Annotated in this window: 59 protein-coding genes (1 of these 59 only partly in view); 18 read left to right on the forward strand and 41 right to left on the reverse strand. The window is 60.0% G+C overall.

The window, feature by feature from the left end; all coding sequences use genetic code 11:
• On the reverse strand, positions 1-430 hold a 430-nt coding region (locus tag APH34_RS21355; protein WP_156358106.1), incomplete at its 3' end, for an AAA family ATPase.
• 430 nt (positions 431-860) lie between these two features.
• Here APH34_RS21355 and APH34_RS21360 point away from each other — a divergent pair.
• The 7 genes from APH34_RS21360 (at position 861) to APH34_RS21390 (ending at position 5394) form a co-directional block, all read left to right on the forward strand.
• Positions 861-1190, forward strand: a complete 330-nt coding sequence (locus APH34_RS21360) for a hypothetical protein (RefSeq protein WP_041505850.1) — start codon at positions 861-863, stop codon at positions 1188-1190.
• Positions 1191-1281: 91 nt separating this feature from the next.
• The gene (locus APH34_RS21365; protein WP_047604736.1) at positions 1282-2250 is read left to right on the forward strand and encodes a DUF932 domain-containing protein; all 969 of its coding nucleotides are present in this window, start codon (positions 1282-1284) and stop codon (positions 2248-2250) included.
• A gap of 73 nt (positions 2251-2323) precedes the next feature.
• Positions 2324-3328, forward strand: a complete 1005-nt coding sequence (locus APH34_RS21370) for a YqaJ viral recombinase family protein (protein WP_047604737.1) — start codon at positions 2324-2326, stop codon at positions 3326-3328.
• A 77-nt stretch (positions 3329-3405) separates the two neighbouring features.
• Positions 3406-4356, forward strand: coding sequence for a hypothetical protein (locus APH34_RS21375; protein ID WP_047604738.1), 951 nt, complete (start codon positions 3406-3408; stop codon positions 4354-4356).
• Entirely contained in the window at positions 4328-4825 is a 498-nt protein-coding gene (gene radC / locus APH34_RS21380) for a DNA repair protein RadC (RefSeq protein ID WP_054902877.1), read from the forward strand. The genes APH34_RS21375 and radC overlap by 29 nt, the downstream gene beginning before the upstream one ends.
• A 13-nt stretch (positions 4826-4838) precedes the next feature.
• Complete coding sequence (locus APH34_RS30065; protein WP_047604740.1) at positions 4839-5060, forward strand: hypothetical protein; 222 nt, start codon at positions 4839-4841, stop codon at positions 5058-5060.
• Positions 5061-5109: 49 nt separating this feature from the next.
• On the forward strand, positions 5110-5394 hold the full coding sequence (locus APH34_RS21390; RefSeq protein WP_047604741.1) for a hypothetical protein: 285 nt from the start codon (positions 5110-5112) through the stop codon (positions 5392-5394).
• 7 nt (positions 5395-5401) lie between these two features.
• Here the strand turns inward: APH34_RS21390 and APH34_RS21395 are convergent, their stop codons facing one another.
• A complete protein-coding gene (locus APH34_RS21395; protein WP_041505845.1) occupies positions 5402-5749 on the reverse strand; it encodes a helix-turn-helix domain-containing protein in 348 nt (115 codons plus the stop codon).
• Between the two features lie 137 nt (positions 5750-5886).
• Here APH34_RS21395 and APH34_RS21400 point away from each other — a divergent pair, with 137 nt between their 5' ends.
• Entirely contained in the window at positions 5887-6255 is a 369-nt protein-coding gene (locus tag APH34_RS21400; protein WP_047604742.1) for a hypothetical protein, read from the forward strand.
• A gap of 33 nt (positions 6256-6288) precedes the next feature.
• A complete protein-coding gene (locus tag APH34_RS28865; protein WP_230623081.1) occupies positions 6289-7107 on the forward strand; it encodes a hypothetical protein in 819 nt (272 codons plus the stop codon).
• 115 nt (positions 7108-7222) lie between these two features.
• Here the strand turns inward: APH34_RS28865 and APH34_RS21405 are convergent, their stop codons facing one another.
• From APH34_RS21405 to APH34_RS21485, 17 genes are all read right to left on the reverse strand, one after another.
• Complete coding sequence (locus APH34_RS21405) at positions 7223-7822, reverse strand: TetR/AcrR family transcriptional regulator (protein WP_054902878.1); 600 nt, start codon at positions 7820-7822, stop codon at positions 7223-7225.
• Positions 7823-7924: 102 nt separating this feature from the next.
• Positions 7925-8791, reverse strand: a complete 867-nt coding sequence (gene panC / locus APH34_RS21410; RefSeq protein WP_054902879.1) for a pantoate--beta-alanine ligase — start codon at positions 8789-8791, stop codon at positions 7925-7927.
• A gap of 4 nt (positions 8792-8795) precedes the next feature.
• The gene (locus APH34_RS21415; RefSeq protein WP_041505842.1) at positions 8796-9347 is read right to left on the reverse strand and encodes a glutathione peroxidase; all 552 of its coding nucleotides are present in this window, start codon (positions 9345-9347) and stop codon (positions 8796-8798) included.
• A gap of 25 nt (positions 9348-9372) precedes the next feature.
• Positions 9373-10575, reverse strand: coding sequence for an MFS transporter (locus APH34_RS21420; RefSeq protein WP_047604745.1), 1203 nt, complete (start codon positions 10573-10575; stop codon positions 9373-9375).
• Positions 10541-11398, reverse strand: coding sequence for a cache domain-containing protein (locus APH34_RS21425; protein ID WP_047604746.1), 858 nt, complete (start codon positions 11396-11398; stop codon positions 10541-10543). Before APH34_RS21425 ends, APH34_RS21420 begins: the two co-directional genes overlap by 35 nt.
• A gap of 58 nt (positions 11399-11456) precedes the next feature.
• A complete protein-coding gene (locus APH34_RS21430) occupies positions 11457-12581 on the reverse strand; it encodes an acyl-CoA dehydrogenase family protein (RefSeq protein WP_054902880.1) in 1125 nt (374 codons plus the stop codon).
• Positions 12582-12622: 41 nt separating this feature from the next.
• Entirely contained in the window at positions 12623-13423 is an 801-nt protein-coding gene (locus APH34_RS21435) for a crotonase/enoyl-CoA hydratase family protein (protein ID WP_047604747.1), read from the reverse strand.
• A complete protein-coding gene (locus APH34_RS21440; protein WP_054902881.1) occupies positions 13420-14493 on the reverse strand; it encodes an acyl-CoA dehydrogenase in 1074 nt (357 codons plus the stop codon). The genes APH34_RS21435 and APH34_RS21440 overlap by 4 nt, the downstream gene beginning before the upstream one ends.
• The gene (locus tag APH34_RS21445; protein ID WP_054902882.1) at positions 14493-15641 is read right to left on the reverse strand and encodes an acyl-CoA dehydrogenase family protein; all 1149 of its coding nucleotides are present in this window, start codon (positions 15639-15641) and stop codon (positions 14493-14495) included. Before APH34_RS21445 ends, APH34_RS21440 begins: the two co-directional genes overlap by 1 nt.
• Positions 15642-15752: 111 nt before the next feature.
• Positions 15753-17060, reverse strand: a complete 1308-nt coding sequence (locus tag APH34_RS21450) for an amidohydrolase family protein (protein WP_041505835.1) — start codon at positions 17058-17060, stop codon at positions 15753-15755.
• A gap of 134 nt (positions 17061-17194) precedes the next feature.
• The gene (locus tag APH34_RS21455) at positions 17195-18478 is read right to left on the reverse strand and encodes a cytochrome P450 (RefSeq protein ID WP_054902883.1); all 1284 of its coding nucleotides are present in this window, start codon (positions 18476-18478) and stop codon (positions 17195-17197) included.
• Positions 18479-18617: 139 nt separating this feature from the next.
• A complete protein-coding gene (locus tag APH34_RS21460; protein ID WP_177337043.1) occupies positions 18618-19121 on the reverse strand; it encodes a carboxymuconolactone decarboxylase family protein in 504 nt (167 codons plus the stop codon).
• Between the two features lies 1 nt (position 19122).
• On the reverse strand, positions 19123-20298 hold the full coding sequence (locus APH34_RS21465; RefSeq protein ID WP_054902884.1) for a thiolase family protein: 1176 nt from the start codon (positions 20296-20298) through the stop codon (positions 19123-19125).
• Positions 20295-21200: a 3-hydroxyacyl-CoA dehydrogenase gene (locus tag APH34_RS21470; RefSeq protein ID WP_047604752.1), complete on the reverse strand. Its 906-nt coding sequence runs from the start codon at positions 21198-21200 to the stop codon at positions 20295-20297. Before APH34_RS21470 ends, APH34_RS21465 begins: the two co-directional genes overlap by 4 nt.
• Positions 21201-21213: 13 nt before the next feature.
• Positions 21214-22062 (reverse strand): fumarylacetoacetate hydrolase family protein, encoded by an 849-nt coding sequence (locus APH34_RS21475; RefSeq protein ID WP_047604753.1) that lies wholly within the window; start codon positions 22060-22062, stop codon positions 21214-21216.
• The gene (locus APH34_RS21480; protein ID WP_041505830.1) at positions 22062-23126 is read right to left on the reverse strand and encodes an amidohydrolase family protein; all 1065 of its coding nucleotides are present in this window, start codon (positions 23124-23126) and stop codon (positions 22062-22064) included. The genes APH34_RS21475 and APH34_RS21480 overlap by 1 nt, the downstream gene beginning before the upstream one ends.
• 320 nt (positions 23127-23446) lie before the next feature.
• Positions 23447-24184 carry a TetR/AcrR family transcriptional regulator gene (locus APH34_RS21485; protein ID WP_047604754.1) on the reverse strand — a complete coding sequence of 246 codons (738 nt, stop codon included), beginning with the start codon at positions 24182-24184 and terminating at the stop codon, positions 23447-23449.
• A gap of 183 nt (positions 24185-24367) precedes the next feature.
• Between APH34_RS21485 and APH34_RS21490 the strand changes: the two genes are divergently transcribed.
• On the forward strand, positions 24368-25999 hold the full coding sequence (locus APH34_RS21490; protein ID WP_047604755.1) for an ATP-dependent acyl-CoA ligase: 1632 nt from the start codon (positions 24368-24370) through the stop codon (positions 25997-25999).
• Between the two features lie 59 nt (positions 26000-26058).
• On the opposite strand, the gene APH34_RS21495 is transcribed toward APH34_RS21490, so the two are convergent.
• Complete coding sequence (locus APH34_RS21495) at positions 26059-26859, reverse strand: SDR family NAD(P)-dependent oxidoreductase (RefSeq protein WP_054902885.1); 801 nt, start codon at positions 26857-26859, stop codon at positions 26059-26061.
• A 98-nt stretch (positions 26860-26957) separates the two neighbouring features.
• On the opposite strand from APH34_RS21495, the gene APH34_RS21500 reads away from it, so the two are divergent.
• A complete protein-coding gene (locus APH34_RS21500) occupies positions 26958-27701 on the forward strand; it encodes a DUF2889 domain-containing protein (protein ID WP_054902886.1) in 744 nt (247 codons plus the stop codon).
• Positions 27702-27728: 27 nt separating this feature from the next.
• On the opposite strand, the gene APH34_RS21505 is transcribed toward APH34_RS21500, so the two are convergent.
• The 4 genes from APH34_RS21505 to APH34_RS21520 all read right to left on the reverse strand — a co-directional run bounded on the left by APH34_RS21505 (position 27729) and on the right by APH34_RS21520 (position 31608).
• Positions 27729-28304 (reverse strand): aromatic-ring-hydroxylating dioxygenase subunit beta, encoded by a 576-nt coding sequence (locus APH34_RS21505; RefSeq protein WP_047604757.1) that lies wholly within the window; start codon positions 28302-28304, stop codon positions 27729-27731.
• A 95-nt stretch (positions 28305-28399) separates the two neighbouring features.
• Positions 28400-29800 (reverse strand): aromatic ring-hydroxylating dioxygenase subunit alpha, encoded by a 1401-nt coding sequence (locus APH34_RS21510; protein ID WP_054902887.1) that lies wholly within the window; start codon positions 29798-29800, stop codon positions 28400-28402.
• Between the two features lie 105 nt (positions 29801-29905).
• Entirely contained in the window at positions 29906-30910 is a 1005-nt protein-coding gene (locus APH34_RS21515) for a fumarylacetoacetate hydrolase family protein (RefSeq protein ID WP_047604759.1), read from the reverse strand.
• Entirely contained in the window at positions 30907-31608 is a 702-nt protein-coding gene (locus tag APH34_RS21520) for an SDR family NAD(P)-dependent oxidoreductase (RefSeq protein ID WP_047604760.1), read from the reverse strand. The genes APH34_RS21515 and APH34_RS21520 overlap by 4 nt, the downstream gene beginning before the upstream one ends.
• Before the next feature lie 135 nt (positions 31609-31743).
• Here APH34_RS21520 and APH34_RS21525 point away from each other — a divergent pair, with 135 nt between their 5' ends.
• Together APH34_RS21525 and APH34_RS21530 are read left to right on the forward strand one after the other, a co-directional pair.
• Entirely contained in the window at positions 31744-32142 is a 399-nt protein-coding gene (locus APH34_RS21525; protein ID WP_041505821.1) for a Zn-ribbon domain-containing OB-fold protein, read from the forward strand.
• Positions 32142-33332 (forward strand): thiolase family protein, encoded by a 1191-nt coding sequence (locus APH34_RS21530; protein WP_047604841.1) that lies wholly within the window; start codon positions 32142-32144, stop codon positions 33330-33332. Before APH34_RS21525 ends, APH34_RS21530 begins: the two co-directional genes overlap by 1 nt.
• A 9-nt stretch (positions 33333-33341) precedes the next feature.
• Here APH34_RS21530 and APH34_RS21535 read toward each other — a convergent pair whose 3' ends face one another.
• From APH34_RS21535 to APH34_RS21560, 6 genes are all read right to left on the reverse strand, one after another.
• Positions 33342-34127, reverse strand: coding sequence for an IclR family transcriptional regulator (locus tag APH34_RS21535; RefSeq protein ID WP_047604761.1), 786 nt, complete (start codon positions 34125-34127; stop codon positions 33342-33344).
• Positions 34128-34190: 63 nt separating this feature from the next.
• Positions 34191-35792 (reverse strand): MFS transporter, encoded by a 1602-nt coding sequence (locus APH34_RS21540; protein WP_054902888.1) that lies wholly within the window; start codon positions 35790-35792, stop codon positions 34191-34193.
• 34 nt (positions 35793-35826) lie between these two features.
• A complete protein-coding gene (locus tag APH34_RS21545) occupies positions 35827-36711 on the reverse strand; it encodes a fumarylacetoacetate hydrolase family protein (protein WP_041505818.1) in 885 nt (294 codons plus the stop codon).
• 1 nt (position 36712) lies between these two features.
• Entirely contained in the window at positions 36713-37663 is a 951-nt protein-coding gene (locus APH34_RS21550; RefSeq protein WP_047604763.1) for a VOC family protein, read from the reverse strand.
• Positions 37664-37729: 66 nt separating this feature from the next.
• The gene (locus APH34_RS21555) at positions 37730-38488 is read right to left on the reverse strand and encodes an SDR family NAD(P)-dependent oxidoreductase (RefSeq protein ID WP_047604764.1); all 759 of its coding nucleotides are present in this window, start codon (positions 38486-38488) and stop codon (positions 37730-37732) included.
• Positions 38489-38539: 51 nt separating this feature from the next.
• Positions 38540-38776, reverse strand: coding sequence for a ferredoxin (locus tag APH34_RS21560; protein WP_041505816.1), 237 nt, complete (start codon positions 38774-38776; stop codon positions 38540-38542).
• Positions 38777-39083: 307 nt separating this feature from the next.
• Between APH34_RS21560 and APH34_RS21565 the strand changes: the two genes are divergently transcribed.
• The 4 genes from APH34_RS21565 to APH34_RS21580 all read left to right on the forward strand — a co-directional run bounded on the left by APH34_RS21565 (position 39084) and on the right by APH34_RS21580 (position 42860).
• Positions 39084-40343 carry an MFS transporter gene (locus tag APH34_RS21565; protein WP_041505815.1) on the forward strand — a complete coding sequence of 420 codons (1260 nt, stop codon included), beginning with the start codon at positions 39084-39086 and terminating at the stop codon, positions 40341-40343.
• A 23-nt stretch (positions 40344-40366) separates the two neighbouring features.
• Positions 40367-40687 carry a 2Fe-2S iron-sulfur cluster-binding protein gene (locus tag APH34_RS21570; protein WP_041505814.1) on the forward strand — a complete coding sequence of 107 codons (321 nt, stop codon included), beginning with the start codon at positions 40367-40369 and terminating at the stop codon, positions 40685-40687.
• Positions 40688-40707: 20 nt separating this feature from the next.
• Entirely contained in the window at positions 40708-41943 is a 1236-nt protein-coding gene (locus tag APH34_RS21575) for an NAD(P)/FAD-dependent oxidoreductase (RefSeq protein ID WP_047604765.1), read from the forward strand.
• Positions 41944-42020: 77 nt separating this feature from the next.
• Entirely contained in the window at positions 42021-42860 is an 840-nt protein-coding gene (locus tag APH34_RS21580; RefSeq protein ID WP_047604766.1) for an oxidoreductase, read from the forward strand.
• On the opposite strand, the gene APH34_RS21585 is transcribed toward APH34_RS21580, so the two are convergent.
• The 5 genes from APH34_RS21585 to APH34_RS21605 form a co-directional block, all read right to left on the reverse strand.
• Positions 42850-43200 (reverse strand): nuclear transport factor 2 family protein, encoded by a 351-nt coding sequence (locus APH34_RS21585; protein WP_041505811.1) that lies wholly within the window; start codon positions 43198-43200, stop codon positions 42850-42852. The genes APH34_RS21580 and APH34_RS21585 overlap by 11 nt on opposite strands.
• Before the next feature lie 13 nt (positions 43201-43213).
• The gene (locus tag APH34_RS21590; protein WP_054902889.1) at positions 43214-44503 is read right to left on the reverse strand and encodes an MFS transporter; all 1290 of its coding nucleotides are present in this window, start codon (positions 44501-44503) and stop codon (positions 43214-43216) included.
• Between the two features lie 30 nt (positions 44504-44533).
• Entirely contained in the window at positions 44534-45322 is a 789-nt protein-coding gene (locus APH34_RS21595; RefSeq protein WP_047604767.1) for an SDR family NAD(P)-dependent oxidoreductase, read from the reverse strand.
• A gap of 82 nt (positions 45323-45404) precedes the next feature.
• Entirely contained in the window at positions 45405-46436 is a 1032-nt protein-coding gene (locus tag APH34_RS21600) for a hypothetical protein (RefSeq protein ID WP_047604768.1), read from the reverse strand.
• Between the two features lie 57 nt (positions 46437-46493).
• Positions 46494-47771, reverse strand: coding sequence for a cytochrome P450 (locus APH34_RS21605; protein WP_177337044.1), 1278 nt, complete (start codon positions 47769-47771; stop codon positions 46494-46496).
• Between the two features lie 204 nt (positions 47772-47975).
• On the opposite strand from APH34_RS21605, the gene APH34_RS21610 reads away from it, so the two are divergent.
• Positions 47976-48641 (forward strand): TetR/AcrR family transcriptional regulator, encoded by a 666-nt coding sequence (locus APH34_RS21610; protein WP_041505806.1) that lies wholly within the window; start codon positions 47976-47978, stop codon positions 48639-48641.
• Between the two features lie 47 nt (positions 48642-48688).
• Here the strand turns inward: APH34_RS21610 and APH34_RS21615 are convergent, their stop codons facing one another.
• The 6 genes in view from APH34_RS21615 to APH34_RS21640 are tightly spaced (at most 58 nt apart) and all read right to left on the reverse strand, a layout consistent with a single transcriptional unit that may run on beyond the window.
• The gene (locus APH34_RS21615) at positions 48689-50293 is read right to left on the reverse strand and encodes an NAD(P)/FAD-dependent oxidoreductase (protein WP_047604769.1); all 1605 of its coding nucleotides are present in this window, start codon (positions 50291-50293) and stop codon (positions 48689-48691) included.
• Between the two features lie 58 nt (positions 50294-50351).
• The gene (locus tag APH34_RS21620; protein ID WP_047604770.1) at positions 50352-51173 is read right to left on the reverse strand and encodes an SDR family NAD(P)-dependent oxidoreductase; all 822 of its coding nucleotides are present in this window, start codon (positions 51171-51173) and stop codon (positions 50352-50354) included.
• A 28-nt stretch (positions 51174-51201) separates the two neighbouring features.
• Positions 51202-52008, reverse strand: a complete 807-nt coding sequence (locus tag APH34_RS21625) for an enoyl-CoA hydratase/isomerase family protein (RefSeq protein WP_041505803.1) — start codon at positions 52006-52008, stop codon at positions 51202-51204.
• On the reverse strand, positions 52005-52976 hold the full coding sequence (locus tag APH34_RS21630) for a lactoylglutathione lyase (protein WP_047604771.1): 972 nt from the start codon (positions 52974-52976) through the stop codon (positions 52005-52007). Before APH34_RS21630 ends, APH34_RS21625 begins: the two co-directional genes overlap by 4 nt.
• A 44-nt stretch (positions 52977-53020) precedes the next feature.
• Positions 53021-55555: an RND family transporter gene (locus APH34_RS21635; RefSeq protein ID WP_047604772.1), complete on the reverse strand. Its 2535-nt coding sequence runs from the start codon at positions 55553-55555 to the stop codon at positions 53021-53023.
• 34 nt (positions 55556-55589) lie between these two features.
• Positions 55590-56121 carry the 3' portion of a YCF48-related protein gene (locus APH34_RS21640; protein ID WP_256215827.1) on the reverse strand. Its footprint extends 509 nt past the window's final position, so the window shows 532 of its 1041 coding nt (coding positions 510-1041); the start codon falls outside the window, past its right edge — the gene reads right to left on this strand; its stop codon occupies positions 55590-55592.

Here is a 56121-nt window from a genome sequence, read left to right on the forward strand (position 1 = left end):
CTTCGATCTCTCCATTCAGCTTGCGCTGAACCGAATCAGAACGTTTGATCCGCGCACCTAGATGGTCGATCTTTCGCTGTGCTTCCTCGGATTCTTTACCGAGCAGAAGGATGGGGTTGAAGTTTCCGCCATCGAAGTGCAGGTTAGCTTTTACAAAGTCGGAATTGAATACGCGAACTAATATATTGCTCCGAGTGAAGTTTTTTTCGGTGATCGCATCTTCGTCGCTACCAAAGGAGAACTCGCATCCCGACAAGTCGGGGTTGGCTATCTTCGCCTCAAGCTGGGCGAACAGGCGTGAGAGAGTGGTCTTTCCAGAATAGTTCCAGCCGTAAATGAGGTTCTTTATTCCGAACTCTTGAGTGCCCGCAGGCTTTGTGTAGTTTTGGTAAACGCCAAGACCCTTGATTTTCTCGATGCTTTTAAGCATGTGCCACCCTCCCTGAACTTGATGCAAAGCTGCCTGCAATCGGGTCAGCAAACCATAGCTCAGTCAGATGAATCGATCCACATGAGCCCCATGGATTTTGGCCAGTACCTTGGCTTTTGATCTTAAGCCCCAATGAGACGCCAGTCGCAAAAAGCAGCTAATTGAATCACCCGGTTTCTTAGGCAGATCAAACGGCTGTTTCTAGCCGAAAATGGCACGTAACCATAGTCCACTTCTGACCGATAGCTGTCCTAGCTGAGGGCCGCTATGGGTCGAAAGCTGCCGGTCGTAATATGCTGTCCACGAACCCTTGCAGCTTCGGAGATCGGCAGTCATCAACCATTTGCCAACGGCCAATAAGCCCATTTGATTCAAAAAAATCTCAGCCACACATTACTGCATTGACATTCCTAACAATGAGGTTCATCCCATGTCATTGCAGTGTCCCCGCTGTCACTCCCCCAAAATCGCGTCCTTCCATCACGCCATGAAAGTCAGCGCCGCCATCGGTACCGTGGGCGGTATAACACGTGGCGTCAGCGCTGCCCTGGCTGCCGGCCAGGCGGGTGCAGCTATCGGCGCGTTCGCCGGCCCTATCGGTCTCACTCTCGGCTCCGTGTCAGGCGCCATCCTCGGCGGATTGGCCGGCGGCGTAGGCGGCTGCGCGCTCGGTGCGCAGCTCGGCGAGTCGCTCGACCGCCACGTGCTAGCTCACAACCTCTGCCTACTCTGCGGTCATCGCTTCAACCTGCCGACCTGACCCGACTCCCCTCTCGTCATTTCATTCGACCGGACGGTGCTGCGCCTCGCGCAGCGCTTTATGCCGTCTTGCACCCAAAGGAATCATTCGCATGGCACATCTCGTCGAAACCATGGCCTATGCCGGCGCCACTCCATGGCATGGTCTGGGCAATCAACTCACTCAAAAACAAACCATCGAAGTCTGGCAACGCGAAGCGGGCATGGACTGGCAAATCCTGGAAAGCCCCGTGCACTTCAAGTCGGATGCCATCGGCCACCTTGGTACGATCCACTCTTTCCCGGAACATAAGGTGCTCTACCGCTCAGACACCAAGGCACCACTATCAGTGGTATCCCAGCGTTACCACACTGTGCAGCCTCGGGAGGTTTTGGAGTTCTACCGCGATCTCACCGAAGTTTCCGGATATGAGCTAGAAACTGCTGGCGTGCTCAAAGGAGGTCGCAAGTTCTGGGCACTGGCGCGTACCGGACAAGGCGCCGCTCTCAGGGGCAATGACCAGATCAATGGCTATCTGCTGCTGGCCACGTCGTGCGACGGCACCCTTGCCACCACAGCAACCCCGACCACCGTACGGGTGGTGTGCAACAACACCCTGACCATAGCCCTGGACGGCACCAGCCGGGCGATCAAGGTGCCGCACAACACCCGCTTCGACCCCAATGTGGTGAAGAGACAACTCGGCATTGCCGTCTCGCAATGGGACGACTTCATGTACCGCATGCGCGCGCTGGCCGAACGCAAAGTGCAGTGGCACGAGGCATTGGGATTCTTCATGACTGTGCTATGCGATACCAGCCCGACCGGCGTGTTGCCTGAGCAACTGCCCAACGAGCGCGCGCTGCGCAAAGTCCAGGGACTGTACGAGGGACGTGGCCGAGGCAGCCAGCTCGAATCGGCGCGCGGCACCGCTTGGGGTCTGCTCAATGCCGTGACCGAGTACGTCGACCACGAACGGCGCGCGCGCAACAACGAGTACCGCATGGACTCGGCCTGGTTCGGCCAGGGCGCTCAAATCAAGCAACGCGCCTTGGATGCCGCGCTGCGGCTCGCGGCTTAAACCTCCTTACCTCTCCTCACGCCCGGTCAGTGTTGTGCTGGTCGGGCGTTCTTCTGTCTTCAAGGTGAACCGCATGAAAGCAACGTCATTGAACGGCCGTACTCGCAAGAATCGTCCGGCCCTGCGCCTGGTCAGCACCAAGGAGTTGCCCCGTGAGGACTGGCTAAAGATTCGCAAACAGGGTATCGGCAGCTCGGATGCCGCCGCTGCCGTGGGTCTGAATCCCTACAAATCGCAGTTGGAGCTGTGGCTGGAAAAGACCGGCCGCGATACCTCGCTGCTGAAGGCTGATCCCCACGATGAGGAAAGCCCGATGTATTGGGGTAACGTCCTGGAACCCATCGTGGCCTGGCATTACAGCAAACGCACCAAGCACAAGGTGCGGCGTATCAACGCGGTGCTGCAGCATCCAAATCCCGAGTTGCCCTGGATGCTGGCCAATATCGACCGCGAGGTGATCGGTGCCGACGACGTACAGATCCTCGAATGCAAGACAGCCGGCATAAACGGGGCACGCCTCTGGAAAGAGGGCGTGCCAGAGTATGTACAGCTGCAGGTGATGCACCAGCTCGCCGTCACCGGCAAACAGGCGGCGGATGTGGCGGTGCTGCTTGGCGGCCAGACGCTGGAGATCCATCGGATCGAGCGGGACGAGCAGATGATCGCCCGCCTGATTGAGCTCGAACGGCGTTTCTGGCAGTACGTGGAAACGGATACACCGCCACCCGCCGACGGCAGTGCCTCGGCCGAGCTCGCCCTGCGCTGCCTCTATCCCCATGACAACGGCCAGACGCTAGACCTCAGCAGTAATGCTGGCCTGGTAGCAGTCTTCCTGGAGTTGAAGGCGGTACGCCAGTCGATTTCCGAGAAAGAGATTCGCGAAGCCGAACTCAAGCAGCGCCTGCAGCAGGCCATGGGCGATGCCACCCGTGCGGCGTTCTCCAGCGGCAGCATCACCTGGAAGAAAGCCAAGGACAGCGTAACCCTCGATGTGGTGCGCCTACTCAAAGACAAGCCCTATCTCCAGGCTAAATACCCGCTGCTGAAACCCGGCTCACGCCGCTTCCTGATCAACTGATTTCCAACTCCCTCCCCCTTGGCCAGCGCCCGCAGTTCGCACTGCTGGGCTGGCTTTTCGTTTCCAGGAGAACCACCATGCTGAAAGGCCTCGCAATCACCCCGCCCGTGCTGGGGCGCATCTCCATCGGCAGGGTCGTCGAGAAGAACGGCAAGCGGCTACCGGAGAAAGACGACCAGTTCACCATCACCTCCCAGGTACAGAACAAGGATGGCTGGCTGCTGCACCCGCTCAACGACGAGTTGCGCAAATCCCAGGAGGACAAGCTGCGCAGTATTCCTGTTCGTCTGCTGTTCAACGCGCCTGAGCTGAACTTTCGTGCCGACTACACGCTGTTTGATCGGCAGTCCGGACGACCGCTGTGCGTGGGCAACGGCGAGACCTGCAAGCGCGTCACCCAAGACGGTATGCAATCCCTACCCTGTCCCTCGCCGGATGCCTGCCCATTGGCGAAAGGTAATGCCTGCAGGCCCCACGGACGACTGAACGTGATCATTGGCGATGAGGATCCGCTAGGTAGCTTCATGTTTCGCACTACCGGCTTCAACAGCATCCGCACCCTCGCCGCCCGGCTGCATTACTTCCAGGCCATTTCCGGCAACCGCCTGGCGTGCCTGCCGCTGGAATTGCGCCTGCGTGGCAAGTCCACCCGCCAGAGCCATGGGACGCCAATCTTCTACGTCGACCTGACAGTACGCGGCGGCATGGACATGGCCAAGGCGCTGTTGGCCGCCAGTGAGCTCGATTCGCAGCGACAAGCGACAGGCTTCGATCAAGCCGCGCTGGATGAAGCAGCGCAGCGTGGCTTCGCCAATGGCGCGTTCGAGGACAGTGAGGAGGATGCCGGCACCATCGTCGAGGAATTCTACCCTGCAGAGGCAAACCAATCCCCAACCGCCAACCCTCCCCAGCGATCTGCGAAAAACAGCCTAGCCGTGAAGCTGGAGACGCAAGCCCAGCGCCACACCCCACCGACTGATCACCGCCAAGGAGCCGACCATGCGCCTGCACAAACTGAAAGCCAGTGACTCGAGCGGCACCTACTTGGTCGAGTCGCCAGTCACCGAAACCGACATCCTGCTGATGGCCCGACAGCTGGCGAATCTACGTCTGCGTCGGGGGCGAGCACTGACCTCACCAAAGGCGGTGTTCAGCCATCTGCAGGCCCTGTTGAGCGATTACGAGCATGAAGTTTTTGCCCTTCTCCACCTTGATAGCCGACATCGAGTTATAGACTTCCAGGAAATGTTCCGAGGCACGCTCGACGGTGCCAGCGTCTATCCACGCGAGGTCGTCAAGGCAGCCTTGGAGCACAATTCTGCCGCCATGGTACTGGTGCACAACCATCCTTCCGGGGACCCCGAACCCAGCCAGGCGGACCGGAACCTGACCCGCAAGCTGAAGGAGGCACTGAACCTAGTCGAGGTGCGGACGCTGTATCACATCATCGTCGGTCGTGAAGGCTGCCTATCGCTGGCAGAACAGGGCCATCTGTGAGGAGAAAACCAAGATGACGCTACTACGGATCTTCGCGTCCGTGTTTATGTTCGTTGGCATTCTCGCTGGCTGCGTGGCGCTCCTGATGTTGGTGATTCTGCTTATGCGCTTTCCGCCACTGCTGATCGCCGTGCTGCTGGCGTGCTGGATCCTCTGCCGACTGCTGAAAGTGTTCCAGAAGTCAGAGAAAGCACCGACAAAGCCCCCCACCTCCTTGCAGTGCCCCCCACCGTAAGCAGCCAGGCAAACCCTGGCTGCTCTATCCCTCCTTAGGATGTATAAAGATGAACAGACAATGTTTGATTTGCGACTCCAGGGCCGTCATGACCCGTGACGCCGCCAAGGGCCTTGCACTGTTGGTCGGGTTGACCGATGGTGCGGCTCAGGGCTCTCGAAGCGCACCCGGAGAATGCCATCGTGACATGCTCATGAACGGACTGGCAGCGATTACCCCGACATCCTCTGCCGCACTGGATGCGGCAGAGGATGTCGCCCACTTCCACTACGGGGGCTTCGATTGCCAGTGCCTGCGCTGTGGCGGGCTATTCGACGCTGCTGCCGCGGACTAAGAGAACTTCAGTTGCGGCTGAGACGTTCCACCAGACGCTCCACCATCTCCAGCACCAGCGTCCGATCATCCGCCGTCAGGATAGATAGTAAGTTCTGCAGGCGGCGCGCCTGATCCTCCGGGCGCGAGCTCCCTTCAGTCAACAGGTCGGCCGTCTCGCAGCCGAAAACCGAAGCGAGCTCCACCAGACGCTCCACGTTTGGCATAACGACCCCGCGCTCGATACGGGATACAGCCTCGCTACCAATCCCAAGCTTCTCCGCGACTTGCTCCTGGCTCAGCTCGCAACGCGCGCGCTGACGTGCAATCGCCTGCCCCACAACCTCAGCCAACTGCTTCGAATCGGTTTTTGACATGCCGTCCTCCAGATCAACCTGAATGGTTGGCCATCAACCTGTTGACATGAAGGACCCTACGAGACGAGACTCAACCTTAAAGGTTGATATGCGACCTTCTCGACAATTCAAATCCCAAGCAGGGAGCACAAAGCACCATGACCGTCGTAACTGGTCTGAATGAAGCGCAGATTGAAGGCCTTCTGAAAGGCAAATCGTCCTTCGAGGTAGTCGGCCTCAGGGGAAATTTCATGGAGGGGATCAAGCTGGTAGAAACCAAGATAGAGGCCCTCGGCATGAAGTGCCGAGTCAGGACAGATGTCAAAGGATCACTGATCCAAGGCGGAGCCCTGGGAGCAGTCTTCAGCGTGGTATCCACACCCGCCACATTGGCCCTGGCCACATTGACCGCAGCAGCGGGTGTTGGCCATACGCTCGCTACCTACGACCCGGACTATGAAATCGTAAAAGATTACGTTAATAAAAAACTCAAAGTAGCCTATAAAAAACGGGCAAACAAAAAATAAAAACTCTTCTAACGCCATCACAGACCAAACAACATGAAAGCCAAATTAGCCATATTAAAAGTAGCAGGCCTTTTAACGCTTGCACTCTCACTTAATGCTAAAGCAGACGTGGACTATGGGTATCTATATCCAAACACGCTACCCAACGAAAAATCAATGAACGATTTACCTTATGCAATCCCATGCGCAGAAGCCAAAAATCAGTATGGCGCCAAATTTTATCGCTGCACTTGGTACACCCTACCTAGAAATATTACCATGTGGAATGCTCAACAGCAGCGTAACATTAGCTTCAGCAATCAGATAAGCGGCGCATGCCAACGTGGTACCTGTCGTGCATCCAATGGCTCGGGCGTATATGGCATGTATGGACAAGACCTCAGCTTTACGCTATCCATCTACTATTACATATATGAAAGTAAGGATGGCTATCCGATTGCCTATCGCATGGATGGTGGCCCCCACAAAAAAGGAAAAGAAGTTACCTACGCGCAAGCCCGAACAACACTACAAGATTTTTTACTCGACCACAGCATCAGCTCCACGAGTGTAAAAGGCACTATCGGAACGTACAATCTTGACGTGAAAACTGAGCTTAGCTCTTCTAGTGACGCGCCCTCTCAGCCTCAAGAAAAGCCCATGACAAAGCCTACAAAAAATATCGAAGTAAAAGAAGCTTGGTGCAATCCACGCGCGGACGATGAGTGCACGATCAACGGAAATAAAGTAGCTAAGGCGGAGCTCAAGCAGTACCTTCCAGAAATTTACGAACTAGAAGTTCTAAACTCAGGCGGGTATTGTGAGCACCCGATCTGCTACGACAAAAATGATAAACCTGTTGGCATTCACTAATGCATAAAGGCGCGGAAAAACTCCGCGCCTTTATTTTTTCTTAACCCCCCTAGAAATGAGGACCCCATCTCAACAAATACTTTTGTTGAATGCTTTCCCTTCTACACTGGAGACCTTAGGTAATGACAGATCTTATCACTTCACTGATAATATTGGTCAACTGATCAATTTCATCCTTCGGTGAAGGGCCCTCGTCGTGCTTCCGAAATTGCAAGCCTTGCAGCAAGCCGATAACTACCACAGTTAAAAGATCGAGGCGGTTATGCGCATCATGTTCCTTTGCAGGGTGACCAGCGATCTCCAATCTCAAGCAGTGTGCATAATCTTCGATTAGAGATTTTATATGTTCTCGTTGCTCGCTTGAGAGATTAATCATCTCACGATTAATCAGGACAATACGTTTACCTTCGTATTTCTGGAAATTAAGCGACGCTTGGACGAATAGTCGTATACGTTCATGACGAGTCTTGCCCTGCTTGATGCTGGTGCGTGTAATGGCCAACAAGTCCTCCAACGCCTCCTCCATCAACTCGTAGAGCAGCGCCTGTTTGTTTTCGATATGATTATACAATGACCCGGCTTGTATGCCCAAGCGGGATGCCAGATCGCGCAGGCTGGTTGATTGATATCCCTTTTGGAAGAATAGTTCAAGGGCGGTTTGGCGGACGCGTTCATGGGTTTCGGTACTGACATGCGATGAAGAAATTCTAGACATTTCTCTCCGCCCGCAACTGGCTGTTGAAATTTATTCGTAAATATCACTATGAGCGACACTAACACGCAGTAGAAACCCTACATTAGAGCACCTTAATCGCCCTCAAAGAACGACGGTAGCCTCGGAAACTTTGATAACCAAGTTATCAATAAGTCTCGTCTGACCTAGACGAGCAGCGACCATAATCACCCATTGGTCATCATCGCGCGTTGCCGGTTCCAAGCTCTGCGCATTTCTGACCTCCAGATACTCAGGTTCGAACCCGGCTGATTCTAGCCGCTGTCTGCAGCCAGTCAATGAGGGTCCAATGTCTTGCCCTAGCTTTAACAGTGAGGCCAGATTCACCAGGCACTTGTGCAGCAAAGGCGCCGTCGAACGTTGCGCCTCACTCAGATAACCATTTCGCGAAGAGAGTGCCAAGCCGTCCTGGGCACGAACTGTCGGCGCCCCGACAATCTGTGTGCTTATATTCAGGTCTCGCACCATTGCGCGAATGACCGCCAACTGTTGGTAGTCCTTTTCGCCAAAGATTGCCACGTCCGGTTGAATAATATTCAGTAGCTTCATTACCACTGTCGCCATTCCATCAAAATGTCCGGGACGCGATCCGCCGCATAGCCCTTGAGCAACACGCGGTACCCTGACAAGGGTAAGGTCATGCATACCATCCGGGTACATCTGTTCAACGGTAGGCGCAAAAAACACATCGCATCCCACAGCCGCCAAGCATTCCTTATCGGCTTGCAGCGTTCTGGGGTAACTGGCCAGATCTTCGCCAAGCCCGAACTGAAGGGGGTTGACGAAGATACTGACCACCACAACGTCGGCCTTCTGCTTGGCCAGCTCAATTAACGCGATATGACCATCGTGCAAATTGCCCATGGTAGCCACTAGCGCTATTGTGCTGCGCTCCGCACGCAGACGCCCAAGGCGTGCTTGAAGCGCCTTAATCGTATCTACTGTAAGCATAGATTTATGCCTCGCTAGCCAGCTGAACGTCGATAGCTTCGAGCAAACGTGGATCGTCAGCCGCCACATCAGGAGCGAAACGGGCGACAACCGTTCCCCTTCGGTCGACTAAAAATTTCTCGAAATTCCACAGAACGTCCGTGCGGCTATCAGCCACGATGCCATATCCCTTAAGGCGTTCCCTGAAGGGGCCTTCACCAATCGTCTCGGGTTGCGCGGCCGTGAGCTCGGCATAGAGTGGGTGCCGATCTTCGCCATTGACCGACAGCTTAGAGAACAGCGGGAACTGTATGCCAAAGTTCAACGAGCAGAACTCGGCGATTTCGGCATTACTGCCTGGTTCCTGTTCCTTGAAATTGTTAGCTGGGAAACCCAATATCTCCAGTCCTTGGTTTTTCTTTCGCTGGTAGAGTCTTTCCAGCCCTTCATACTGGGGAGTGAGCCCGCACTTCGAAGCCACATTGACCAACAAAAGAACTTTGCCGCGATAGCGGCCAAGGGTGCTTGCAGTGCCATCGATCTGCTGCAATGGAATATCGTAAATGGACTGACTCATGACTACCGCCTCTAATGATTGAGTTTCAACGGTGGGAAGATTTGGATCTCCAACGCAGGTAAAGAACTAGGCCGGCAGCGCTCACTGACATCAGTGCAGACCAAAGAAAAACCCAGGCGTAGCTGTAGGCGGTGGCTACTAAGCCCAGCGCCGGTCCAGCCACCCCGACCGCGATGTCGAAAAACAATGAAAGTGCGCTCAGCGCTGAGGTTCGGTTAGCAGCTGGGATGAGCGCCAGAGTTTCCATGCCCAGCCCTGGATAGACCCACGACACGCCAATGCCCGTAAGGGTGCCACCTGCAATTACCAGTGCCGGCGACGGAGCGAGCCCAACCAGCAGTAGACCGACGGTCTGTAACACCAGGCACCAGGCAACAACCGTATAACCGCGTAACCGGTGCAAAATGCCCGGCGATGCCAGTCGCGCCGCGATGAAACCCGCACCAAACCCGCTCAGACAAAACGCTGCACCCTGCCAACCCAGGCTGTCAAAATACAGTGCTACAAATGCCATGAGCCCTCCGTATCCGACCGAGCTGCACACGAGCACAACCCCATTGGGCATCACCGCCAACAGTACCCGATGAAAGGCCAGCCGCGCCCCAGCGACTACCGGCGCCGGGCGCTTGCAAAAGGCCATGAGCACAAATACCAGGCCCAGCAGAGCACTGCACAGCCCGACACTGGCAATGCCAAACGTATTGCCCAGCAATCTTCCCAATGGCGCACCGACCGCCACACCGCCATAGGCCGCGATGCCGTTCCAAGACATCACCTTGGCGGTGCTGGGCACACCTTTCAGGCCAATCGCCCAGGTACAGCAGGGCGTGGATATCATGGCGGTACAGAGACCCAAGACAATCCTGCCCAGCAACAGAAGCGCCAGGCACAGCGACAATTGAGCCTGCAGCTTGAGCGCAAACCAAGTCAACAGGCCGCTAGCGATCAAGCCGCCAAGCCCGCAGAGTACCGAGCACCTGGCCCCAAAGCGGTCCGCCACGCTGCCAGCCAACGGCCGTGCGACCAATGTCGCTACGTACTGCACACCGATCACCGCGCCGGCCAGCACCGCGCCCAAGCCAAGTTCATGCAACACGAAGCCCGGCAGCACTGCCAGCGGCAAGCCGCTGCATATGTACCCGATGAAGTTGAAGCAGATGATCGAAAGGATCTGCGCATTGGGATGCGCCGGCCTACTGGCCGCTGTAGTATCCCAACGCAACCACATACCCGTTTACCCGCTGCAATAAGGTTCTCTTGAATTCGTTCTGCCCAGTGATGGGGTTGCGCCACAGATAGTCGAGCTCGCCGCTTTCATGCTGTTGCATTTGCCGCAACATGGCCTCGCCAATCGGCTGCCCATCGGTGGAACGCAACGACTTGAAATCCGTACCGATCAGGCGCGGCAGGAAGCCGTGCGCAACGAAGCGCTGGCTTTTGATGTCCACTACAAAGGCATACAGGTCATCCTGGGTGAACTGTTTGTCGTGCTGGTTGATAAGGGAAAAGGCCGCATTCGGGTCCTTGCGCACCTGGTCCGCGACCCGCTGCAGCAGTGCACGGGCCTGTTCAGGGCTGGAGCGCGGCATGTAATAACCCACGGAGATCACCCGCTCGCCCACCCGTTGATAGAACACGCGTTTGCGCTCTACCTTGGCATGTTGCCAGTTCCACCAGCGATACTCGGCACTGCGCACGGTGCTGTCGGCGGGCTGCTCGATAGCTTGGCGGAACGTGGCCTTGAGGTCGTCGTCCAGCACGCTCACTACCGGTTTGCCGACAAGCGACACCGATGGTCCGCCGCTGGCCAACATCACCCCAGTGGTATCGACCACGTAGATGTACAACTCGCCATCGACGAACTCACCCTGGCGGCTGAATGCGGCCAGGGCGTTATCGCCACTGGCCTGGTAAAGGGCTACTGCCTTAGCCAGTAGTGCTCGGGCACGCTGATTTTCTGCGTCGTAGACATCACTCGACGGTGACTGCGCCATGGCTAACACGCAGGCAAGACACAAGCAGATACCCGTGAACGCTCGATAAAGGCTCATTGTTTTCATTTCTCCTGTGTCCTTACGGGTAGCGCTGCCACGCCCTGCCCATCGTCGCCTAGAGCGTGCGACCGATAATCTCTTTCATGATTTCCGAGGTACCGCCGTAGATCCTCGCAACACGCGCATCGACCCAGGCCCGGCTAATTTTGTACTCGCTCATGAACCCGTAGCCGCCGTGCAGTTGCAGGAACTCGTCAAGTAACTTGCCCTGCATCTCCGAGCCCAGCAGTTTGGCCATGGCCGCCACATCCGCGGGCAACTCTCCGCGCATGACCTTGGCCAGGCAATCATCGACAAATACTCTCAGCATGGTGAACTGCGCCTTTGCTTCGGCGAGCTTGAACCGGGTGTTCTGGAAATCCAGCACCGGCTTGCCGAACACCTTTCGCTCGCGGGTGTATTCGATGGTTTCTTCCAATAGCGTCTGGATCGACTGTGCGGCGCGAATCGCGATGATCAGACGCTCCCATGCCAATTGGTGAGTTAGGTACTTGAAGCCCTGCCCTTCCTCTCCGAGCCGATTGCTAGTAGGCACGCGCACATCGTCGAAGAACAATTCGGCGGTGTCTTGCCCCTTCAAGCCGATCTTTTCTAGCAACCGTCCCTTGGAAAACCCTTGGCGCTCCTCTTCAACGCAAATCAGCGTGAGTTCCTTGGCGCTGAGGTCGAGCTTGGTCGCGGTCACCATCAGGCCAGCATTACCCCCATTGGTGATGAAGGTCTTCTGGCCAGAAACGATATAATCATCACCCTCCCGGCGCGCCAAGGTCCGCATCGAGCGCAGGTCGCTGCCGATACCAGGCTCACTCATGGCGATCACGCCAACCAGCTCGCCGCTGACCATCCGGGGCAGCCAGCGCTGTTTCTGCTCTTCGCTGCCGTAAGCGACAATGTAAGGGGCAACGATCTCGGAGTGGGTGGTAAACCCCACCGCGGTGGCATTGGCCCGCGCCAATTCTTCTATCATCACCGCCGAGTGGCCGAAGTCCCCGCCAGGCCCGCCATACTCCTCGGGCACGGTGGAACACAAAAGCCCGGTCTCTCCAGCCTTAAGCCACACCTCCTTGGGCACGATGCCGTTCTTTTCCCACTCATGCAGGTAGGGCACGATCTCGCGATCGACGAACCGGCGCGCTTGTTCGCGGAACATATTGTGGTCTTCACGGAAAACGCCACGCATTTTCAATACTCCATATTTCCGTCGGTTGTGCCTTTATGCGGTCACCGGTCGAGGTAGTCGGGATTTCGCTTTTCGACAAACGCCGAAACGGCCTCTTGATGGTCTTCAGTATGGTGGGCCAGCGATTGGTAAGCCGCCGATAGCTCTAGCAGTGAGTCCAGGCGCATGTGCTGCCCTTCGCGCAGCAAGCGCTTGCACAGGCGCAGCGAGTGCCCCGGGTTGCTGGCGATGCGCTCTGCCAACGAACGCGCTTCGGCCATCAACGTCTCGTCCGCGCACACCTGCTCCACCAATCCCCATTCCAAGGCCTTGTTCGCATCGATGGTGTCGCCGGTAAAGGACATCAGGCTCGCCTTGGGAACGCCGATGATCCGCGGCAGCAACCAGGCACCGCCATCGCCGGGTACGATACCCAAGCGTACGAAGCTCTCGGCGAATACCGCCGAGGTGGATGCCAGACGGATATCGCACATGCAGGCAAGGTCCAGGCCCGCGCCAATCGCGGGCCCGTTGACAGCGGCGACAACCGGTATGTCCAGGTCGTAAAGCGCCAGCGGAATGCGCTGGATACCGTCACGGTAGGTGTTGCGCAGCTCATAGGGCGAACCTGCGAAGATACCGGCACGCTCGTGCATATCCTTGACATTGCCGCCGGCGCAAAAGGCCCTGCCATTACCAGTCAGCACCATAACCCTGACAGACTTGTCGCGACGCACCGCGGCGCACAGATCGACAAACTCTTGGATCTGCTCGGTTGTGGTCAGGGCATTGCGGGTGTCCGGGTGATTCATGCGCACAGTGACGATACCGCCCTCGCGCTCGATCTGAAGAAAAGCGTTCATAGTCGATTGCTCACAAGCCTGGTCAAGGGTTGTTTGCCATGGCGGGTCAACAACGGCCAATACCCTTCGCTGCCACCCTGGCAAATTTGTGCGCCCAGGCGCTGGCTCCAAAGGCTCGCTGAGCCAAACTCACTTCGCCATGCCCACAGCCTTCGGCTCAGCAGGTGAAGTGGGTATTCCTCGGTGAAGCCAATGGCGCCGTGTACCGAATGAGCGATACTGGCACCAAAACTCGCGGCCTCAGCGGTAGTGATTTTCGCTACGGCGATGGTCAACGCCGCAAGCCCGTCGTCGGACTCGCAAAATGCTGCTTCAGCGGCAATGCTGGCAGCGGCCGTCTGTTCGGCCAGTACCGCCAGCTGTTGCTGGACCGCCTGGAACGACCCGATGGCCTTGCCAAATTGCTTGCGCTCACGCGCGTAGTTGGCGGTCATGTCCAGCAGCGCATGCAGCGCACCAACGGTCTGCGCCGAGCGCAGCATCGCACCGCCAAGCTCCAGAACATCGACACCGAGGCCGTCTGGCAGTCGTGCGTAGGCAACTACCTGCGCTCCATGGAAGACCAAGTCATCACGCGGCTCTCCCGCAACGTTGAGGCTGCTCGTGAGTTCGCAGGCCATGTTGCGTTGCAACATCACCACGTGGGGAATACCTTCATCGGTCGTGGCCACGGCCACCACAGCATTTACATTGCGGCCCCAAGGCACAGCGCGGACGGTGCCGTTGACGCGCCCATCGCTCAGGGCCAAATCGGAATGGGCCGCGATGCTCAACGCACCTACACGCGCTTCAAGGCCGGCCTTACTCAAAAGCCAGTTGGCCAGCAAGGCCTCGCCCAGCGGAGCCGGTACCGAATAGCGCCCGGCGGCGCGGACCATCACATAGATATCTGCCCAGCTGGCGCCAGCGCCGCCCAGCGCTTCGGCGGCGCCTGCGAGGGTAAAGCCTGACTCATCGAGTGCGGACCATAGCGCTGCTGGCCACTCGCCGCCTTCGCAACCAAGCACATAGGCCGGGGTGGACAGATCGGCAAACAGACGTTCGATCATCGTCTCAAATAGTTCGCGCATTATCGCAACTCCAGGCCACGGGCAATGATGCCTCGTAGAATCTCGCGCGTACCGCCACGCAGTGAAAAGGACGGCGCCATCTGCATCAGGTAGGCCAGCACCCGTGCGTATTCGCTACCGCCGAGTTGGCGCGGCTCGGTGTCCAGCAACAACTGGGCGACTTCCGGCAGTTCCTGTTCAAACACGTTGCCCAGGTCTTTCACGCATGAGGCAGCCCAGGCTGGATGCTCGCCCGCAGCCAGTTGCGCGGTGACCGACAACGACATGTTGCGCAGCGTCACTAGCCTGGCAGATAGGCGCCCGATCTCTCTTGCCTGCAGGGTATCGGGCGCCTTGCCCAACGCGTCGATCAGGCTGGTAAGCAGCGCCATGCAACCGAGAAAGCGCTCTGGGCCGCTGCGCTCGAACGCCAGTTCCGCAGTCACCTGCTCCCACCCTTTGCCTTCGCTGCCGATCAGCGCGTCAGCGGATAGGCGAACGTTGTCGAAGAATACTTCATTGAAATGCTCCCCCCCGGCCAGGTCGCGGATCGGCCGGATGGTAATACCCGGCAGGCTCAGGTCGACGATGAACTGCGACATACCCTCGTGACGCGCGCCCTGTTTTTCGCCGGTGCGCACGAGTGCAATCATGTACTGTGAATGGTGCGCATTAGTGGTCCAGACCTTCTGTCCGTTGAGCAGCCAACTGTCGCCCTCACGTAGCGCATTACTCTTGATCGACGCGAGGTCCGAGCCGGAGTTGGGTTCGCTCATGCCGATGCAAAAGTAACTCTCACCCTGGCATATGCCAGGCAGATAGCGCCGCTTCTGCTGCTCGGTCCCAAAGCGGTTGATCAGGGGCCCGCTCTGGCGGTCGGCAATCCAATGAGCCGAGACTGGCGCGCCGGCAGCCAGCAGCTCCTCGATCACCACATAACGCGCAAATGGGCCTGCCGCCGCGCCACCGTAGGCTTTAGGCAATGCCATGCCGACCCAGCCACGGGCGCCCAGCTTCCTGCTGAACTCGGCATCGAACCCCATCCAGGAATGGGCTCGCAAGGTAGGTGGATAATCAGCCAGGTGGGCATGAATGAACGCCCGGACGTCGGCGCGAAGCGCCTCGGCCTCGGGAGGAATTGAGCTGTATCTGAATTGACTGATGGCCATAGGCGCTCTCTAACGCTGAACACAGGCGCAATCACCCCGCCCGGGGTGATCACAGAACCGCCTCCCTTGCCCCAGGCGTCGATGCGCAACGCCCGAAGCAAAGGCGACGACTTACAACGCGGTTTGCGCGTCGGCCTTAGCGAACATCGCGTTGATGTCGCCGGAGGTCACAGGCTTGTTGTCATGCCGGCCATGATCAGCGCCACCCAAGCCCAGGGCTGGCTCAGTGCTGACGTGCGTAGCCTGGGCTCGCAGTGCGCCCACTGTGCAATTCTCGCGGCCGTGGATTGAGAACGGGTCGAAGGAGAATTCGCGCATCGCATTAAGGTGAGTAACTTTGTCGATGACTTCCTTGGAAAGGTGCTTTAGCCCTTCCCACGCAGTTTCCGGCGAATTAGGCCAAGTGCAGTCGGAATGGGGATAGTCGCTCTCCCAGGTGACCATGTCTGCATTGAGGAAATCCAGATTCTTCAGGCCGAAGTTATCTTCGATGAAGCAGGTGATGAAGTGCTTGTTGAAGATGTCGCTGGGCATCTTCCCGCCAAAGTTGGAGTTGGTCCACGCATTGTGATGGCGGTGGGTGAAATCGGCACGCTCCAGCAGATAGGGCACCCAGCCGATACCACCTTCGGACAGGGCCATGCGCAGGTCTGGGAACTTCTTCCACATCGGCGCCCAAATCCAGTCGGCCGCCGAGTTGGCGATGGAGATCGGCATGGAGGTGATCCACGCATCGATCGGTGACATGTCGGACGCATGGTCCGCTTTCACGCCGGTGCCAATATGGCAGCAGATGACTACCTTATTGTCGCTGCAGGCTTTCCACAGCGGGTCCCAGTAATCGCTGTGAATCGATGGATAGCCATGGATGGCTGGGTTGTCCGACAGCGAGATGGCATGTACACCCTGACGAGCCAGACGCACGACCTCAGCGGCGGCCGCCTGCATGTCCCACCACGGCACGATCATCAGCGGGATAAAACGGCCAGGTGCAGCGTTGCACCAGTCGTGCAGGTGCCAATCGTTATAGGCCTGAATCGCTGCCAGTGACACAGCGCGGTCGCCGTGCATTTGAAAGCGCTGCCCGGCAAAGCCCGGGAAGGTGGGGAAGCACAAGGAGCCCAGTACACCGTTGGCGTTCATGTCGTCGACACGGTCCTTGATGTTCCAGGTGCCACGACGCATCTGGTCGTAACCAAGCGGCTCCATGCCGTATTCCTCTTTAGGCCGGCCGACTACCGAGTTCAAGCCCATGTACCCGGTGGCTTGCTCCTCGAACACCCAGACATCGCGCTCGCCCTTCTTGACCACATGAGGCTCGCGCCCCTTGAAGCGGGCCGGCATGTGACGGGCAAACGCATTGGGAGGCTCGATCGCGTGGTCATCGACGCTGACGAGAATCAGATCTTCAACTTTCATGGCTATCCCCTTTGCATTCGGGCTTGTTGTTGTGAATGAAGCATAGAGCAGATCTGCCAATAATTAAACACTTTTTTTATTTGTGTTCACATCCTTCTGACTCGCAGGACCAGTGGCAATGCTCGAGCCCTGCTTCAATCCCACAGCACATGCAGGTAATGCGGCCCACGCAGCTGCGCCCCGACTATCTGCGGCGCGGGTTTGTTGGGGTCAAGGCGGATGTTGGGCATCAAGTCTAGAATGGCATTGAGAGCGCAATTGATCTCTGTCTTGGCCACGAACTGACCGATGCACATATGTGGGCCGAAGCCGAAGCCGAAGCCGAATGAGGGCTTTGGCTTGCGGTCGATGTCGAACTCATCAGGGTTTTCGAAGGCATCTTCGTCACGGTTGGCAGAGGTAACAATGCACTGCACCATTGCTCCTTGCGGAATAGGCACATCGCGGATCTGCAGGTCCTTGGCGGCCTGACGTACCTTGAAGGTGGCCACCGGCTCAAAGCGAACAGCTTCATCGATGGCCTTGTTCACCAGGCTGCGATCATTGCGTACCCGCTCCAGCACGCCGGGGTGCTGCAGCAAAAGCGACATCAAGGTACCGAAGGTGCGGGTCGTGGTTTCACTGGCCGCAGGCAACAGCGACCGAACGAAGGTCGCGATCTCATGATCATCCAGTGATCGGCCCTGATATTCAGCCTGGATCAAGCGGCTGATCAGATCATCGCCGGTGCCACCCTGAGCGCGACGCTCTGCCACAACCTCCTTGACCACGTCATATAGCGCCTGGGCAGCCTCCATTGCCGCGCCACGTGCCGCAGCAGCCTTTTCTGGATCCACCTGGGGCCCCGCGAGGATCGCCAGCGCCCAGGCTGCATATTGCTCGATTTGCTCTGGCCGGTCTTCGGGGAAGCCGATGAGCGAGTAGATCACCCGGATGGGGAAGTACAGTGCAAAGTCCATCAGGTCGGCCGACCTGGCCGGCACCATGGGCTTGAGGTATTCATCGCGGATCACCCGGTCGATCCGGGTTTCTTTCCACCGGTTAACGGTATCGGGCATGAACACCGGTTGCAGCAGACTACGGATGCTCTTGTGCGCCTCGCCATCCATCGCAGTCAGGATCAAACCATCGAAAAAAGCGCCCAGTCCCTCGGCGATGAAGCCGCTTGTGAAGTTGCCAGCATCACGCATCACGGCCATCACGTCGTCATACTTGAACAAGGTGAAGGTAGGCCGTGTAGCGTCCAAACCAGCGATTGAGGGAACCCCGAGACGTGCCATGAAGTTGTCTCGTAGGACGGGGGAATTTGCGCGCATCTCCCGGTAGGTCGCGTGCAGGTCGATGTCACTGTTGCCCCGGTAATTGCTGGCTACATCGTTGAATGCCTTAGTCAGCTCGTTGTGTTCCGATGTGGACATGATCTTCTCCGGCTTTATTGTCATTATTTTTGATTTGGGTAGGTAAAAAGCGCTCTACCGTCGGCAGTGGCAAGCCAAATTCGAATTAGACTGAACAATTATATGATTTATGCCCACTTTATTTGATGCCCAGCAGCTTCTAATACGCCTGCTGCACCAACGTCATTCGTCCGCCTGCCAGCATCAGCGCGCAATACATGCCCAGTTCAGCTATCTGGGCAGCAGAGAAAAAACGTTTGAGATGACTGAAAAGCTGGTCATCAATGATTAGATAATCGCTGGCGAACAACTCGGCATAGCGCAGCACCGCTCTTTCCGGCGGACTGAACCACGCACTGTCGCTGGTCATGCAAGCGATATCCTGCTCGGTAACGGTATCGGACTTGCGCGCCAGCTGGCAGGCCTGGCAAGTGGTAATGCTGGCGATCTTCAGGCGCACTAATTCGCGCAGGCGCTCAGGCAAAAGGCTATCGTTGTGTAAGTTTTCCATTAGCCCCAGCCAGGCCAAAGCGGCTTTGGGCCGATGCGCCCAGACCTGAACCGGGGTGACGGAACTGAGCATACGGCTGCGTTGCCCTCGATCGACCGCGTCCTGCAACGCGACCGGCATGTCACTGAGGGCAACCAGAGGCAGGCGGGCCACCTCAATCGATCCGTTCGATTAGGGTGGCGGTGCCCATGCCACCGGCACAGCAGATGGCCTGGAGGCCGAAGCGGCCGCCTCGGCGCTCAAGTTCGTTGAGCAATGTGGTCATCAGCCGCGCACCGCTGGCCCCCAGTGGGTGCCCCAGGGCAATGGCTCCCCCGTTGACGTTCAACTTCTCGTGGGGTACGCCAGTTTCCAGCATCCACGCCAGCGGTACTGAGGCAAATGCTTCATTGACCTCGAACAGATCGATGTCATTGATGCTCAACCCGGCCTTGGCCAGCACCTTGCGGGTGGCGGCAATCGGCCCGGTCAGCATCAATGTCGGGTCAGAACCGACTGTGGTGAAAGCGCGAATGCGCGCGCGCGCCTTGAGCCCCAGTTTTGCCGCCGTATCGGCATTCATAAGCAGAAGCGCGGCAGCACCATCGGAGATTTGCGACGAGTTGCCTGCAGTAATGCGCCCGGTCTCTGGGCGGAAGCTAGTCTTGAGCGTCGCCAGCTTTTCCAGCGAAGTATCTCGGCGAATGGTTTCATCGCGACGCAGCACTCCGGCAGGCTCGGTCAATGACCGCTCCTTCAGGTCATCGACCCCGACCTCCACGATTTCGTTGTCGAAATACCCCGCATCGCAAGCAGCCGCAGCGCGCTGATGGCTAGCAAAGGCGAATTCATCCATAGCCTCGCGGCTGAGCGACCATTTGTCGACGATACGTTCGGCCGCCTCACCCTGGCTGGTCAGTTCATAGCGCTGCGTTGCCATCCAGCCGAAGGCCTCACCGTGCAGATCGCGATTGCTGCCCATGGGCACGCGGCTCATGTTTTCCGCCCCGCCCGCGACGATCACCTGCGCTGCACCGCTGGCAATCGCGCCAGCGGCCAAGTGCACCGCCACCTCACCTGAGCCACACTTGCGGTCGATAGTGAGCCCGGGAATGTCGACCGGCCAGCCGGCACCCAGCAGCGCGGTGCGGGCGATATTGGCCGACTGCTCGCCGATCTGGGTCACGCACCCGAAGATCACGTCCTCCACCTTGTCGGGGGCAACATTCACGCGCTCGAGCAGGCGGCTGATCACTAGCGCCCCCAAGTGGTCGGCGCGCACACCAGCCAAGCTGGCGCGAAACCTACCGATGGGGGTTCGCACCGCCTCTACGATCACCACGTCGTTCATAGTGCACTCGCCTTAAGCCCCGAACCCGGCACTTGCTTACCGTCGCTATAGCGGTACACGCCCTGCCCAGTCTTGCGCCCCAGGCGGCCAGCCGCGACCATCTTGATGATCAGCGGGCAGGGGCGGAACTTCTCGCCTAGCGTCTGGTGCAAGTAGCGCAGTACCGAAAGCCGTGTATCCCAACCGGTCAGGTCGCCCAGCTCCAGCGGCCCCATCGGGTGGTTGAAGCCCAGGCGCAGTGCGGTATCGATGTCCTCGGCGGTAGCGGTACCCTCCTGCAACATCCACATCGCCTCGTTACCCAGTAGCGCCGACATACGGCTGGTGGTAAGCCCCGGCGATTCATTGACGACGATAGAGGTCTTGCCGATCTGCTCGCACAGCGCACGCGTGCGCACCACAACCTCGTCGCTGGTGGCCAGGCCACGCACCAGTTCCACCAGTTTCATTTTGTGCACGGGGTTGAAGAAGTGCATGCCGATGACCTGCTCGGCGTTGTCTACCGAGGTGGCTATCTCCGTCACACTCAGGGCCGAGGTGTTGGTGGCGATGATGGCACCGGCGGCCAGCAATGGTGCTGCCTGGCTAATGACCGCCTGCTTGACTGCCAGTTGCTCGGAGACGGTTTCCACCAGCCAGTTTGCACCGCTGGCAGCTTCGCTCAGATCACTGGTAGTCAGCAGATTGGCCAGCGAATGCTGCGCCTGTTCATCGCTGACCTTGCCCAGACGCACGCCATCGCCAAGGATCTTTTCAATGCTGGCCCGCGCCTGGGTCAACGAGGCCGCGCTGGTATCGACCAGCACGGTAACGAAACCGCAACTGGCGAACGCATGTGCAATGCCGGTGCCCATTAACCCAGCACCCACCACCACTACTTTTTCTTTATTATTGGCGTTCATGTCTGGCTCTCGATTAGCTGCGTTTTTTACCGACTACATTTCGCAATGTGCCTATGCCTTCGACGCTGGCTTCAACCACGTCGCCCTCCTTGAGATACAGCCCAGTACCCATGCCCACGCCCGCCGGCGACCCAGTGAACAATACGTCGCCCGTGGCAAAGCTGGAGCGTTGCTGCACAAAGCTGATCAGCTGCCCCACGTCCCAGGTCATCTCCGCGGTGCATCCATCCTGGCGAACCTCGCCATTGACCTTCAGGGTCAAGCGCAACCGCGGGGAACCCTCGGCAAACTCGTCCTTGGTGACGATCCACGGGCCCAGGCCCGTGGTCTGGTCCTGGCTTTTGGCGGCGAACAGGTCCATGCCGATGCCCGGTGGGCCGCTGCGCTGCAGGTCGCGGGCACTGACGTCGTTGCCGACGGTGTAGCCCAGCACGCAGGCCAGCGGGTTCTCCACGTCAATCTCGCCCGTGCCGATCACCGCCACCAGTTCGACTTCGTGGTCCAGCTCTTCGGTAAGGGGCGGGAAGCGTATCGGGTCGTTAGCACCGATCAGCGCGCCGTAGGCCTTGAGGAACGCCACCGGCTGGGCCGGCGCATTCAAGCCGAATTCCACGAGATGCTTGGCGTAGTTGGCGCCCGCCACTACCACCCGATTGATCGGTTCGATCGGTGGCAACAGACGCACGTTAGACAGCGCCAGCGCCGGGCCGGCAAGCCGCACCGAGCTAATGCCGCGGCCCGCCGCCACCGCCGGCGCCCAGTCCTTGAAGTCGCCGGAGATCGGGGTTACCTGGTCCTGGGCGACATCCACCACGGCCCAGAAGGTGCCAACCGAGGGATGCTCACAGCGTGCAAGCTTCATCAGGCACCTACCTTGCCTATCTTGGACGGATCCAGATGCAGCAACCGGCAGGCATTTTCATAGCGGATCTTGCGCAGATCGGCATCCGACAGTTTAAGCCCGTGGGTCAGATCATGGCGCACCGCATCGCTGCCGCCGAAATTGCTGCCGTACAGCACATGGTCGGCGCCAATGATATCGACCAAAGCTTGACGCATCGGTACTTCATGCAACTCGACGTCGAAGTAGAAATTCTTCATGTAATCGAGCAGCGGTTTTTTGTTGTATTTGACGTCGAGGTTCTCGTTCGTCTTGGCCAGACGCCCGAGTTGATACGGCACGTAGCCCCCACCGTGGGTGATATACACCTTGAGGTCTGGGAAGCGGTCCAATACGCCACCGCAGATCAGGTTCCAGAAACAGCGGCTCTCGTCATATTGCATGCCGACGATCGCAGTGGTTTCGTAACGGTCGTCGTTGGCGTTCTTGCCCCAGGTGACCGACTGGTTGTAGCCGTGGATGAACATCGGCAGGTCCAGGTCGCATAACGTACGCCACACCACGTCAAGCTCCGGCGAATCGAACTCCAACCCGCCGAAGTTGGCGCCGCCGGCCACCATGCCCTTGGCCCCCAGCTCGGTGCAGGCATATCGAAGTTCGGCGGCCGCCGCCTCCGGTGCGTTCAACGGCACATGGGCCCAGAACATCAGGCGGTCGGGCGCCGCCGAGCAGTACTCAGCCAGTGTGGTGTTGACGGTACGCGCAAATGGTACGGCGAATTCGGCCTCGGTCCAGTACATGTAGCAGTGCGACGGCACCGAGATCACCTGCAGGTTCTGCCCTGCCGCATCCATGCCGGCCAGGCGTACTTTCGGGTCGGCCCAACGCGCGAAATATTCCTCCAGTTTGGGACCGTTGCCCGAGCGCACAGCAGCCTTACGCTCAGGCGAACCGAGCCCGAGAATCCATTCCCCCACTCTCAGCTTGATATCGCCATCGGCGTGCTGCTCGAAGAACGGTCCCCAATGGGGATGCTGGTTGTAGTAGCCCGGATGGGGTGCGTGGGCGTGCAAATCAATAAGCATGTGCAGGTACCTCGAAGTTGGCACTTTATTGTTGGTGTGCAGTGCGGTGCCTTTGCGCGGTCACGGTCAACCGACGCGGGAAGGGGAACAGCCAAGGCTCGCTACTAGGCTAGAGCTTAAAATTAATTTGAGCAGAAATCAAAATTCTGTTCATATTATTTTTTAGCGTCCCTGAAACCCTTGAAGTAGAGGCTGCCCAAAGCGCCGGCAAGCGCGCTAACGCTGAACAATAAACGCGAAAACGAATGAAAAAATTTCGACAGGCCAAAAAAAGCCCCCGGCTGGCGGGGGCTTTTGATGTACGGGTGCGGGGATGGGTATCAGCGGCGCGTGCGCGAGGTGGACCCCATGATCAATGCGCCAAGCAGCTTTTTCACGCGCACGGGAAATAGTCGGCGCCCCGCAGCTTCCGGCACCAGGATTTCGCTCAATACGTAGCGAATGATCATTTCGCAGATGAGTTCCCGATCCAGGCGTACACCAAGACGGTCGTCCCAGTCGTCGAAGACGATGCCCAGACCATCCTGAAAACGAACTATCGAGTCATGGAAAATCCGCCGAAAAAAACCCAGCGCGTAGTCTGGTGCCACCACCAGTAGGCGCCGTGCGCGGCTTTGTTCGAGGTAGTTGTCGAGGTAGGCGAACAAGGCGTTCAGGCGCGCTTCTGGATCATTGACGTGGCCCAGTTCCTGCGACAGCGAGGTATGGAAGCTTTCCCGCTTGTGCCGCGAGAAAGTGTCCAGCAGGTCTTCCTGAGAAGAGAAGTAGCGGTAAAAGGTACCGCGCGAGACACCCGCGACTTGGCAAACATCAAGGATGGAAATGCGATCGGCGCCCGACATCAGCACCACTTCTTCAGTCGCCTTGAGGATGTTGGCGATGGTTTCTTCCGAACGGCGATTAGGCTTGACCTTATTGCCTGCCACCGCCGGATCATTGCGCCGCTGGACAGTTTTGACAGCCTTCGCGCCGCCCGCTGGCACATCAGCCACGGCTTTTTTCTTGGTTTTGGCAGCGGCCTTAGGCGCTTCTGCCAGCTGAGTAGCTTTTTTTGGCATGGACTTGCAGGCTCGTAGAGAGTAAGGATGGGGCAACGTTAGCACAGAATCTGCGCACAAATAATGGTATATGTTCAACTTTATGCTAAAGACAATTCATGATTTTGCATTTAGAATTCAATTCTCTACTTAAAACAAAAACCAGGCAGACCAGCGTTCGCTTGGCCTAAACGGAGAAAATTCATGGGTAGCAGTGGGAATCCAGACACCTGGGCGGTAGGAGAACGAGACACGGTCATTGATGCGCTAGATCGTGCGGTAGCGAGGCATCCAGAGCGAATCCTGCTGGATTTCAGCGGAGAGTTGTACACATATGGCCAGGTTGATTCACTTTCAACAAAAATGGCCAACGCGCTAGCATCACTCGGCATCAAGCCCGGCGAAACCGTACTGACCATGCTCGACAACAACATCGATGCGGTCATCACCTGGTTGGCCATCAACAAGCTGCGCGCAGTCAGCGTGCCGATAAATACAGCACTCAAGGGCGAGTTTCTGCGACACCAGATCAGCGACACCGGCACCTCACTGGTGATCTGCGAAGCGGCCTACCTGCAGCGCATCACACCGCTGGCAGAACAGCTGCATCACGTGCACCACATCTTGCACCGCGGTCCACTCGACAGCGTGCCCGAGTGCCCGATCCGCATTAGCGCACTGGACAACTATCGCGGCCAGGACGCCACTCCGCTGGCTGCTAAGCCGCAACCTTCCGAGCTCGCCTGCCTGATCTACACCTCGGGCACCACCGGCCCATCCAAAGGGTGCATGATCAGCTACAACTTCATGTGCAACCTGGCCCGCCTGCAACTGCGCGCCGGCCCTGCCAGTGCCGACGACGTCACCATCACACCGCTGCCTCTGTTTCACATGAATGCCCTGTGCGTATCGATCATCGCCAGCATTTTGGTGGGTGCCCGTGCCGCCATTCTGCCGCGTTTTTCGGTGTCCGGCTTTTGGCCAGAAGTGGAGCGCTCGGGCGCCACCATCGCATCGATTCTCGGCGGCATGGGCGGGCTGCTCGCCCAGGCGCCGGACAACGAGGCCATGTTGCGCTGCGTGGGACAGATCCACACCGCTCGCGGCAACCCCTACACCGAAGAAACCAAGAAGATCTGGCGCGAGCGCTTCGGTACACCGCTGGTAGGCGGCAACGGCTATGGCTTGACCGAAGCCTGCGTGATTACCTCGCTGGCAGCCGGCGAATATGCAGCACCCGGCTCCTCGGGAAAGCGCATTGCCGACTTCGACGTACGCATCGTCGACGACCTCGATCAGGAAGTCCCCCCCAACACCGCCGGTGAAATCGTGGTCCGCCCACTGCGCCCGGATATCATGTTCCAGGGCTACTGGCGCCGGCCGGAAGAGACCCTGAAGTTAATGCGCAACATGTGGTTTCATACCGGCGACATCGGTAAGTTTGATCATGACGGCTTCTTCTACTTTGTCGACCGCAAAAAAGACTACCTGCGCCGCCGGGGAGAAAACATCTCCAGCTTCGAGATGGAGGCGGCCTTCGGCATTCACCCTGCCCTGGCTGAGGTCGCGGTGCATGCGGTGCCATCCGACAAAGGCGAGGACGACGTGAAGGTCACTGCGGTGCTGCATGAAGGCGTCACACTGCATCCTGAAGACCTGTTCCATTGGGCGGTGGAGACTGTTCCCTACTATGCGCTGCCACGCTACATCGAGTTTCGCCCCAGCTTGCCGAAAAACCCACAGGGCCGCGTTCTGAAATACCTACTACGCGACGAAGGCAAGACTCCCAACACCTGGGATTTGGAAACCACCTCGATCACCGTTGCCAAGAAGTAGCTCCATCATCCCGCGAGTAAAAAAGCGCGGCACTGGCCGCGCTTTTCTATTGGGCGGCTTCAGTATTCGCGCACGGGAATGCCTTTGGGCCGTGAGTTGTAACCAGGCAGGTGGAGGCCGCCGTCGACGTGAATGGTTTCGCCAGTAATGAAGCGCGACATCTCGCTGGCCAGAAACACCACGACCGGAGCAATGTCCGCCTCGGGCTCACCACAACGTCCCAACGGGCGCATAGACGCCGACATCTCGGCAAACCCTGGGTTTTCTGCCGCCAGCTTGTGGAAGGTGGCGCCCATAGCAGTGGGGGCGATGGCGTTGGTGCGAATGTTGAAGCGCCCCCATTCAGAGGCTGCGCTGCGGGTCAGCCCGACAATGGCCGACTTTGCAGTGTTGTAGTCACCATGCAGCCAAGCGCCAATTTCGACATCAATCGAGTAGAAGTTGATGATCTTGCCGCCCCCGCGGGCCTTCATGTGCGGTAGCGCCGCCTTCATCGCCCACCAAGCTGCCCACACGGTCGAATCCAGTGTCTGTTTGAGCATCGCATCGGTTTTGTCTTCCAGCACCACATTAGGCGTGGGCGCAAACGCGTTATTGACCAGTATGTCTAGGCCACCGAATTCCTTTACAGCTAGTTGCACAGCGGCTTCGATATCGGTCTTGCTGCAGACATCCGTGCGGATAAACACCGCCCTTGCGCCAAGCGCCTTGAGATCCGCTACCACTGCCTCCCCGCTGGCTTCATCCAGTTCGGCGACCACTACCGCAGCCCCCTCTCTGGCGAAGTTCAGCGCGATACCTCGGCCGATTCCGCCCCCTGCGCCGGTAATCAGCGCAACCTGTTCGTTCAGCAGGGCCATAACCGCTCCTTTTCTTGTTTTAGTGAACATTATAGTGTTTATTGTTCAAATATAGCCGATTTCGGTGCCTCACACACCCCTTGCACAAGGACGACAGGATGACTGTATTTCGACGCCGGGTAGACATCATTGCCCATGCAGACCACGTTCGTGCAGCCCTGGAAGATGACTTTCACCACTTCCGCGTATGGCTCAACCACACAGCAGGCCATGTAACAGCCATCGGTGGAGAAGCGCTGCGCTACCCCTATTCGCTTTGCCAGCAAGCAGGCGACCAACTACAGGCACTGGTAGGCATGTCACTGGCGCGCATTGCACATTCGGTCACCAGGCATACTGATGCCAGCCATCAATGCACACACCTGCTCGACTTGGCCGGCCTGGCAATTGCGGGAGCCGCCCGCGGTGCCAGCGAGCGGCGCTACGAAATTCAGGTCGGCGCTCGCATCGACGGACGTACATGCGCCAATCTGAGCCGTGACGGCGAGCAATTGCTGAGCTGGGAAGTGAACGGCGCGATGATCGAAGGTCCGCCTCCCTTTTCCGGGCTCAACCTTCGCGAAGGAATGGCGCGCTGGGCGCTGGGCACCCTCAGTGAAGACACCGCTGAAGCGTCGCTACTTCTGCGCCGCTGCACGCTCATCTCGATGGGGCGTGCCTACAACCTCGACGCGCAGGCCCACGCCGTCATTAGCGGTCGTTGCTACAGCCAGCAACCGGTCCGCGCCAAACAAGCACTGCGTATGCAGGGTTCGACCCTGGATTTCAGCAACGACCCACAGGCACTGTGCGCCCAGGACCAGGCATGGCTACGTGCCATACCCGGCGGCCACGCGGCGTGACATCACGCGTGGCCGCTACACAACGCTTTAGAGGAAGATAGCCAGGTTGGGGGTACCCAGCACCGCTTGGTCCAGGATCACCTCGCGCCGCGCCAGCTTGAATCCGTTAGCCCCAAGGCGGAGCACATCACGCCGCTCACCGCTGATGATGTCGACATGATGATCTTTGAAACGACTGCGCGTGAGCAACAGGTAACTGGTGACCACGAACTCGTCGGGTTTCTGCGTTTCCTCCACGAAAACGTTGGTCACCAACCTGCGAGTACGTGAAGGCGGGTCCTCTGCCCAAGCGCTCTTGCCGGACAGGCGGAGGATGCGCCCCATCATCGAGCGGTAGTCGTCGTGGTAGTGCTGCACACTACGAACGATGGTGGTCTTCAGTTCCGAGGCCAGCCGCGTTTGGCGCAGGGGCACGGTATACACCAAGTCGGTATCCAGGCGCTCAGCCCATTCCTGAAGACGAATCTGGTCGAGCAAGGTGGCTTCTTCGTATAGGAAGGTCACCACTTCATTGTAGATCGGCGCCCCCACCGGTACTCGACGTGTACCGACCGGGGAACCAGGCTGGATATCCTCCACGCCGCGTTGCTGAACCTGCGTCATGAGCAATTTCTCATTGTTGTTCTTCTACTTGAAGGGGCTAGTTGAGTCGACAGTACAGAAAGGGTCGCCGCGAAAAGCCCTCCTGCGCCCCATTCTCATGCCTCATCCGTGGCAGTCATCAGTTCGTGCCAGTACAGCCACCAGTGCCACTGTGTGTCGTCCTTGGTAAAGCCTTCGTTGACAATGCCTGGGCCGGGCCAGCCTTCAGGCGCACCCGTCTCGTAGCAGGCCTGATACTTGAGGGTGCTCTTGCGTCCCATCGCGCCCTTGGCGGCCAATGTCATGTGCGGCCAGGTATCGGAGTCGTCCTGCTCGACCATGCCGGAGGTGCCGAACAGTTGAATGGTCTGTTTGAGCATCTTGTCGCGCAGCTCTGGTGGCGCGTCTTTCTCGGCGAACACCCAGTTGACGAACTCCAACTTGTCGGGGCCTTGCGGCACATAAGCGTGCAGAGTCATGGAGCCGACGACGCTGCCGTCGGGCTGAGGAATGTAGACAAACCCGAATAGAATATTCGGGAACATGCCACCCACTTGCGGAGGCATGCTGGTGAGCACCTGCAACTGATCGTCACTCAGATTACGTGCCAGTTGCTCGACCATCCCGGCGGTCATCCCGGCAGGTGGCAGTGCTCCAAGCTTCTGTTGCACGCTCAGCTCGGACGGGTCCAGTCCGGTAAGGCGCTTGATCTTGCGGGCCAGGTCGATGCAGCGCAGGGCATGGCCGTGCGGCGAGCTGATCTCGACACCGATCATCTCCGGGCTCAGATCGGCGGTCTCTCCCTCGCCCTTCTTCGCATAGTTACCCACTTCACCTAACCACCGATGCAGAGTCAGGGTATGGAAGCCATCTGCTGCGGACTGCTCGCCAGCGGTTTTCCAGTTGGCGTTGACGATGAAGCGCTGAGGCGGCCCCAGCACTTCCATGCCCTTGTCAGACCGACAGAACAGCATGTCGTAGTACCACTTCGCATCGCCCAAGAACTCCTCGAAGGATGGCCCCTCGGTGTTCCAGGTGGCAAAAACCAGGCCGCCATACAGCGTTACCCGGGCCTTCTTCAGCCCCAGCTCCTCTTTAGGCATCATCTTGCCGTGCATGCACTCGCGCTCCACCGGCGAACCGATGAAGTCCCCGTTCGGGCGGAATGCCCAACCGTGGTAGATGCATTTATGAATTTGGGTGTTGCCGCAGTCGGCAGTAGTGATGCGCATGCCGCGATGCGGGCACACGTTCAAAGTGACAAAAACCTCGCCTTGTTTGCCACGGGCGACAATCACCGAATCAGAACCCAGGTCGCGGACCATGAAGTCCCCAGCATTAGGGATCTCCGTTTCATGGCCCAGCAACACCCAAATCTTGCCGAAGATCTTTTCCATCTCCAGCTCGTAGATTTCACGGTCGGACAGCACGCGCATCTGCACTTCGCGCGTATTGGGGTAAATGAGGTCCGAGACCTTGGTTCCATCAGACAATACGGGGCTTGTTCTTGTTAGCATGAATGCCTCCTGTTCAGGGTGTCACGGCGAGTCCGCAACCAAATATAAGACACTTTATTGATTTTTGTATACTTAATTCAAACTCAAAAAGTGGCGCTTGGCAGCCTAGCTTTGGGTCTGAGTAGCCGCCTTGCCGACCTGGGTGCGCAGCATCCCGATACCGTCGATTTCCAGCTCAACCACATCACCCGGTTTGAGATAGCGGAGCTGCTCCAGGCCACAGCCGTTGCCCACCGTGCCCGACCCTAGAAACTCGCCGGGGTACAGGGTCTCGGAGCGCGAAACATGGGCGATCACATCTTCGAAGCGCCAGCGCATGTCGCGGGTATTGCCACGCCCCCACTCTTCGCCGTTAACCCGCGCCACCATGTTCAGGTCATAGGGGTCGCCTAGTTCATCCACGGTCACCAGACACGGGCCCATGATGTTGGCGGTGTCGAAGTCCTTGCTCTTGGCTGGGCCAAGCATGCCGGGCATTTCCAAAGCCTGCGCATCGCGAGCGCTCATGTCGTTGAAAATGGTGTATCCAACGATATGCGCGCCAGCGGCCTCACGATTAATGTCCTTGCCCCGCTTGCCGATGTAACAGCCAAACTCCAGCTCAAAGTCCATCGCGCGGCTGAAGCTGGGCCACTGGAATTCGTCATCGATACCCACCACCGCAAAGCGGTTGCCCTTGTAGTAAATGGGCTGCTTGTGGAACGTCTCGATCACCCGGTCGTCGGCACGGGTATTCATCGCCTTGAGCGTCGCCTCGGGGTCGTCGGTGCGCAGTGCCCGGGCACGCCGGGCGGCGGCGAAACTCTGGCGCAGGTGCAGTTCGAAACAGGAGCAGTCGCGCATCTGCGGTGGTGGCTGGATCGGCGCGCGTAGCTTGACCCCGGTGCGTTCCAGCACGGCTGCCGCTGGGGCCTTAGCCACCAGGGAACGGGCCAGATCGAGTGCCGCCTCGCCCGCTTCGACCAAAGCGAGGATACTCCCCAGAGCGGGGCTTTCACGCCCTTGCTGCACGCGGTAGGCGGTATGCAGGTCGAGCACATGGCGGTCCTGGTCGAGCAGTGCGCCGGCACGGTCCACGCCCTGCGCATCGGTATAGGTAACCAGCCTCATACCCGACCGCCCACGGGCAACAGCGCGCCGGTCACGGCGGCGGCTTCATCGGATAACAGGAACGCGACCACGCCCGACAATGCCTTCGGGGTTACCCAGCGGCTACTGTCGGCATCGGGCATGTCGGCGCGATTGGCCGGGGTGTCTATGATGCTAGGCAGTACCGCGTTCACCGTCACGCCACGGTCTTTGAGCTCTTCAGCCAGGGCTTCGGTCAGGCGCGCCACCCCCGCCTTGGAGGCGGCATAAGCGCCCATGCCAGCCGCTGCCTTGACCGATGCCAGCGCGCCGATATTGACGATTCGTCCGGCGCTGGCGCGCAGCAGGTAGGCCAGGGCCACCTGGGCACTGACCACGGCGGTGCGCACGTTCATCTGGTAAAGGCGGTCCCAGGTCGCCAGGCTGCCGCCCTCGAGGGTTTCCCACGCAAACCCGCCGGCCACGTTGACCAGCCCGTCAATGCCGCCCCACTGCACCGCCACCTGCTCGAAGGCGGCAACGGCCGAGTCGCTCGAGGTCAAGTCCACATTACCCAGGCATATCAGGTTGTGGGTATCGAGCAAATGGGCGGGCGCCTCGCTGCGGTCCAGCAGGGCCACCCGCGCCCCCTGCGCCAGCAGGTACTTGCTCAGCGCGCTGCCCAAGGCACCGAAGCCACCCGTGACGACTACCCTTTTGTCCAGTAATGACTGAGACATAGCCAAATCCTCTTGTTGTTTTACCGCGCGAACGGTCGATTCGTGCTTTCGCTGGCCACAATGTATGACACTTTTACAAAATATGTGCAAATGATACTGTGTGACTCCATGTTAAACACTCTCCACGGACTGCTGATGCCTAGAAAACTTCCTGCACTGAACGCCGACAACCGCGCCTTCTGGCAAGGCGGTGAAACGGGCCGGCTGCTGATGCACCGCTGCACCGCCTGCAGCCGCTACTTTCACCCACCTGCCCCGCTCTGCCCGCATTGCGCCAGCTTCGAGGTGGGACCCGAGGCGGTGTCCGGGCGGGGCAAGGTGCTCAGCTTCACCATCAACTATCAGGGCTGGGCCCCCGACCTAGAGGTGCCCTATGTGGTGGCGATCATCGAACTGGCCGAACAGGCCGGCTTGCAGTTCGTCAGCAACGTGGTGGGCATGCCGGTCACGGATGTGCATATCGACATGCCGGTACGGGTCCGCTTCCTCAATGTCGAGGACGTATGGCTGCCCCTGTTCGAGAGGGCTCAATGATGTTCGATCAGCGTTATGAAAAGGATGTGGCCATTACCGGCATCGGCCAGTCGGAAGTCGGCCGGCCCTCGGACAAGTCGGCCATGCGCCTGACCCTCGATGCTTGCCTGCAAGCGATTGCCGACGCCGGGCTGCAACGCGGCGACATCGACGGCGTAGCGTGCTGGCCGGGCGACAACAACAATGGGGACCCGTTTTCACCGGTGGGGCCCAGCGCGCTGAAAAGTGCGCTGGGGCTCAACGTCAACTGGTTTGGCGCGGGCTACGAAGGGCCGGGGCCCTTGGCCGGGGTGATCAACGGCGCTATGGCGATCGCTGCCGGGTTGTGCAAGCACGTGCTGGTGTTTCGCACCATCACCGAAGCCTCGGCACGCGCGGTGAATCGCCAGGCCGGCGCCCTGACCGCCAAAACCCAGGGGCGCGACAGCAGCTATGCCTGGCAATGGTTCACCCCCTTCAACGTCCATTCGGGCATCAACCTGATGGCGCTGTACGCCCAGCGCCATTTTCACGAGTACGGCACCCGCCCCGAGCAACTGGCGCAGATCGCTCTCACTTGCAGGAACAATGCCACGCGTAACCCCAAGGCGGTGTACCGCACGCCAATGACGATGGACGACTACATGAACGCGCGGGTGATCTCCTCGCCTCTGCGCCTGTTCGACTGTGATGTGCACTGCGATGCCTCCACCGCGATCGTGCTGTCGCGTCGCGATGTGGCCCGGGACCTGCCGAATCGGCCGATCCGCATCGAGGCCATGGGCGCCGCGCTGAACCAGCCCTGGTCGTGGGACCAGATTTCACTGACCCGGATGGCCGCCTTCGATGTCGGCCAGATGATGTGGGCGCGCACCGACTACACCCCGCAGGACATCGGCTCGGCGCAGCTGTACGACGGCTTCTCGATCCTTACCCTGATCTGGCTGGAGGCCCTGGGCCTATGCCCGGTGGGTGAAAGCGGGTCCTTTGTCGAAGGTGGAGGGCGTATCGCGCTGCAAGGCATCTTGCCCATCAACACCAATGGTGGGCAGCTGTCTGGCGGGCGCACCCACGGGCTGGGCTACGTGCATGAGGCGTGCCTGCAACTGTGGGGCCGCGCAGAAGGCCGGCAAACCCGCGACCATAGCGTCAGTACGGTGGCCGCAGGCGGCGGCCCACTGGGGGGCAGCCTACTGCTGGTACGCGAATAGCGGCGGGGTTCAGTAGAGTACGCAGCCCACTTCGTTGCAAAACTCGATCAGCGCCTTGCCCATCTCGGCAAGGCCCTCTTCGTCGCGCTGGCCACGGAACATCACCGCCGAAACAGTGAACTCGATGCTGTTGGACGGTGAATAGATCGGCGCTGCGACGGCCAGGATACCGCCGGAAAAGTGCCCATCGTCCATCGCCCAGCCGCGCTCGGCAGCCAGTTTGACGTCCTCGCGGTAATCCTCCAGAGACAACGGCCGGGCCCAGCGGATCTTCTCGAAATTACTTTCCACCAGCGGGTCATGCATGTCGATCTGAGTGGCGAACAGTCGCCCGCTTGCGCCCATCAGGATCGGCAGACGTTGGCCTTCGGCCATGTCGATGCGCACATCGGTGGGGCTGGCCGCGGAGCTGACGATCACGATCCGGTCCGGACTCATCTTGCGCCACAGCGTGATCGTTACCCGCAGCCTCGACGCGAGGTTCTGTAACAACGGTTTGGCCATCTGCACGCGATGGCCCTGGGTCACCAGTTGCTCCACCAGCCGCGCCAGGCCGGCCCCCACTGAATAGCGTTTGGACAGCGGGCTGAAATCGACCACATCCTCCTGCACCAAAGTTCGCAGGATGTTGAAGCAGGTACTGGGATTGATGGAAAGCTGCCGGGCGATGTCCAGGGAGCGTTCAGGTTTGCCGACCTGACTTAGATGACGCAGGATGCGTATGGCGTTGGATACAGGCTTGACGAGGGTTGCACTGGCCGATCTGGCGTTGTCGCTGACGTCTGAAATGTCCATACTGCGTCCGGTAGCTAGTTATTAGCGATATTCTAGCTTGAGAATTACGTACCCCGTAAAGTTTTACATGAGAATTTTCCGTGTTCCTCTATTCAGCGGCGGCTGGTAGATCAGCCGGCGGGTTTGCAGGTCTTCGCGGCGAAACTGCTGCAAATGCCCCTCCTGAGCCAAGTCGGCCTGGGTCATTCGCACCTGCTGGCGCAAGTAGTCGAGCCAGGACTCGACGATGAACCGCTCGCTGTAGCGTTGCGGCTCGGCCATGTCGCGGTAGAGCCGCCAGTTCTGCGCGCCATTGCGCCGCCGCGCCTTGCCGACCGCGTACACGGCCAGCAGAAAATCTTCTCGCTGCGGCGCAGGCACCTCGTATATCACCTCAACCGAAACCGGCCCGTCGGCGTGCGCCACTGAGGCCTGCAACTGAAGGTTGTCGGTCAGCGGCGCCTGTGCAAAGTCCGCTTCATGGCCCAGCTCCACATGGCTGTTGCGCGTCAGTAGCATCCCGGCAAACAGGCATAGCGTCGACACCAGCAGGCTAGCCTGCAGCCCTGCATACTCGGCCAGCGCACCCCAGGTGGCGCCACCGAAAGCCATCGCGCCCATCAAGGTCAATACGTACATTGATGCTACGCGGGCGCGCACCCAGTTGGCAGCATAAGTCTGCACCACCGAAGAGAGGGTGGCATTGACCGCCATCCAGCCGAACCCCGCACACAGCATCATTACGCATACCACGTAGAGGTTGTTCGACAAGGCAGCGGTCAGCGCGGCGGCGGCAAAGGCGACGGTGCCGCAGGCAATCATGCGACGCAGGCCGAGCCTGCGATGTAGGCGAGGTGAATTCAGTGCAGCCAGTACCGCCCCCGCTCCAAGGAACGCCATCAGCAGGCCGTAGCCACCGGCGCCCATGCCCAGTTGCTGGCGTGCAACCAGTGGCATCAACGCCCACAAGGCACTCGCGCTGGCGGTGAACACCAGCACCTGCTGCATTGCGCTGGACAGTACCGCCGAATGGCGCATGTAGCGCAGCCCGCTGCGCATGCCGCCCATCAGGGTTTCCGGTGGCAGCCCGTGGACAGGTGGTGCCGGCGCCAGGCGCAACAAAAAGAACATCACGGCAACCATGCATAGCGCGATCAGCACGAACAACGACGTGTTGTTCCAGTAGGCAATCAACGTCCCGGCCAAGGCTGGGCCCAGGGCACGGGTGGCGTTGACCGCAATGCCATTCAGGGCAATCGCTGCGGGTATCTGATCACGCGACAGCACGCTGATCATGGTTACCATCCACGCCGCCATACCCAACGCGCTGCCGGCGCCTAGCACAAAGGTGAAAGCCAGCAGCCCCCAGGCTTCGAGGCGCTCGAAACCGGCCAACAGGCTGAGCATGATGGCCGCGAACACCATCAGGCACTGGGTGACGATCAGCCAGCGGCGTCGGTCGACCAGATCGGCGATTACACCGCCCGGCAGTGCGAAGAGAAATACTGGTAGTGTCACTGCGCTTTGCACCAGCGACACCATGATCGGTGAAGCGGTGATCGTGGTCATGATCCACGCTGCGCCGACCGTCTGCATCCAGATCGCCAGATTCACCATCGCGCCGGCCAGCCACAGGCCACGAAAGGCCCGGTTGCGAAATGGCGTCCACGCTGAGCCCTCGCTCATCATTTGCTCCTTGGAACGTCTTGCCCATCAGCGTTTAGTGATCCGGCGGCAGCCCCAGGCGCCCTACTGCGCGGGCTGGGCCAAGCGGGCTCGGCGCAGCAACGGTATTGCTCAGCTGGCCGATGCCGCTGATTTGCGCCACCACCAGGTCACCCGGTTGCAAGAAGCGCCCGGTTTCCAAGCCCACCCCGTGCGTGGAACCGGTGAACACCAGATCGCCGGGGCGCAGTTTGATCCGTGCATCCAAGTAATTAAGCAGCTCGTCCAGGGGGAAGATCATGTGCTGGGTATTGTCGTGCTGGCGTACTTCGTCATTGACGCTCAGGCGCATCTCCAGCGCAGGCTGCTGCTCGCCGCCCAACTCGTCGGCCGTCACGATCCAGGGCCCTACAGGCGTGGTGCGGTCCATGGCCTTCTGTGTCAGCAAGTCGAGCCGCCCAATCTGCTGGCCCGCATCGCGTGCACTGATGTCGTTACCCACAGTAAAACCCAGAAGGCAGGCGCTGGCGCGGCGTTCATCCTGCAGCGTTCGTCCCACCACCGCCACCAGTTCCACCTCGTAATCCAGCTGCCTGGTCACTGGCGAATAACTGATCGGGTCATTGGCGCCAACCAGAGCCGACTCGAGCTTGAGGTAGGCCAGCGGGTGCGCCGGGGCCTGACTGCCCAAGCGTTGGAGGTGGCTCAGGTAGTTCAGGCCCACGCCGAACACACGGCTTCCCGGTTCCAATGGGGGCAGCAAACGCGCCCCGGCCAGCGACAGGCGTTCGTCCGACAAGTCCAGGTCGTCCAGACACAGCCCCCCGCTCTGCCCCATCCAGCACGCGAAAGGCGCTCGAACCCGCCGGCAGTGCTCACTGTCGGCATCTACCAGCGCCCAGAACGCCTGCCCGCCCAGCTCGACCCGCGCCAGGCGCATGTCACTGCCGGGCCAGGTAGGTAGGCAGATACTCGGCGTCATGGACCTCTTCGGGAGTCTTGACACTCGGCCCCAGGATGGGCCCAACCATCTCGTGGCCCCACAGGCTGAGCTTTTCAGGGTTCAGCTCGTAGGGATCGCCTTGCCAAGGCTCTATTTCAGCAATGGTTTCGAAGGCAAAACCCGAGGGGGTGTAATGATAGAAGGACAGGTGCGGATCTTGCGCATGCTGGCCGAGCGTCATCATCATCGGCAGTTCGCGCTGGCGCACAATATCGTAGGTCTCGCCCACATCACGCACGTTGCGAACGAACAGCCCAACGTGCTGGACGCCCATTCGCCCGGCCCCATGGCCATAGGCGATGTCGTGACTGGTGTGATGGTTGAGCCGGGAGCGGAAGAAGCCAGTACGGCCCTTGCCCGCCCCCGCGCCATACCAGCTGAAGCCCATGACATTGAGCAGGAAGTCTTCAAGTTCCGGAGTGTACTCCGGAGTGATCAGCACCACGTGCCCTGCACCCCGCTCGTCGGCCAGAAAGCCGCCGTGGGGGCGTCCCGGCTGAAATGAACGCGGCAGCCATTTCTGTCCATAAAATAACTCATGCTGGTAGCCGACCGGATCACGGAAGCGCACCACCTCGCGCACGCCCCGGGTCTCGCACAGCTGCGCGTCACCGCGAGTGTAGGTCACGTTGGCGGCTTCTAGCCTCTTGATACCCTCCTCGAACGCCATTCGCCCGATTGCTTCCCAGCCGATGTAGGCAATGCGGTCCACCTTACCCGGATGGAATGCGAACCGGTGACGGCGATCATCGATTCTGAAATAAAGCGACTCCGGGTCGCCCGGCGGATTTTTGCCGATACCAAAGCCCATCACCTGCGGGCCATACTCGCGCCAGGCGTCAAGATCAGGGGTTTCGAAGCCCATGTAACCAATACCAATGATGTCCAATTTGTTCACCTTGTTCTTGTTCGAGATGAAACGATGCCAACGATCGCTGGCGCTGTCGCAGCAGGGCTAGACCGCCAACAGCCCGCCGTCTATGACAAAGTCCGAACCGGTAATGAAGGAGGCCTCTTCGGAAGCCACGAACACCGCCAGCGCCACCACCTCTTCAGGTTCCCCGGGGCGGTCCATCAGCACACCGTCGAGCAGCATGGCGCGGGCCTTGGGGTTTTCCAGAAACGCCCGGGTGCCAGGCGTGGCGACGAAGCCGGGACTTAGGCTGACGGCACGAATACCAACGGCTGCTCCCTCCACAGCTAATTGCCGGGTAAACGAAACTACCGCGCCTTTGGCTGCCGCGTGGGCACTGATACCGGCCACCTTCGAACCGCCCCAGGCCGCAGTGGACGACACGTTGATAATCACCCCGCGCTGCTCGGCCAGGTATGCCCACGCGTACTTGGTGGTATAGAACAGCAGGTCGATTTCATTACGCAGGGTGTACTGCCAGTCTTCGATCGACAGCTCACTCACCAGGCCGAAGCGCGCTGCTGAGGCGTTGTTGTAGAGAACATCAATGCGCCCGTGCTCGGCGACGGCCGCCTCGATCCACGCCCTGGCCTGCTCGTGATCGCCCAGGTCCACGGGGGCAGCGCCATACAAGGTAAACCCCTCGTCGCTCATCAGGGCACGGGTCTGCTCGTGGCCCTCGGCATTGAAGTCGCAGCCGACCACGATCGCCCCTTCACGGGCAAAGCGCAGCGCTGCCGCACGGCCCTGGCCGCCTCCGGTGCCGGTAATCAGGGCCACCTTGTTGTGTAAACGTCCCATCAGCACATCCTCACCTCATTGGTTGTCACGCCCTCGCAAGTGAGTGCGCCCTTAAGCGGGGTAGTCTTGCGCGTCGATGGGCTCCAGCCATACCGCTTCAGCCGGGCAAGCAGCAGCGCCCTCGCGTGCATCTTCTTCAAGTTCAGGGGGCACCCGAGCGTCATCGAAGTACACCAAGCCGTCGGCATCGAGCTTGTACACACTGGGGCAGATGGTTGCGCACAGGCCGTAACCACAGCAGCGGCTACGGTCGGCAACAGCTTTGAACTGCGCTTTTTCTGAACTCATTTTTTTCTCCTTATCAGGTTCAGCCTCAGCAAATTATGAACACTTATTTATTTTATGTGCAATTTATTTTTAGCAAGGATATGCTCAGCCTCAGTTGCAGCAGTGGACCACGATTGCGCCCTGACAAACGCTCTGCGGCGAGCGCGATGTTGAACAGGGCGTGACCGAGGGTGATTCAACCAGGTTCGCGGCGCAGCACATTCGTTTGTCTGTGAGTCATACGGCTGTGCTGGACAAACCGGAAATCACGGTTTCATACAAAAAAATGCAGTGTTTGGCTCAACAAAACCTATAAGGAAGCCAATTCATGAACCCTTCGAAAAACCAGGCGGCGATCGACCTGCACGAGTTCCGGCAAAGCTGGAGAATCCTGCTTCTGTCAGTTGCCGGCGTGGCCATCAGCATCAATGCCGCGCTTCTTTACGGCTTCGGCACGCTAGTCGTACCACTGGCCGATGCCTTTGGCTGGGGCAAAAGCGAATTGCAGGCGTGCATCACCTTCCTGTTTGGCGGCGCGGTGGTGTCGCTGCAACTAGTGGGCTGGTTCAACCTGCGCTTTGGCATGAAGCGCGTCACCGTGGTGTCGCTGTTGCTGCTGTCGGTTGGCTACCTGGCCACCACCCAGGTCAGCTCGTCGATCTGGTCGATGTACCTGGCCTTTGCGCTGCTGCCGATCGTGGGCATGGGCGCACTGGCCGTGACCTGGACCCAACTGATCAGCCTTTGGTACGACCAAAATCGCGGCCTGGCGCTGGCCATTGGCCTGTCAGGTACCGGCGTCACTGCCGCCACCGTTCCCCGGCTGATGGCCTGGGGCATAGAGCAGTGGGACTGGCGCGCGGCCTTCGTGATCCTTGCGCTGCTCAACTTGCTGGTGCTGCTGCCGCTGATTCTGCTGTGGTTCAAGCTGCCCAAGGCGGCCGATACCACCCGGCAGGACGCCCTGGCGCAGCTGCCGGGCATGAGCTTTCGCGAAGGCATGGGCTCGCTGAAATTCTGGACCTGCAACCTGGCGCTGGGCCTGGTAATTTCGTCGATTGTCGGCATGGTCACCAGCACGGTGCCGATGCTCCAGGCCAAGGGGCTATCAGCGGCGGATGCGGCCACCATTTTCAGCGGCTTCGGTATTTCGCTGATCCTGGGGCGTATGGTCATCGGCTATCTGCTCGACCGCCTATGGCCGCCGGTGGTCTCAGCGTGCAGCCTGCTGCTGCCCGCTGTCGGCTGCCTGGTATACCTGAGCGGCACCACCGAGTTCATACCCCTGATGCTGGCGGCCGTGCTGGTCGGGTTCGGCGCCGGGGCGGAGTTCGACATCGCCGCGTTCCTGATTGCGCGCTACTTCGGCCTGCGTGAATACGGCCGGTTATTCGGTGTGCACCAGGGTCTCAATACCGTGGCATCGGCCTTGGCGCCGCTGCTGTTCGCCTTCCTACTTGCACGTACCGGCTCGTACACCGCCATGCTGGTGTACAGCGCCGCATGCTGCGTGGTCGGCCCGCTGTTGCTACTGACTCTTGGACGAGTGCCGCGCTTCGACGCGCAGCCCTTGCCCAGCCACTCCTGAGCCCACAAGAAACGGAGCAGAACATGCCCACACTGACCTTTATCGAACATAACGGCACCCACCATCAGGTCAACGGCGAAGTCGGCCAGTCGGTCATGCAGGCCGCCACGTTCGCCAGCGTGCCGGGCCTGCCCGCCGATTGCGGTGGCGCCTGCAGCTGCGCCACGTGCCACACCTACGTAGACGAAGCGTGGCTGCACAAGGTGCAGGCACCGGAAGGCATGGAGAGTGACATGCTCGAGTACGCCTTCGAGCGTCGTGACAACAGCCGCCTGAGCTGCCAACTGATTATCAGTGAAGACATGGAAGGCATGGTACTGCACCTGCCCTCTTCGCAATTCTGAATGCGTTGCAAGGAGTACTCATGACCCTCAACTCAGTCGTTATCGTCGGTGCCGGCCAAGCCGGGTTCCAGGTGGCCGCGTCGCTGCGCCAGGAAGGCTATGAAGGCGGTATCACCCTGATCGGCAATGAACCCGGCCTGCCCTACCAGCGCCCGCCACTGTCCAAGGCCTACCTGCTCGGCAAGATCCAGGAAAACAACTTACTGTTCCGCCCGGCCGAGTTCTACGCCACCCAGCGCATCGAGCTGCTACACGACCCGGCCACCGCCATCGACCGGCTCAACCGCCGCGTGGTGCTGGCTTCCGGCACCGCCTTGAGCTATGACCACCTGATACTGGCGACCGGCGCGCACAACCGCCCGCTGCCAGTGCCTGGCGCGGACCTGGCTCAGGTGTTCGGCATCAAGACCAAGGCCGATGCCGACGCCTTGGCGCCGCTGGTCAGGCAGGCGCGCAACGTGGTGGTGGTCGGCGCAGGCTTTATCGGCCTCGAGTTTGCCGCGGTCGCCGCCGCCCAGGGTGCGCAGGTGCATGTGCTGGAGCTAGGCGAGCGCCCCATGGCGCGTGCGGTGTCGCGGGAAATGTCCGAGTTGTTTCGCCAGGCGCATGAGCAGTGGGGCGTGCACTTCGATTTCCGCCAAGGCCTTGGCCGAATTCTCGACGACAACGGCAAGGTGTGCGGCGTGCAAACCGCAGATGGCCGCATCCTGCCGGCTGACCTGGTGGTATTCGGCATCGGCGTCATCCCCAATACGCAACTGGCCACCGAGGCCGGCCTGGACATCGAGAACGGCATCAAGGTGGACGCCCACCTACTCACCTCTGACCCACAGATTTCCGCACTCGGTGATGTGGCCAGCTTTCCATGTGTACAGAACGAAGAGCAGCACACCCGCCTTGAGTCGGTGCAAAACGCCATCGACCAGGCGCGTACCGTGGCCGCGCGCCTAATGGGCAAGCCCTCGCCCTACGCCGCCCTGCCCTGGTTCTGGACCGACCAAGGCGACCTGAAGCTGCAGATCGCCGGGCTGTCCAACGGCTACGACAGCACGGTCGTGCTCGGCTCCGCCCAAAACCGGCAACTTTCGGTGCTGTGCTTTCGCAATGAGCGCTTGGTGGCTGTGGAGTCTTGCAACCGCCTGGGCGACCACATGGCCGCGCGCAAGATTCTCGCCCGCGCGCCCAGGCTGACGGCGGCTCAAGCAGCAGCCGAAGGTTTCGACCTCAAGACTTGGGAAGCGGCTAACCGCGACTGACCACTCTCACCCACCTCTCGCCGCACTGTACCCCAAGGGCCCTGCGCGGCGTTTGCGCAACCTGATGGAGCGATGCAATGAACAAGGTCTGGTTTGTTACCGGTGCGGGCCGCGGGTTGGGCGCCGCCATTGCCAGGGCAGCATTGGCGGACGGTGACTGCGTGGTGGTCAGTGGACGGCGCCTGGCGCACCTGCAAGGCATGTTTGCCGAGTACGGCGACCGGGTACTGGCGGTGCCCCTTGATGTCAGCAATCAAGCGCAGGCGTTGGCTGCCGTGGAGCAGGCAGTGGCCCGCTTCGGTCGAATCGACGTGCTGGTCAACAATGCCGGGTATGGCCAACTGGCCCCCTTCGAGGACAACCTGCCGAGCGATGCCGAAAAACAGTTCGCCACCAATGTGTTCGGTGTGTTCAACGTGTGCCGCGCCGTGCTGCCGGTGATGCGCACACAACGTAGCGGCCACCTGTTCAATGTGTCGTCCATGGCCGGCGTGTTAGGCATGGGAGGCGCCGCGCTATACTGCGCCTCCAAATTCGCGGTGGAGGGGTTCTCCGAAGCCCTGGCCCAGGAGGTAGCCCAGTTCGGCATCAAGGTCACGCTAGTGGAACCCGGGGTGTTCCGCACCGACTTTCTCGATGCCAGCTCCGCCATGTTCGGTGAACGCGGGCTGCAGGACTACGCCGCGTTCACGGCCAAGGTCAAGGCTGCGTCGGCTGCCGGCAATCATCAACAGGCCGGCGACCCGGCGAAGCTGGGCGAGGCCCTGGTACGCCTGGCCAACACCGACCAGCCACCATTGCGCTACCTGGCCGGTTCCGACGCCTACGGCCAGATCAGCGTCAAGCTCACCGGAATGCTCGCTCAGATAGAAGCCTGGCGCGAGCTCTCCTGTTCTACCGATGGTGCTACTGGTTGATGAAGTAACGCACGGACAACCGCCCCCCTTCGAACCGGTACAGCTCGATCGTCTCTATGCCACCGTCCTGCTCGCGAAAAGCGTTCAGGTGGTGGCACGCCACTTCATTGCCATTGATGATGCATTGGCGCACCTCGACCCGAACTTTGGGTTGTTGCTGCGCCCACATGCCCTCCAGCACCTGCCAAGCGTCATGCTGCGGCTTGCCGACATGCTCGATACTCAGGCCATTGGGTGACACGCTGCGGTAGTGGGCAAAAAAGCCTTCCTTGTCGCCGCGGTTCCAGCAGTCGACTTGGCCGTGCAGAAATTCTTCGATCACGTGTTTGTCCATTGTCATGTAAGGGGCTTCCCTAAGCAGTTTGTTGTTTGAGCTGACGCTGCAGCGCTTGAAATGCCGGTTCCATTCTCAGCCACAGCAGAATGATCGGGCCGATGATGGCGCAGAAGAAGCAACTCACCAGTACTGCCGAATAGCTGCCATACACATCGAACAGGTAGCCGAAAAGCATCGGCACTAGGCCGGACACGATGGTGATCAGGCACAGGTGCAGGCCAAAGATGCGCGCGTAGTCCTTCAGGCCGAAGTAGCGTGCCATCAGAAACGCCGCCAGGTCGAACTCGGCGCCGGCACTGGCACCAATGCACAGCGTGGCCAGCATCAACAGCGGTACGTGCTGCGAGCCGCCAAAAAAGAAGATTGCGCACCCCAGTGCCGGTAACGCAAGGCTCACCGCCGCCACCAGCGAAGGCGAGTAGCGGTCCAGCAGGTACCCCACCAGCAGACGCCCGCCAATGATCGAAATGCCGAACGTACTGAAGATCTGGCTGGCCTGCTGCGCGCTCAGGCCCTTGCTTTGCAGCATCGGCACAATGTTGGTGACCATGCCCACAGTCAATGACACTGACAGGATCAACGCGATATTGAACCCCCAGTACTTCCCCGAGCGCAGCGCCTGTCTGAAGCTCATGCCCGACAACGACGGCTGCGGCTGCGCCGACAAAGGGTCGGCCGCGGCAACATCGACCGGCATGCGCAACCACATCAACGCCAGCGGCAGCGTGAACAACAGCGGCATCGCCCCCAGGGCAATGAAACCGGCCTGCCAACCATAGGCACCTATCAGCCGGGACAATAACGGAGGCAGGACCATTGCCATCAGACCAGTGCCGCACAGGATCACCGCCAGGGCCAGCCCCCGGTTACGCTCGAACCACAGGTTGACCAGCTGCGTCCAGGTGATGGCGATGGTACCGGCACACACGATCGGCATGCTGAAGAACGCCAGGTACAACCAGGCGATTGACCCCTGGATCTGGGTGATGGCGAAGTAGCCGAAGATCTGCAGCATGATCGAGACGATGGCGACCCGACGCAGGCCGTAGCGCCGATACAGCCAACCGACCATCTGGGTGGAGATGGCCACCCCGGCGAACAGAAAGGAAATCGAGGCCTGCAAGTCGCCCCGACTCCAGCCGAAGGCCTGTTCCAGCGGAATCACCAGAGTGCCGAACGCATACAGCAAGGCAGCGGTGATGCTGGTGCAGATGCCGAACAGCCCCAACACCACGATGCGCCAGCCGCGCCTGAATTCGGAAAAATCGTTGCCAGCGCGTTGGCGCTCACGTGTGTCTGTAGTCATGCACTTTCACTCCCGTAGCAGCGCGGCGCGTTACTTGCCCTTGAGGATTTCTTCGACCTTGGGCAATGCCACCATGGTGGCGCCCCCATCCACCAGCAACGAGGTGCCAGTGATATACGACGCGTCGTTGGAGGTCAGGAAAAGCACCGCATTGGCAATGTCGGCAGACTCGCCCAGACGCCCGACCGGAAAATGCGCGGCCAGCTTGTGGGGCAGCTCCTCGCCCAGTGTTTCGAGCATGTGATCAGTGCCAATAAGGCCGGGCTCGACCACGTTAACCAGAATGTTCATGGCGCCGAATTCCACCGCCAGCCCACGGGCAAAGGCATTCATGAAAGCTTTGCTGGACCCATAGGCGATCAGCCGCGGGGTGTATTTGCGGTTGGCTTCACCGGAGGAGATAAAGATCAGCCGGCCCTTGTCGGGGGCCTTGGACAGGTACGGCGCGCTGTCCTTGGCCAGCCAGAACAGTGACTGGATATTGCTGCGCACGATGTGATCGAACGCGTCGTCCGGCATGTCGGCGATCAACCCATGACGGGTGTCGGCGGCGCAGTGCACCACGATATCCAGGCCGCCGAACTGCGCCACGCCGCCCTCGACCATCGACCTGATGGCCTCGCGGTCGGCAATGTCGCCGCCCACCAGGCATGCCTGGGCGCCCAGTGCGCGGATCTGCTCGACGGTGTCTTCACCGTAGCGCGCAGTACGTGCCGAGACCACCACCCGCGCCCCTTCGCGCGCGTAGGCCAGTGCAATCGCCCGCCCCATGCCACGACCCGCACCGGTTACCAGTACCACTTTGTCGCGAAACTTCATCGCGGTTCCCCGTTGTTGTTATTGGTTGAGGGTTTTGCTTTATGCATACGCCTGCCCACCGAGGCAGGCGCACAGTGCAGCGTTACAGATCCTTGCCAGGCACATTACGCGCCGAACCGTTGCGCCGGTCAGATTCGCCCCAGCCCAGCCAGTGCGACGGCTCACGGGTATCGCCCACCCGACGCCAGCGCCCTTCCTGCTGGGCAGTGATCGGGAAGCCGCCGACAAAATCGATCATCTCGCCCCGCTCGTCCGGCAGGAACTCCCACTCTTCCTTGCCTTCCAGCACGATCCGCGCCGACTTCAGGAAGTAGCTACCGTCCTTGTGCTCGGTCTGGCCTTCGATGTCGGTGGTCACCCGCACTTCGCCTTTTTCATTGTTGAAGAAGGCATAGCCGAGATGGTCGTGGCCGACCATGAACGAGCCGGTATCCCAGGTGCCGTCCTTGTACACGGTGACGAACGACCACCAGATCACGTGCTTGTTGTTGTTCACCACCAGGTCTTTCTTGAAATGGATGGCGCCACCTTCAGCCATGTAGAACTGGTCCAGCGCCAGCGCACCTTTGACCGGCCGACCCTCGCATACACCCGCCACGTCCCACAACTGCGAAACATAGAATGTGCCCCACTCCACGCCCGGCAAGTACCATTGCAAACCCGGCCCGAGCAAGCGACCTTCGATAGCGAACAGGCCCTCCTCCTTCCAGGTCAGGCGTTCGCTGCTGGCAGTGATTTCCCAGGCATTGCCCGGTTCCCCCGGTTGGCTGGTCCAGCGCGCAGTATCGCCGTCGAGGCTGTGCACGGGCATGGGTGTTAGCGCCTGTTTGGCCATCTTCTCGTGATCCATGCGCAGGTTGACCTTGTCGACATGGTTGTTCAGGTAAAAGAACTTGGTCGGGTTCGGCGTGCCGTTGGGGGCCATCAGCGAGCGGACGAAGGAATAGATGTTGCCTTGCTCATCGCGCACCGATCCGAAGGGTGAGCTCTTGCTCAGGTGCAGGCCAAAAAAACCGCGCTCGGCCGACATCGAGGCGCCGCTTACCTTGTGCGGGCCCACCAGTTGCTGGAAGCCGAAGTCGCCGCGTTCTGGAATGGTCTTGAACGTTCTCATAATGCCCTCTGTTGTTTTTGTAAGGCCGTAAAGCTGAATGTGGTGTCCGACGTAGGCTCAGTCCCAGATCACTGGCAACCTGGATACGCCGCGCAGCTGCGCGCCGCTAATAATCGGCAGCGGTTGGCTGGGGTCCAGGCGCAGGTTGGGCAACAGGTCGAGAATGGCGTTGACCGCGCAACTGATCTCGACCTTGGCGACAAACTGGCCGATACACATGTGCGGACCGAAGCCGAAGCCGAAAGAAGGCTTGGGCTTGCGGTCGATGTCGAACACGTCAGGGTTTTCGAAGGCGTCTTCGTCGCGGTTGGCCGACACCACCATGCACTGCACGAACGAACCCTTGGGGATTGTTACGCCATGGAATTCGACGTCCTTGGCCGTCTCGCGCACCTTGAAGGTGGCCACCGGCTCGAAGCGCGTGGTTTCGTCCATCAGCTTGGCAATCAGGCTGCGGTCGGCCTTGACCCGCTCCAACAGGCCCGGCGTGGTCAGCAGCAAGGTCATGACCGAGCCGAACATGCGCGTGGTGGTTTCGCCTGCCGCTGGCAACAACGAGCGGGTAAAGGTGATGACCTCATGGTCGTTCAGCGTGCGCCCCTCGTATTCGGCGCGCAGTAGGCGGCCCACCACGTCGTCGCCCTGGCTACCCGCCTGACGGCGGTGCACCACCACTTCGGCCAGCGCGTCGTATAGCCCTTTAACCGCGATCCCGGCCTGGCGGCGCGCCTCGACCATCTTGCTCGGGTCGATCTGGTTGCCCCCCACGATCGCCAGTGCCCAGGCCGCGTATTGCTTGTATTTGGACGGGTCGTCGGAGGGAAACCCCATCAGTGCATACATGATGCGAATCGGCAGCTCCAGGCCGAACTTCATCAGGTCGGCCTTTTTCGCTGGCAGCATCGGGTGGATATACTCCTCGCGGATCACCTGGTCGATCTGCGGACGCCACTTGTTGACCGTTTCGGGCATGAACGCCGGTTGCAACAAGGCGCGCACCTTGCGGTGCTCTTCACCGTCCATAGCCAGGATGATCAGTCCATCGAAAAACGCACCAAGGCCCTCAGCGATGAAACCGCTGGTGTAGGTGGCACCGTCGCGCAGCACGCTCATGACGTCCTGGTACTTGAACAACGCGAAAGTCGGGCGCGTGCCCTGCTGAGTACCCGCATTGGTCGGCACGCCGAACTGAGTGATGAAATCGCCTTCGTAGATGGGTGATTTCAATCGTTGCTCGCGGCACACCGCGTGAATGTCCAGATCGGTACCGCGGTACATTTCCGACACGGCGTTGTACGCCGTTGCCAGGTCCAGGGCTGCACTTTCGTTGCTCATCAGGATCTCCTGTGTTGTTTTTATTCTTGCCTGCGCACCGATATTTCTGCGCTTTACGTAGGATGTATCGCCTGCCAACCTATGGTATGCCCTTGTCTGTGAGGGGCGGTTCCGATTCGTTTGACTCGGGGTCAAACGAAGGCAGCCGGGTAAATACTTCAAGATGTGAACAACAAGGGCCAACACCGGCATGAGGAGTCCAGGGTGGTAGTCAAAGCAACAGACGGTGTCGAACAGGGCAAACGCAGCACGATGAAACGGCTGCTCGCGGCTGCACGTGTGGAGTTCGCCAAGAAAGGCCTGGCTGGGGCACGGGTGGAAGAAATAGCTCGGGAGGCCGGCGTCACCAAACAGCTGGTCTACCACTACTACGGTTCCAAGGAAGGCCTGTTCGTAGCGGTACTGGACGAGTCGTCGAGCCACATCATGTCCGAGCTGGTGAACCTGGAGGTCGAGCAACTGCCACCGCCCTTGGCGCTGCGTGCCGTCCTCAATCACTTCTTCGACCAGTACCGGCTCGACCCCTTCCTCGGCAGCCTGGCGCTGGAGGGCATTCGCTACCACGACGCCCACGAAACACCTCGTAATCATTTCCAAGAAATGGCGCCGGCATTGATTGCCAAGCTCGACGCCATCCTGCGCAGGGGCGCCGCCAGCGGGGATTTTCGCGCCGACATCAACCCACGCCTGCTACTGGCCTGTGCCTCGCTGGTGACCACGGGCTGGTTCACCAACCGCTATTCGATGTCGACCCTCGCCGGCCTGGATACCGACTCTGCCGAAGGCATGATCACCTGGCGCCAGTACTCGGCCGACTTCGTCATTGCGAGCCTGTCTCTGAACGCAGAAAAGAAAACCGGCAGCGTCTGACGGCTGCCGGTTTCGTCTGTCTGCGGCCCCTGTAGACGGGGCACGTTTCAGCGCCGCGACTTGCTCAGGTAACGGCTGACCCGCCTGGCCGCCAGCCGGCCTGCCATGCCATTGACCCCGCCCCCAGGATGGATGCCCGCGCTGCCCAAGTACAACCCTGCCACCGGCAGCGTATCGCCACCCAGGCCGTGCGCCGGGCGCATGGTGCTGGAGCGCATTGAAGTGGTATCGATATGCACCACGCAACCGTTCACGGTATTCAGGCGCGCGGTGAAGTCCGGGGCAGCCTCGATGCGTCGGCCGATGATTTGCCCCTCGATACCGTCGACATAAGCGTACAACTGCTCGATCACCTGATCAGCCACTCGCTCACGCAGGGCATCCCACCCTTCATTCGGGTTGACCGGCATAACCGGTGGGTAGATATACAGCACGTCCTGGCCCGCAGGCGCCTGTGACGGGTCAGCGGCGCTGGGGACGGCCATGGTGATGTAGGGCAAGGTCGGCACTTCGCCCCGCGCACAGGCGGCAAAGTTCTCCAGCACGGCCTCTTCGGTGCCGATCAGCAGACAGGTGTTGCGCAAGTCAACACCATCGCCGCGCACCGCCTCGAAGCGTGGCAGCGAAATCTGCCCGCGCAGGGCCACATCCACCTTCAACGGGCCCGAGCCCTTGGCGTTGGCCGGGGCCATGGCGATGCGGGTCAGCAGGTGCTTGGGAAGCTGACCGGCAGTGACCATCTCCAGCGCCGGCCGGGGGTGGCAGCCGGCAATCACGGCGCGGGCAGAGAAGGTGCGGCCATCGGCCAATTTCACGCCTTTGACCACGCCGTCACTGGCCACAATTTCACTGACGCTGGCCGACACCAGCACCTGGCCGCCCAACGCCTCCAGGCGGGCCCGCATGGCATTGCTCAACTGCTGCATGCCACCCATCACCCGCCCCACACCGAAGCGGTGCAGGAACCCCAGCAGGGCGTAGTAGATGCCACCGCCGTCAGCAGTGATGTCGCCCGCAAGCCCGGTAAGCGCGCACATCGCCGAGCGGGTGATCGGATGCTCGAATCGTTCCCGCGCCGCCTGCAGAGCCGACCCAGTCATCAGCGCCATCAGTTCGGGCTTCAGGGCCTTATGCCTGATTGCTGTGGCGACCATCCGCAGCTTGACCCCCAGGTTGGCCTTGGCCGGATCGACCCGCATCATCGGCAGCGCGATCTCCAGGAACAGGTCGATGACCTTCATGAATTCAAGAAACGCGTCGGCGTCGCGGGTGCTGAAGCGGCGGATCTCGGCAGCTGTACGCTCGCGGTCCCGCCAGAAGATCAGCGATTGGCCGTCCGGGTGCAGATACACATATCCCGGCGCCAGTTCCACCGACTTGAAGCCGTGTTGTTCCAGGCCAAGCTCCGCCGGCACATGGGCGTGCACGCGCATCGACATCATGTCCAGCGCGCAGGGGTGAACCAGGTGCTGCGGCGCCTCAGGTATCAGGTAGCCCGAGGAGGCCATGCCGCCCACCTTGTCCAGGGCTTCGAGCACCAGTACTTTCTTGCCTTCCAAGCCCAGGTAGCAGCCAGCAGACAGGCCATTGGTCCCGCCACCGACCACGATCACATCGAAATCAGGGTTTATTGCGAGTTGCGTCTGGTTCATCACATGCTTCCAAGTCGAAGGTCATCCGGGGCGACGCATGCACGCGTCGCCCCGGGGGTCACATGCCAGTTCGGCCCATCTGCGCGAATAGCGAGCGCATGGCCACTAATGAAGGGGTGTGGGTACTGAACCCGCCATCGGCCACCAGCGTGCTGCCGGTAACGAAGGACGACTCGTCGCTGGCCAGGAACGCCACCACATCGGCGATCTGGCGCGGGGTGCCTAGTTCGGCGGTACAGTGGTTGTCGCGCAGGATATCGAGCAACGCCGGCGGCATGGCGTGCTCGGAGGGCGCCAAACCGATCTGTACAGCATTGCCGCGAATGCCCTGCTTGCCGTACTGCGAGGCCACCATGCGCGGTAACATCATCAGGCCGGCCTTGGAGGTAGCGTAACCGGTCAGGGACATGTCACCCTGCATGCCGAGCCCCGAGGTGGCGAAAATGATCGAGCCCTTGCCTAGTTCCAACATGGCCGGGATCACGTGCTTGGTGCACAACACCGCGCCGCGCAGGTTAACGGCGATGGCGCGGTCCCAGGCCTCCATGTCGAGATTGACAAAATCGCGGTCTGCCTGGCGCTGCTCGGCATTGAGGATTGCCGCATTGTTGTGCAGTACGTCGATACGGCCAAACCGCTGCCTGACCTGGGCAACCATCGCGTGGACGTCGGCCTCCGACGACACGTCGGTGCGAATCGCCAACGCCTGGTGCCCTTCGTCGAGCAACGATTGGGCAACCGCCGTGGCCCCGTCCAGGTTGATGTCGACCACGGCGATGCTCGCGCCATGGGAGGCGAGGACGCGGGCGCATTCTGCCCCCAACCCGCCACCGGCGCCCGTGATAATGGCCACCCGCCCTGCCAGCTTGCCTGTACTCATGTAAATTTCCTTTTTATAAGTGGGCCCGTCACTCGCCGGTGAAACGCGGCTCACGCCGTTCGCTGAAGGCCTGGGCAGCCTCGCGCGCGTCGTGGGTAGGTGCCAGCAGCGCGAACAAGTCGAGCTCCAGGTTCAGTCCGCTCTTGAGGTCCAACTCCAGCGCGGCACGGGCCGCCTGCTTGACGAAGGCCGATGCGGTGGGCGGCTTGGCGGCGATACGCCGGGCAAAGCTCGTGACCTCCTCCAGCAGGCCGTGGTTGTCGCTGGCCACCCGACTGACCAGCCCGATGCGCTGCGCTTGCGCTGCATTCATGCGATCACCAGAAAGCAGCATGTCCAGCGCCTGACCCGGTGCGACAACACGCGACAGGCGTTGCGTGCCGCCACCACCGGGGATCAGCCCTAGCCCAGTTTCCGGCAACGCAAACACCGCATTGGGCGCCGCGAAGCGAATGTCGCAGGCCAGCGCCAACTCCAGTCCGCCGCCCATGCAGTAGCCGTGGATGGCCGCGATCACCGGCTTGGCGATACCGTCCAGAGCTTCGATCCAGCGCACCTTTTCCATGCGCTGGCGTACCTGAAGGCTGGACTCAGGGCCACGGCGTTCCTTGATGTCGGCGCCGGCGCAGAAGCCGCGCTCGCCTTCACCACGAATCACAATCACGCGGATCTCGGGATCTTGCTGCAGCAGGGTCAGCGCCTGCGGTACCCCCTGACGAATCGCATCGTTGATGGCGTTGATCTGGTTGGGGCGAGTCAGTACCACCCAGCCTACCCGTGCGTCACACTCCACGCGCACCGCCTCGTTTATCACCTCGCTCAGCGCTGTGCTCATGCTGGGCACTCCTCGAACTCGAACACCTGACCATCGAGCTCTTGCGGGTCGACTTTGATCAGCGCCCGGCCGCCCACCGCCTGCGATGACTCAACCCACTCAAAACGGGTGCCACGGGCGCGCAGGTCCTCGGCCTTGGCGGCCAAGTCGTTGACGCCGATGCGGATGTAATAAGGACCCGGCCCCCAGTTGTTGAGGTAATGGCCGGCATCGGTGTTCCAGTAAGTGGCCTCCAGCACATCGAGGGTGGCGCTGTTGGGCACGCTGAACCCCATGCGTGCACGGCGATATCCTTCACCGGCGATATGCTCTACCGGCCCGCTCGGTTCCCAGTCCAGGTTGGTGGAAATATTGCGCAGCGTTTCATCCAAGTCTCGAACGAGGAAACCTCGGGCGGTTACGCGCACCATGTCACCCGGCTTGAGGTCTCGCGGCTTGACCGGCGGCAGTTGATAGGTTTCAGCCGGCATCTGCAATGGCTCAGTCGGCATGATCTCGATGCACAGCCCCCCGTCCACGGACGGCTGGTAATAGGGCTTCTCGGGCGTCGCACCGAGCCATAGGCGATCGAATGGCATTTCCGGGGTGCGCTGCGCCATGCGAAACGGCAGACGACGGCGCATCAGCTTGTCCACCAACTCATCGAACTTGTCCCCATGCAGCGCCAGCACGATGGAGTGAGTCAGCATAGGCCGATGGCGGCCCTGGTATTCTTTTAGACTCTCCAGGAACTCATGGAACAGCGGGTCGCCCGGATTGGGGCGATCCAGGTGCCACTGCGGCTCAATGCGCGTGGGAGACACTGCTAGAGACTTGTGCACCCGCAGAAAGTGCGCAATGTACGGGTGATTGTCAAACGCCTGGCGCCAGCGTTCGTGCTTGTAGACACCGAGCTTGTCTACCAGCATTTCCGTCATGGCGTCCGGGTCCGGAACCATCATGTCGGCACTCATCAGTAATTCGAACATTTCTCTCTCCTCAAATGGGATGGCAAGGCCTGTACCCGGCCTTTTCAGTCAGCGGGCACGCCGCGCACGGTGGGCGCGGGCAATGCATGGCGTTGGGCCACGCTCGCAGGCTTGTCAGGGCGCTGCTGCACGCGGGCCTCGTCAAGGTCCAGGGTGGCCCCGGCCTTGGCGTTGCGTTTGGGGTTAAGTAGGTAATGTGACAAGGCCGGGATCAGCACCAGCGCCCCGAGCATGTTCCACAGGAACATGAAGGTCAGCAGGATGCCCATGTCGGCCTGAAACTTGATGGGTGACCAGGCCCAAGTGATCACCCCGGCCGCCATGGTCAGGCCGACCAGCGCGACCACGCGACCGGTAAAGTCCAGCGAACGACGGTAGGCCACTGCCAGGCTAGCGCCGCGCTCTTGCACCGCCAACTGCACGCTGAGCAGGTACAGCGCATAGTCAACGCCGACCCCAACGCCCACCGCAATGACTGGCAACGTCGCGACCTTCAGGCCGATGCCCAACCACACCATCAGCGCCTTGCAGATGATAGTGGTCATCAGCAAAGGAATCAGCGCAACCACTGTCGCGCGCCAGCTGCGGAACGTCAGCAGGCACAGCAGCGCCGTTGCGCCGTACACCGCCAGGTACATAGTGATGATGCCCTTCTCGACCTCGATGTTGGTTGCGGCCTCGATGCCGGCATTGCCTGCTGCCAGCAGGAACTCCACCGGGTGTGCGGCGTCCGCCCCGGTGTTGTTTTCCTTGGCGAATGCTTCCGATACTTTCAGAATCCGGCTCAAGGTATCTGCCTTGTGATCGGCCAAGTAGGCGATCATTGGGGTAACCGAACATTGCTGATTGGTTATACCAGGGGCGGAAATCATTGCCGCATCTACTGCCGCGTTAGTAATGGCCTGGTCGCGGCTGATACTGAGCCATTTCGGGCTGCCCTCGGCCATGCCCGAACTGATCATGCGCACCGTTTCGGCCAGAGACTGGGTGGTCTGCACCCCCGGGGTCCGGTTAAGCTGCCAGGCCAACTTGTCCATGCGTTGCAACGCCTGATAAAGCCTGCAACTGTCTTCGTCAGTTTTCATGATGACTACGAACTGGTCACTGGAGAGCCCGTAATTCTGGGTAATGAAGGCATTGTCGCGGTTGTAGCGTGAGTCCGGACGCAGCTCGGGTGCCCCTGGATCCAGATCGCCCACCTTCAGGTGCATCATCACCATGCTGCCCAGCAGTGTCACCACCAACGACAAAGCAATGATCGCGGTGGCCATCGGGCGCTCGGTAAAGCGGTCCAGGCCACGCCAGACACGACCCAAAATACCTTGTCCAGCCTCTCCGGCTTGATCCTTGGCGATTGCGATGCGTGCAGCTTTGGCACTCACGCCCAGGTAAGACAATGCCACCGGTATCAACAGCAGTTTGGTGAAGATGAGCACCGCCACGCCGATGCTCGTGGTCAGGGCCAGGTCGCGGATCACTGGGATGTCGATGATGACCAGTACTGCAAAGCCGACGATATTGGTCAACAGCGCGGTTAGACCGGTCAGGAACAGGCGACGGAACGTGTAACGCGCCGCCACGTACTTGTGTGTACCGCGGCCAATGTCCTGGAGAATGCCGTTCATTTTCTGGGTGCCATGGGAGATGCCAATGGCGAAGATCAGGAACGGCACCAGAATCGAGTAGGGGTCCAGATCGTAACCCAGCAGTTGCATCAGCCCCAGCAACCAGACCACGCCAGCTACCGCCACGCCTACCAGCAGCAGCGTACTGCGCAGGCAACGGGTGTAGAAGTACACGAACACCCCGGCGATCACTACCGAGGCAGCAAAGAACAGCATGACCGAGTACAGACCATCGATCAGGTCGCCCACCAACTTGCTGAAGCCGACGATATGAATACCGATCTTGTCGCTCTCCAACGCACGAATCTTCTCTTCGAGCTGCTTGGAGAACTCCCCGTAGTCCAGCGGCTTGCCGGTTTGCGGGTGGGTATCGAGCAACGGAGCCACGAGCATGCTCGACTTGCTGTCGTTGGCCACCAGATTACCGATGATGCCGGCACGTGTGATGTTACGACGCAACGCCTGGATGGATTGTTGGCTGCCGTCGTAATCCGATGGCATCACTGCCCCGCCATCGATGCCCTCTTCCGTGACCTCCTTCCAGCGCACGATGGGCATCCACAACGACTTCATCCATGAGCGGTCTACGCCAGGAATCAGGTACAACGTGTCGTTGACCTTCTGCAAGGCCGAAAGATAGTCGGCATCATAGATATCGCCCGTCTTGTTCTCGACCACTACGCGAACGCTGTTCCCCAGGCCCGGCAACTGGTTCTTGTACGCCAGGTAGTTCTTGATGTACGGGCTAGAGCTTGGAATCATTTTTTCAAAGCTGGCGTTCACCTGCAGCCGCGCAGCGAAGAAGCCCAGCACTACGGTGGCGAGCAGACAGCCAACGATGACCAACATGCGGTTCCGGAAAATCACCCGCTCAAACCAGCCGCCGGAGTTTTTATCGAAATCCTCCAAGTTGGTGATCACTGGCATCCCGCTGTTGAATTTTTGCTCGACCATGTCTTCTTTCTCGTTAGGAATCGTGCCGACGGCGTCAGTTAGCCCGGGCGATGTCGATGACCTTGGCACCGGCAAAGCGTGCCACCACCAGCCGCCCGGGCTGTTTGGTAGCGCTTGCCGCGTACACGTCGCCCTCGCGCGTTTGAACCAGCGCAGCTACCTTGAGGCTTTGGCGATCCACACTGACCAGTTGCCCACCCTGGCTCACCATGATCAGCGCCGGCCCTTGCTCCACGATGCTGACCAGGCTGGTGTCGATACCGGTTACTATCTGCTGCCATTGCTGGCCATCATCGACGCTGGCGAACAGATTGCCGCGCAACCCATAGGCCAGCAGCAAGTGCTCAAAGGCGGCGACACCAAAATAGGTGCCGGTGTAGGGCGTCTCTATCTTTTCAAAGCGCTGTTGGCCAGGCTCAAGGCGCAGCAACATCCCCTGTTCGCCGCTGATGTAGAACGTGCCATTGCGCTCCGCCAGCCCATACAGATGCATTCTGCGAGGGTTGTCGGCGCGCTCGAGCCAAGGTTGCCAGGTGCTGCCCGCATCGTCGCTGCGCAGGATCATG

This window comes from Pseudomonas sp. NBRC 111131 (assembly GCF_001320525.1).
In the GTDB taxonomy this organism is placed as follows: Bacteria; Pseudomonadota; Gammaproteobacteria; order Pseudomonadales; family Pseudomonadaceae; genus Aquipseudomonas; species Aquipseudomonas ceruminis.

Excerpts from the sequence above, each read along its gene's own strand:
- APH34_RS21585 (WP_041505811.1), bottom strand. The coding sequence starts at position 43,200 with ATGACAATGGACAAACACGTGATCGAAGAATTTCTGCACGGCCAAGTC.
- APH34_RS21595 (WP_047604767.1), bottom strand. The coding sequence starts at position 45,322 with ATGAAGTTTCGCGACAAAGTGGTACTGGTAACCGGTGCGGGTCGTGGC.
- APH34_RS21425 (WP_047604746.1), bottom strand. The coding sequence starts at position 11,398 with ATGAGCCTTTATCGAGCGTTCACGGGTATCTGCTTGTGTCTTGCCTGC.
- APH34_RS30065 (WP_047604740.1), top strand. The coding sequence starts at position 4,839 with ATGACGCTACTACGGATCTTCGCGTCCGTGTTTATGTTCGTTGGCATT.
- APH34_RS21490 (WP_047604755.1), top strand. The coding sequence starts at position 24,368 with ATGGGTAGCAGTGGGAATCCAGACACCTGGGCGGTAGGAGAACGAGAC.
- APH34_RS21405 (WP_054902878.1), bottom strand. The coding sequence starts at position 7,822 with ATGTCTAGAATTTCTTCATCGCATGTCAGTACCGAAACCCATGAACGC.
- APH34_RS21440 (WP_054902881.1), bottom strand. The coding sequence starts at position 14,493 with ATGCGCGAACTATTTGAGACGATGATCGAACGTCTGTTTGCCGATCTG.
- APH34_RS21470 (WP_047604752.1), bottom strand. The coding sequence starts at position 21,200 with ATGAACGCCAATAATAAAGAAAAAGTAGTGGTGGTGGGTGCTGGGTTA.
- APH34_RS21565 (WP_041505815.1), top strand. The coding sequence starts at position 39,084 with ATGAACCCTTCGAAAAACCAGGCGGCGATCGACCTGCACGAGTTCCGG.
- APH34_RS21570 (WP_041505814.1), top strand. The coding sequence starts at position 40,367 with ATGCCCACACTGACCTTTATCGAACATAACGGCACCCACCATCAGGTC.
- APH34_RS21495 (WP_054902885.1), bottom strand. The coding sequence starts at position 26,859 with ATGGCCCTGCTGAACGAACAGGTTGCGCTGATTACCGGCGCAGGGGGC.
- APH34_RS21505 (WP_047604757.1), bottom strand. The coding sequence starts at position 28,304 with ATGACGCAGGTTCAGCAACGCGGCGTGGAGGATATCCAGCCTGGTTCC.
- APH34_RS21435 (WP_047604747.1), bottom strand. The coding sequence starts at position 13,423 with ATGAACGCTTTTCTTCAGATCGAGCGCGAGGGCGGTATCGTCACTGTG.
- APH34_RS21510 (WP_054902887.1), bottom strand. The coding sequence starts at position 29,800 with ATGCTAACAAGAACAAGCCCCGTATTGTCTGATGGAACCAAGGTCTCG.
- APH34_RS21450 (WP_041505835.1), bottom strand. The coding sequence starts at position 17,060 with ATGAAAGTTGAAGATCTGATTCTCGTCAGCGTCGATGACCACGCGATC.
- APH34_RS21485 (WP_047604754.1), bottom strand. The coding sequence starts at position 24,184 with ATGCCAAAAAAAGCTACTCAGCTGGCAGAAGCGCCTAAGGCCGCTGCC.
- radC (WP_054902877.1), top strand. The coding sequence starts at position 4,328 with ATGCGCCTGCACAAACTGAAAGCCAGTGACTCGAGCGGCACCTACTTG.
- APH34_RS21445 (WP_054902882.1), bottom strand. The coding sequence starts at position 15,641 with ATGGCCATCAGTCAATTCAGATACAGCTCAATTCCTCCCGAGGCCGAG.
- APH34_RS21600 (WP_047604768.1), bottom strand. The coding sequence starts at position 46,436 with ATGAGAACGTTCAAGACCATTCCAGAACGCGGCGACTTCGGCTTCCAG.
- APH34_RS21530 (WP_047604841.1), top strand. The coding sequence starts at position 32,142 with ATGTTCGATCAGCGTTATGAAAAGGATGTGGCCATTACCGGCATCGGC.
- APH34_RS21625 (WP_041505803.1), bottom strand. The coding sequence starts at position 52,008 with ATGAGCACAGCGCTGAGCGAGGTGATAAACGAGGCGGTGCGCGTGGAG.
- APH34_RS21370 (WP_047604737.1), top strand. The coding sequence starts at position 2,324 with ATGAAAGCAACGTCATTGAACGGCCGTACTCGCAAGAATCGTCCGGCC.
- APH34_RS21580 (WP_047604766.1), top strand. The coding sequence starts at position 42,021 with ATGAACAAGGTCTGGTTTGTTACCGGTGCGGGCCGCGGGTTGGGCGCC.
- APH34_RS21420 (WP_047604745.1), bottom strand. The coding sequence starts at position 10,575 with ATGTGGTTGCGTTGGGATACTACAGCGGCCAGTAGGCCGGCGCATCCC.
- APH34_RS21375 (WP_047604738.1), top strand. The coding sequence starts at position 3,406 with ATGCTGAAAGGCCTCGCAATCACCCCGCCCGTGCTGGGGCGCATCTCC.
- APH34_RS21365 (WP_047604736.1), top strand. The coding sequence starts at position 1,282 with ATGGCACATCTCGTCGAAACCATGGCCTATGCCGGCGCCACTCCATGG.
- APH34_RS21535 (WP_047604761.1), bottom strand. The coding sequence starts at position 34,127 with ATGGACATTTCAGACGTCAGCGACAACGCCAGATCGGCCAGTGCAACC.
- APH34_RS21500 (WP_054902886.1), top strand. The coding sequence starts at position 26,958 with ATGACTGTATTTCGACGCCGGGTAGACATCATTGCCCATGCAGACCAC.
- APH34_RS21615 (WP_047604769.1), bottom strand. The coding sequence starts at position 50,293 with ATGAACCAGACGCAACTCGCAATAAACCCTGATTTCGATGTGATCGTG.
- APH34_RS21395 (WP_041505845.1), bottom strand. The coding sequence starts at position 5,749 with ATGTCAAAAACCGATTCGAAGCAGTTGGCTGAGGTTGTGGGGCAGGCG.
- APH34_RS21635 (WP_047604772.1), bottom strand. The coding sequence starts at position 55,555 with ATGGTCGAGCAAAAATTCAACAGCGGGATGCCAGTGATCACCAACTTG.
- APH34_RS21605 (WP_177337044.1), bottom strand. The coding sequence starts at position 47,771 with ATGAGCAACGAAAGTGCAGCCCTGGACCTGGCAACGGCGTACAACGCC.
- APH34_RS21475 (WP_047604753.1), bottom strand. The coding sequence starts at position 22,062 with ATGAAGCTTGCACGCTGTGAGCATCCCTCGGTTGGCACCTTCTGGGCC.
- panC (WP_054902879.1), bottom strand. The coding sequence starts at position 8,791 with ATGCTTACAGTAGATACGATTAAGGCGCTTCAAGCACGCCTTGGGCGT.
- APH34_RS21630 (WP_047604771.1), bottom strand. The coding sequence starts at position 52,976 with ATGTTCGAATTACTGATGAGTGCCGACATGATGGTTCCGGACCCGGAC.
- APH34_RS21590 (WP_054902889.1), bottom strand. The coding sequence starts at position 44,503 with ATGACTACAGACACACGTGAGCGCCAACGCGCTGGCAACGATTTTTCC.
- APH34_RS21560 (WP_041505816.1), bottom strand. The coding sequence starts at position 38,776 with ATGAGTTCAGAAAAAGCGCAGTTCAAAGCTGTTGCCGACCGTAGCCGC.
- APH34_RS21390 (WP_047604741.1), top strand. The coding sequence starts at position 5,110 with ATGAACAGACAATGTTTGATTTGCGACTCCAGGGCCGTCATGACCCGT.
- APH34_RS28865 (WP_230623081.1), top strand. The coding sequence starts at position 6,289 with ATGAAAGCCAAATTAGCCATATTAAAAGTAGCAGGCCTTTTAACGCTT.
- APH34_RS21400 (WP_047604742.1), top strand. The coding sequence starts at position 5,887 with ATGACCGTCGTAACTGGTCTGAATGAAGCGCAGATTGAAGGCCTTCTG.
- APH34_RS21415 (WP_041505842.1), bottom strand. The coding sequence starts at position 9,347 with ATGAGTCAGTCCATTTACGATATTCCATTGCAGCAGATCGATGGCACT.
- APH34_RS21575 (WP_047604765.1), top strand. The coding sequence starts at position 40,708 with ATGACCCTCAACTCAGTCGTTATCGTCGGTGCCGGCCAAGCCGGGTTC.
- APH34_RS21465 (WP_054902884.1), bottom strand. The coding sequence starts at position 20,298 with ATGAACGACGTGGTGATCGTAGAGGCGGTGCGAACCCCCATCGGTAGG.
- APH34_RS21525 (WP_041505821.1), top strand. The coding sequence starts at position 31,744 with ATGCCTAGAAAACTTCCTGCACTGAACGCCGACAACCGCGCCTTCTGG.
- APH34_RS21520 (WP_047604760.1), bottom strand. The coding sequence starts at position 31,608 with ATGTCTCAGTCATTACTGGACAAAAGGGTAGTCGTCACGGGTGGCTTC.
- APH34_RS21480 (WP_041505830.1), bottom strand. The coding sequence starts at position 23,126 with ATGCTTATTGATTTGCACGCCCACGCACCCCATCCGGGCTACTACAAC.
- APH34_RS21515 (WP_047604759.1), bottom strand. The coding sequence starts at position 30,910 with ATGAGGCTGGTTACCTATACCGATGCGCAGGGCGTGGACCGTGCCGGC.
- APH34_RS21360 (WP_041505850.1), top strand. The coding sequence starts at position 861 with ATGTCATTGCAGTGTCCCCGCTGTCACTCCCCCAAAATCGCGTCCTTC.
- APH34_RS21455 (WP_054902883.1), bottom strand. The coding sequence starts at position 18,478 with ATGTCCACATCGGAACACAACGAGCTGACTAAGGCATTCAACGATGTA.
- APH34_RS21620 (WP_047604770.1), bottom strand. The coding sequence starts at position 51,173 with ATGAGTACAGGCAAGCTGGCAGGGCGGGTGGCCATTATCACGGGCGCC.
- APH34_RS21540 (WP_054902888.1), bottom strand. The coding sequence starts at position 35,792 with ATGAGCGAGGGCTCAGCGTGGACGCCATTTCGCAACCGGGCCTTTCGT.
- APH34_RS21555 (WP_047604764.1), bottom strand. The coding sequence starts at position 38,488 with ATGGGACGTTTACACAACAAGGTGGCCCTGATTACCGGCACCGGAGGC.
- APH34_RS21545 (WP_041505818.1), bottom strand. The coding sequence starts at position 36,711 with ATGCGCCTGGCGCGGGTCGAGCTGGGCGGGCAGGCGTTCTGGGCGCTG.
- APH34_RS21430 (WP_054902880.1), bottom strand. The coding sequence starts at position 12,581 with ATGCGTGGCGTTTTCCGTGAAGACCACAATATGTTCCGCGAACAAGCG.